The 41,705-nt window shown below is 64.2% G+C and carries 40 protein-coding genes; 31 read left to right on the top strand and 9 right to left on the bottom strand.

Translation table 11 applies throughout. The features are described 5' to 3' along the window. Positions 1-100: 100 nt before the first annotated feature. The 11 genes from NTZ26_04450 to NTZ26_04400 all read left to right on the top strand — a co-directional run bounded on the left by NTZ26_04450 (position 101) and on the right by NTZ26_04400 (position 13,383). Complete coding sequence (locus NTZ26_04450; protein MCX6559744.1) at positions 101-514, top strand: hypothetical protein; 414 nt, start codon at positions 101-103, stop codon at positions 512-514. A gap of 309 nt (positions 515-823) precedes the next feature. Then, complete coding sequence (locus tag NTZ26_04445) at positions 824-1,408, top strand: sigma-70 family RNA polymerase sigma factor (GenBank protein MCX6559743.1); 585 nt, start codon at positions 824-826, stop codon at positions 1,406-1,408. Continuing rightward, positions 1,405-1,905, top strand: coding sequence for a zf-HC2 domain-containing protein (locus tag NTZ26_04440; protein ID MCX6559742.1), 501 nt, complete (start codon positions 1,405-1,407; stop codon positions 1,903-1,905). The genes NTZ26_04445 and NTZ26_04440 overlap by 4 nt, the downstream gene beginning before the upstream one ends. Then, complete coding sequence (locus NTZ26_04435) at positions 1,902-2,471, top strand: hypothetical protein (GenBank protein MCX6559741.1); 570 nt, start codon at positions 1,902-1,904, stop codon at positions 2,469-2,471. The genes NTZ26_04440 and NTZ26_04435 overlap by 4 nt, the downstream gene beginning before the upstream one ends. Then, a complete protein-coding gene (locus NTZ26_04430) occupies positions 2,468-3,919 on the top strand; it encodes an efflux RND transporter periplasmic adaptor subunit (GenBank protein MCX6559740.1) in 1,452 nt (483 codons plus the stop codon). Before NTZ26_04435 ends, NTZ26_04430 begins: the two co-directional genes overlap by 4 nt. A 40-nt stretch (positions 3,920-3,959) precedes the next feature. Beyond that, entirely contained in the window at positions 3,960-4,640 is a 681-nt protein-coding gene (locus NTZ26_04425; GenBank protein ID MCX6559739.1) for an ABC transporter ATP-binding protein, read from the top strand. Beyond that, positions 4,637-5,872, top strand: coding sequence for an ABC transporter permease (locus tag NTZ26_04420; protein ID MCX6559738.1), 1,236 nt, complete (start codon positions 4,637-4,639; stop codon positions 5,870-5,872). The genes NTZ26_04425 and NTZ26_04420 overlap by 4 nt, the downstream gene beginning before the upstream one ends. Before the next feature lie 20 nt (positions 5,873-5,892). Then, positions 5,893-7,464, top strand: a complete 1,572-nt coding sequence (locus NTZ26_04415) for a TolC family protein (protein MCX6559737.1) — start codon at positions 5,893-5,895, stop codon at positions 7,462-7,464. Between the two features lie 176 nt (positions 7,465-7,640). Continuing rightward, entirely contained in the window at positions 7,641-9,050 is a 1,410-nt protein-coding gene (locus NTZ26_04410; protein ID MCX6559736.1) for a TolC family protein, read from the top strand. Then, positions 9,040-10,272, top strand: coding sequence for an efflux RND transporter periplasmic adaptor subunit (locus NTZ26_04405; GenBank protein ID MCX6559735.1), 1,233 nt, complete (start codon positions 9,040-9,042; stop codon positions 10,270-10,272). The genes NTZ26_04410 and NTZ26_04405 overlap by 11 nt, the downstream gene beginning before the upstream one ends. Positions 10,273-10,305: 33 nt before the next feature. Next, the gene (locus NTZ26_04400; protein MCX6559734.1) at positions 10,306-13,383 is read left to right on the top strand and encodes an efflux RND transporter permease subunit; all 3,078 of its coding nucleotides are present in this window, start codon (positions 10,306-10,308) and stop codon (positions 13,381-13,383) included. A gap of 134 nt (positions 13,384-13,517) precedes the next feature. Here NTZ26_04400 and NTZ26_04395 read toward each other — a convergent pair whose 3' ends face one another. The 5 genes from NTZ26_04395 to NTZ26_04375 form a co-directional block, all read right to left on the bottom strand. After that, positions 13,518-14,366 carry a cation diffusion facilitator family transporter gene (locus NTZ26_04395; GenBank protein MCX6559733.1) on the bottom strand — a complete coding sequence of 283 codons (849 nt, stop codon included), beginning with the start codon at positions 14,364-14,366 and terminating at the stop codon, positions 13,518-13,520. Between the two features lie 105 nt (positions 14,367-14,471). Continuing rightward, a complete protein-coding gene (locus tag NTZ26_04390; GenBank protein ID MCX6559732.1) occupies positions 14,472-17,603 on the bottom strand; it encodes a CusA/CzcA family heavy metal efflux RND transporter in 3,132 nt (1,043 codons plus the stop codon). Between the two features lies 1 nt (position 17,604). Next, positions 17,605-18,717 carry an efflux RND transporter periplasmic adaptor subunit gene (locus NTZ26_04385; protein MCX6559731.1) on the bottom strand — a complete coding sequence of 371 codons (1,113 nt, stop codon included), beginning with the start codon at positions 18,715-18,717 and terminating at the stop codon, positions 17,605-17,607. A 14-nt stretch (positions 18,718-18,731) separates the two neighbouring features. Further along, positions 18,732-20,000: a TolC family protein gene (locus NTZ26_04380; protein ID MCX6559730.1), complete on the bottom strand. Its 1,269-nt coding sequence runs from the start codon at positions 19,998-20,000 to the stop codon at positions 18,732-18,734. 95 nt (positions 20,001-20,095) lie between these two features. After that, positions 20,096-20,554, bottom strand: a complete 459-nt coding sequence (locus NTZ26_04375; GenBank protein ID MCX6559729.1) for a hypothetical protein — start codon at positions 20,552-20,554, stop codon at positions 20,096-20,098. Between the two features lie 79 nt (positions 20,555-20,633). On the opposite strand from NTZ26_04375, the gene NTZ26_04370 reads away from it, so the two are divergent. The 3 genes from NTZ26_04370 to pdxA all read left to right on the top strand — a co-directional run bounded on the left by NTZ26_04370 (position 20,634) and on the right by pdxA (position 22,800). Then, a complete protein-coding gene (locus NTZ26_04370; protein MCX6559728.1) occupies positions 20,634-21,299 on the top strand; it encodes an SGNH/GDSL hydrolase family protein in 666 nt (221 codons plus the stop codon). Between the two features lie 95 nt (positions 21,300-21,394). After that, positions 21,395-21,823 (top strand): RNA chaperone Hfq, encoded by a 429-nt coding sequence (locus tag NTZ26_04365; protein ID MCX6559727.1) that lies wholly within the window; start codon positions 21,395-21,397, stop codon positions 21,821-21,823. Further along, a complete protein-coding gene (gene pdxA / locus NTZ26_04360; protein ID MCX6559726.1) occupies positions 21,820-22,800 on the top strand; it encodes a 4-hydroxythreonine-4-phosphate dehydrogenase PdxA in 981 nt (326 codons plus the stop codon). The genes NTZ26_04365 and pdxA overlap by 4 nt, the downstream gene beginning before the upstream one ends. Here pdxA and smpB read toward each other — a convergent pair. From smpB to NTZ26_04345, 3 genes are read right to left on the bottom strand one after another with little or no spacing between them, the layout of a single operon-like run. Next, positions 22,783-23,232, bottom strand: a complete 450-nt coding sequence (gene smpB, locus NTZ26_04355) for an SsrA-binding protein SmpB (GenBank protein MCX6559725.1) — start codon at positions 23,230-23,232, stop codon at positions 22,783-22,785. The two genes, pdxA and smpB, sit on opposite strands and share 18 nt — an antisense overlap. Further along, the gene (locus NTZ26_04350) at positions 23,229-24,500 is read right to left on the bottom strand and encodes a hemolysin family protein (protein MCX6559724.1); all 1,272 of its coding nucleotides are present in this window, start codon (positions 24,498-24,500) and stop codon (positions 23,229-23,231) included. Before NTZ26_04350 ends, smpB begins: the two co-directional genes overlap by 4 nt. A 10-nt stretch (positions 24,501-24,510) precedes the next feature. Continuing rightward, the gene (locus tag NTZ26_04345; protein MCX6559723.1) at positions 24,511-25,029 is read right to left on the bottom strand and encodes a hypothetical protein; all 519 of its coding nucleotides are present in this window, start codon (positions 25,027-25,029) and stop codon (positions 24,511-24,513) included. A 311-nt stretch (positions 25,030-25,340) separates the two neighbouring features. Between NTZ26_04345 and rpmH the strand changes: the two genes are divergently transcribed. From rpmH to NTZ26_04260, 17 genes are all read left to right on the top strand, one after another. Continuing rightward, on the top strand, positions 25,341-25,475 hold the full coding sequence (rpmH, locus tag NTZ26_04340) for a 50S ribosomal protein L34 (protein ID MCX6559722.1): 135 nt from the start codon (positions 25,341-25,343) through the stop codon (positions 25,473-25,475). Further along, positions 25,475-25,834 carry a ribonuclease P protein component gene (gene rnpA / locus NTZ26_04335; GenBank protein MCX6559721.1) on the top strand — a complete coding sequence of 120 codons (360 nt, stop codon included), beginning with the start codon at positions 25,475-25,477 and terminating at the stop codon, positions 25,832-25,834. The genes rpmH and rnpA overlap by 1 nt, the downstream gene beginning before the upstream one ends. Before the next feature lie 4 nt (positions 25,835-25,838). Further along, complete coding sequence (gene yidD, locus NTZ26_04330; GenBank protein ID MCX6559720.1) at positions 25,839-26,048, top strand: membrane protein insertion efficiency factor YidD; 210 nt, start codon at positions 25,839-25,841, stop codon at positions 26,046-26,048. Between the two features lie 10 nt (positions 26,049-26,058). Further along, the gene (gene yidC / locus NTZ26_04325; protein ID MCX6559719.1) at positions 26,059-27,756 is read left to right on the top strand and encodes a membrane protein insertase YidC; all 1,698 of its coding nucleotides are present in this window, start codon (positions 26,059-26,061) and stop codon (positions 27,754-27,756) included. Then, positions 27,734-28,390: a Jag N-terminal domain-containing protein gene (locus NTZ26_04320; protein ID MCX6559718.1), complete on the top strand. Its 657-nt coding sequence runs from the start codon at positions 27,734-27,736 to the stop codon at positions 28,388-28,390. Before yidC ends, NTZ26_04320 begins: the two co-directional genes overlap by 23 nt. A 13-nt stretch (positions 28,391-28,403) precedes the next feature. Then, positions 28,404-29,786: a tRNA uridine-5-carboxymethylaminomethyl(34) synthesis GTPase MnmE gene (gene mnmE, locus NTZ26_04315; GenBank protein ID MCX6559717.1), complete on the top strand. Its 1,383-nt coding sequence runs from the start codon at positions 28,404-28,406 to the stop codon at positions 29,784-29,786. Positions 29,787-30,548: 762 nt separating this feature from the next. Beyond that, entirely contained in the window at positions 30,549-32,435 is a 1,887-nt protein-coding gene (gene mnmG, locus NTZ26_04310) for a tRNA uridine-5-carboxymethylaminomethyl(34) synthesis enzyme MnmG (GenBank protein MCX6559716.1), read from the top strand. After that, positions 32,428-33,183, top strand: coding sequence for a ParA family protein (locus NTZ26_04305; protein ID MCX6559715.1), 756 nt, complete (start codon positions 32,428-32,430; stop codon positions 33,181-33,183). The genes mnmG and NTZ26_04305 overlap by 8 nt, the downstream gene beginning before the upstream one ends. After that, positions 33,180-34,028: a ParB/RepB/Spo0J family partition protein gene (locus tag NTZ26_04300; protein ID MCX6559714.1), complete on the top strand. Its 849-nt coding sequence runs from the start codon at positions 33,180-33,182 to the stop codon at positions 34,026-34,028. Before NTZ26_04305 ends, NTZ26_04300 begins: the two co-directional genes overlap by 4 nt. After that, complete coding sequence (locus NTZ26_04295; protein ID MCX6559713.1) at positions 34,025-34,414, top strand: polymer-forming cytoskeletal protein; 390 nt, start codon at positions 34,025-34,027, stop codon at positions 34,412-34,414. Before NTZ26_04300 ends, NTZ26_04295 begins: the two co-directional genes overlap by 4 nt. Positions 34,415-34,422: 8 nt before the next feature. Continuing rightward, positions 34,423-35,136 carry a 3-deoxy-manno-octulosonate cytidylyltransferase gene (gene kdsB, locus NTZ26_04290; GenBank protein ID MCX6559712.1) on the top strand — a complete coding sequence of 238 codons (714 nt, stop codon included), beginning with the start codon at positions 34,423-34,425 and terminating at the stop codon, positions 35,134-35,136. After that, positions 35,133-36,743, top strand: coding sequence for a CTP synthase (locus NTZ26_04285; GenBank protein ID MCX6559711.1), 1,611 nt, complete (start codon positions 35,133-35,135; stop codon positions 36,741-36,743). The genes kdsB and NTZ26_04285 overlap by 4 nt, the downstream gene beginning before the upstream one ends. Beyond that, positions 36,712-37,554 carry a 3-deoxy-8-phosphooctulonate synthase gene (gene kdsA, locus NTZ26_04280; GenBank protein ID MCX6559710.1) on the top strand — a complete coding sequence of 281 codons (843 nt, stop codon included), beginning with the start codon at positions 36,712-36,714 and terminating at the stop codon, positions 37,552-37,554. Before NTZ26_04285 ends, kdsA begins: the two co-directional genes overlap by 32 nt. After that, positions 37,551-38,522 (top strand): KpsF/GutQ family sugar-phosphate isomerase, encoded by a 972-nt coding sequence (locus tag NTZ26_04275; GenBank protein ID MCX6559709.1) that lies wholly within the window; start codon positions 37,551-37,553, stop codon positions 38,520-38,522. Before kdsA ends, NTZ26_04275 begins: the two co-directional genes overlap by 4 nt. After that, the gene (locus NTZ26_04270; protein MCX6559708.1) at positions 38,522-39,061 is read left to right on the top strand and encodes an HAD-IIIA family hydrolase; all 540 of its coding nucleotides are present in this window, start codon (positions 38,522-38,524) and stop codon (positions 39,059-39,061) included. Before NTZ26_04275 ends, NTZ26_04270 begins: the two co-directional genes overlap by 1 nt. Positions 39,062-39,087: 26 nt before the next feature. Continuing rightward, positions 39,088-40,449 carry a phosphomannomutase/phosphoglucomutase gene (locus NTZ26_04265; protein ID MCX6559707.1) on the top strand — a complete coding sequence of 454 codons (1,362 nt, stop codon included), beginning with the start codon at positions 39,088-39,090 and terminating at the stop codon, positions 40,447-40,449. Beyond that, positions 40,446-41,537 (top strand): sugar phosphate nucleotidyltransferase, encoded by a 1,092-nt coding sequence (locus tag NTZ26_04260; GenBank protein ID MCX6559706.1) that lies wholly within the window; start codon positions 40,446-40,448, stop codon positions 41,535-41,537. Before NTZ26_04265 ends, NTZ26_04260 begins: the two co-directional genes overlap by 4 nt. Before the next feature lie 2 nt (positions 41,538-41,539). Here the strand turns inward: NTZ26_04260 and NTZ26_04255 are convergent, their stop codons facing one another. After that, positions 41,540-41,689, bottom strand: a complete 150-nt coding sequence (locus NTZ26_04255) for a hypothetical protein (GenBank protein MCX6559705.1) — start codon at positions 41,687-41,689, stop codon at positions 41,540-41,542. Positions 41,690-41,705 lie beyond the last annotated feature (16 nt).

Raw genomic sequence — 41,705 nt, 5'->3', positions numbered from 1 at the left:
CTCGATAAAAAATCGGGAAGAATAATTTTACCTTCTTCGTCTAATGAGTGTGGTGAGAGGTTTCGCCTCCACCCGCATTTCCGCTACGGAGGAGAAATTCATGAAGAAAGCGATGATCGCACTGCTGGCCGTGGCCCTGACCGGGCTTGTGGCCTACGCCGCCGCCAACATCAACGGCGCTTGGGACTTCACCATGACGACCCAGCGCGGCGAAACGAAGTCCGTCGTCACGTTCGTCCAGACCGGCGAGAAGCTGGCCGTGACCGTGAACGGCGTCGGGCGCGACGGTCAGCCCACGGAGACCAAGGGCGAGGGCACGATCAAGGGCAACGACGTGACCTGGAAGATCGTCCGCGAGACCCAGCGCGGCACGTTCGAATCGACCTACAAGGGCACCCTCGTCGACGACAACAACATGAAGGGCACAATGGAGTTCGGCGGCGGCCAGGGCAACCCCCCGGGCGGCGGCCAGATGACCCCCCCCGAGTGGAAGGCCGTCCGCAAGGCCAAATAAGGCAAATCCCCTCCTTGTTCAATTCCTAACCCTTTTCCCCCCTGCTCCGCTCCTCCCCGGGGGCGGGCAGGGGGCCTTTCTCTCCCCTGATCCCGACTCCCCCGGCCTGTTCCCTTGGACCCCGTTCCGCAGTATAATAGCGCCTCACCGAGGCCGGGGGGCGGGCGTTATTCCCTCTCTTTAAATAGATTCCGGCGAATGGAAGGGTCCGGGCGGTTTTGCGCCGCTCAAGGGAAAAGCCGGGATTCTGGAAGATTTCGCCGTCGCCTGCGTCTAATAAATGACGGAGGCGGAAAGCGTTGCATCTCAATGGACGACAGAACGCTGGTCGAAAGCGCTCGCCAGGGAGATCGGAGCGCTTTCGAGACCCTCGTCAAGAAGTATGAGACCAAAGTGTACCATCTAGCTTTCAGCTTTGTGCGCGACCCGGCCACGGCCGAGGATCTGGCCCAGGACGTCTTCGTCAAGGCCTATCTCCACCTGGCCGATTTTCGCTTTGATTCCGAGTTCGGGACCTGGCTTTACCGGGTCGCCGTCAATCATGTCAAAGACCACCTCCGCAAGATCGTCCGCCGCAAGGAAGTGGCCCTGGATGAGGTCGAGGAAAGCCGGTTCGCCAGCGCCGACCCCGTCCGCGGCCGGGAAGAGGCCGGGGAGACCGAGCGGCGCCGCGCCGCCGTGCACCGGGCGCTCGATACCCTGCCGCCCAAGTACAACGTCATTCTGACCCTGCGGGACGTCCGCGGGCTGTCCTACGAGGAGATCGCCCAGAGCCTCAAGATCTCCCCGGGAACCGTCGATTCGCGGCTGCACCGAGCTCGCCGGATGCTGCGAAAAAAAATGGCCCCGATCCTGGAACGGGAAGGATTCGGAGTCGAGGGAGGGGAAGCATGAACTGCCGAAGCACCGAACGGTGGATTCTGGAATCCCTGGACCGCGACCTGGCCCCCGGCCCGCGCCGGGACCTGGAGGCGCACCTCCAAACCTGTCCGGCCTGCCGGGCCCGGCGGGCTGAGTTCGTCGCCCTGCGCGACGACCTGGGCCGGCTGCCGATGCCGGCCCTGCGGCCGGGCTTCGCCGGCCGGGTCGGGGCTCGCATCGAGGCCCTGGCCAATCCCGCCGCGGCGGCTCCGGCCGCCCTGTGGCGGACCTGGTGCCTGCGGGCCATCCCCGTGTCGTTGTTCCTGATCGGCCTGTTCGTCGGCGGGCTGGTGTTCCTCCCGGGCGCCAACGCCGGGTTGAGCCAGACCGAAGCCCTGCTGCTGAACGAAACGTCCCGCCTGAACGAAACGTCGGCCTTTTTCGACGAGACCAAGAAGCCTGAAGAAAACACCATGTCGATCCTCTTTGCCGCCTCCGAGACGACGGCCCAACGGAGACCCCGGCCATGAGCAAACCGCGCGTTTGGATCGTTCTGTCCTTCCTCCTTGTCTTTGCGGCCGGGATCGTCGCCGGGATCTTCGGCCACAACTGGTTCGCGGCCAAGAAGCCCGACGCCCGGCGAAGCTCCGCGGGCGGGCCGCCGACCATGGAGTCCTGGGCCAAGGAGATCGGCCTCAGCCCCGAGCAGCAGGCCCGCCTGCGCGAGGTCTTCAAGGCCAATGACGCGCGCATGCGGGCCGACGCCCGGCTCAAGGAATTGCGTACCGACACGTTCAAGCGCTACGGCGAGCTCCGCAGCCAGCTCCAGTCCGAGATCGATGCCGTCCTGACCCCCGAACAGAAGGTCAAGATGGACGCCATGATCAAGAAGCATGAGGAAGAGCGGCGGCGGGCCAACGCCTCCAGCCGTCGCGACCAACCCCCGTCCTCCGACTCCGGCCGCGGCGGCCGCAACGGAGGCCCCGACCGCGCCCCCCGGCTCGGTCCCGGGCCCGACGGCCCCAATATCCGAAATCAGCGAACGGATTTCCGACCTCCGTTCCATGAATATTATTCCAAAGGAGTGAACGAATGAAAAAGAAGACGATCTTCGGATTGATCGCCATCCTGGCGGTCGCCCTTGTAGTTTTCTTCGTCTTCATCAAGAAAGGCAAGGCCGACCAACCCAAGTACCGGACGGAAGTCCTAGCCAAGGGCGACGTCGAGGCCTTGGTCACCACCTCGGGCACCATCAACCCCGTCGACATCGTCGATGTCGGCAGCCAGGTGTCGGGCAAGATCACTAAGCTTTACGCCGATTACAATTCCAAGGTCACCGCCGGCCAGCTGATGGCCGAGCTCGACCAGGCGATTCAGCAGGCCAAGGTCGAGTCCAACCAGGCCAACTACCAGAGCTCCCTGGCCTCGCTCGAACAGGCCAAGGTCACCCTGGAGAACGCCAAGAAGAAGCAGGATCGGACCCAGGACCTCTTCCAGAGGAACCTCGTCTCCTTCGAGGAGAAGGAAACGGCCGACGCCAACTTCGTCAACGCCCGCGTCGGCGTCCAGACGGCGGATGCCCGCGTCTCCCAGGCCAAGTCGACCCTCGACCAGAGCAAGGTCGATCTGTCATACTGCATCATCCGCTCGCCCATCAACGGCACGGTCATCGACCGGCCGGTCAATGTGGGCCAGACCGTGGCCGCCAGCATGACGGCGCCCGTCCTGTTCAAGGTGGCGTCCGACCTGACCAAGATGAAAGTCCAGTGCGCGGTCGACGAGGCCGATATCGGCAAGGTCAAGGAAGGCCAGAAGGTTCGCTTCACGGTCGACGCCTTCCAGGGCGAGACCTTCACCGGCATCATCCTGCAGGTCCGCTATGCGGCCGTGACGACCCAGAACGTCGTCACCTACGCCACCATCGTCGACGCCCCCAACCCCGACGTCAAGCTGCGGCCGGGCATGACCGCGACCGTGAGCATCATCACGGGCGAGGCGCGCGGCACGCTCCGCATCCCGAATGCAGCGATGCGCTTCACTCCGGCCCTGCCCCAGGAAGAGCTGCAGAAGCTTCTGGCGACGCTGCGGCCCCAGGGCCAGCGCGGCGGCCAGCCGGGAGAAGCCGCGGCGGCGGGCCAGGTCGGCCAGAAGCCGGACGGCGCCCAGACGGCCCCGGCGGGCCAGACCGGCGCTCAGGCCACCGGCCAGGTCGGCCAGCGCCAGGGCGGCCAGCGGGGCAATTTCGACCCGAGCACCCTGACCCCCGAACAGCTCCAGCGCTTCCAGCAGATGCGCGCCGCGGGCGGCTCCCGCCGGCAGGGCGGGACGGTCTGGGTCCTGGACGAACTGGGCCAGATCAAGCCCTACATGGTCCGCACCGGCATCACCGACAACACCTATTCGGAGATCACCCGCAGTGAGCTTAAGGAAGGGATGAAGATCATCCTCGGCCTGGAAGCCGCCAAGGGCGCCACCACCGCGACCCCCGCGAACCAGCAGGGCCAGCGCGGCCCCGGCGGCAACATGATGTTCATGGGCCGGTAAGCCGGCTTTTGCGGCAAAGGCTTTTGCTATGGACAAGATAATCATCCAACTGGAGAATCTGACTAAAACCTACCATGTTGGGGAGACGGAGGTCCGCGCCCTGCGCGGCGTGACTTACTCGGTCAAGGAAGGCGACTTCGTCGCCATCATGGGCGCCTCGGGCTCCGGCAAGTCGACGATGATGAACATCATCGGCTGCCTGGATAAGCCGTCGACCGGCACATACCTCCTGGACGGCGTGGATATCGCCAAGCTCGACCGCAACCAGCTGGCCACCATCCGCAACCAGAAGATCGGGTTCGTTTTCCAATCGTTCAATCTGCTGTCGCGGACGACGGCCCTGGAAAACGCCGAGCTGCCCCTCCTCTACTCCAACGTGCCCGGCAGGGAAAGGGCCCAGCGGGCCATGGAAGCCCTGGCCCTGGTCGGCCTCAAAGGCCGCGAAACCCACAAGACCAACCAGCTTTCCGGCGGCGAGCAGCAGCGGGTGGCCATCGCCCGGGCCCTGCTCAACAACCCCCAGATCATCCTGGCCGATGAGCCGACCGGCAACCTGGACAGCAAAACCAGCGACGAGATCATGGGCATCTTCAAGGATCTCAACAACAAGAAGGGCATTTCCATCATCATGGTCACCCACGAGATGGATATCGGCATGTGCGCCAAGCGGCGCATCCACATGAAGGACGGCCTGATCGTCCGGGAAGAGGTGAACGCATGAAGACCTTCACATTGATGCTGCGCATATTGCGCGTCTCGCTGCGGGCCCTGGCCCGCAACAAGATGCGGACCTTTTTGACCTGCCTGGGCATCATCATCGGCGTCGGCGCCGTCATCGCCATGGTCTCCATTGGGGCCGGGGCCAAGGCCGCCGTCGAGAGCCGCTTCGCCAGCATGGGCACCAATCTATTGTTCGTCGGGCCGGGCAACCGCAACGTCGGCGGCGTCCGGACCGGCTTCGGCGGCTGGAATACCCTGACCGTCGAGGACGCGGAGGCTCTGCGCAACCTCTCGGCCGTCGAATCCATATCGCCTTCCGTCAGCGCCCGGGCCCAGGTCGTGTATGCCGCCAAGAACTGGAACACCTCCGTCCAGGGCAACGGCGAGAGCTACACCGAGGTCCGCAAGTGGGAGATGGAGTCCGGCGTCTTCTTCGACGAAAGCCAGGTCAAGGGCGCGGCCAAGGTCTGCGTCCTGGGCGCCGACGTCAAAACCAACCTATTCGAAGGCGAGGATCCCCTGGGCAAGACCATCCGGATCAAGCGGGTCCCCTTCGTCGTCATCGGCGTCTTCAAGAGCAAGGGCCAGTCCGGCGGGTTCGGCAGCCGCGACGACATCATCTCCATCCCCTATACGACCTGCATGAAGCGCATCCAGAAGGCCGAGTTCGTAGGCTCCATCGACGTCTCGGCGGTGTCCGCGACCCGAACGGCCGAGGCCAAACAGCAGATCGAAGAGCTGCTGCGGGAGCGCCACCGCATCGCCCCCGGCGCCGCGGACGACTTCAGCGTCGCCGACATGGCCGAGATCGCCGAGGGCGCGGCCGACGCGACCAACATTCTAACCATCCTACTGGGCTCGATCGCCTCCATCTCCCTGCTGGTGGGCGGCATCGGCATCATGAACATCATGCTGGTGTCCGTGACCGAGCGCATCCGCGAGATCGGCATCCGCATGTCGATCGGGGCCAAGGCCCGGGACATCCTGCTCCAATTCCTGTCCGAGGCCGTCGTCTTGAGCCTGCTGGGCGGAATCCTGGGCATCATCCTGGGCGTCGGGATTTCCAAGCTCCTCAAGTTCATCCCCCTCTTCGCTTCGCTCACCACGGTCGTCTCGCCCGGATCGGTGCTGCTGGCCTTCTTCTTCTCGGCCTCGGTGGGGATCTTCTTCGGGTTCTACCCGGCCCGCAAGGCCTCCAAGCTCGACCCCATCGAAGCCCTGCGGTATGAATAAACGACGAAACGAGGTTCATCATGTCTAAAAAAACCATCGCCCTCTGTCTCGGCCTGGCCGTGCTGGCTGCGGCCGGGCTGCCCGCCCGCGGCCAGGACGCCGCGGGCGTTCTCAAGCTGACTCTCAACGACTGCATCGTGCGGGCCCTGCAGAACAACATCAGCCTCCAGGTGGCCGTCCTCGGCCCCGAGAGCGCCTCCCTCTCGCTGGTGCGGTCCAGGGAAAAGTACCTGCCCACCCTGTCCTTCAACTACCAGAAACGCGACAGCCAGAGCGCTTCCTATTCGTTCCTGGACGTGGCCGGGACGAGCAACATAACCAAGACCGACAACTACGGGGGCTCGGTTCGCCAGAGCAACCCCTGGGGCGGCACCCTGACGCTGTCGATGACCAACGGGCTGACCGACACGACCCAGAAGGGCAACACGATCAACCCCCGTTACAGCACCAGCATCCAGCTCAGCCTATCCCAGCCCCTGCTGCGGGACTTCGGGGCCAAGATGGCCAACCGGGACATCCTGATCGCCCGCAACAGCCTGGACAGCTCGGAGTTCCAGCTGTCCAAGACCGTTCAAGACACTATCTACGGCGTTACCCAGGCCTACTGGAATCTGGTCTACGGCATCGAGAACATGAAGGTCCAAATGTCCTCCCTGCAATTGGCCAAAGATTTCCTGGCCACCAACGAGCGCAAGGTCGAGATCGGCCAGATGGCGCCCTTGGACGTCTATAGCGCCCAGGCCCAAGTGGCCAACATCGAGGCCACGATCATCTCGGCCGAGTCCGCCCTCAAAGCTTATGAGGACAACCTCAGGCTCCTGCTCAACTATTCGCCCGAAGAGGAAGCCGGGATCAAGTCTCTGGTGCCCGTGGATCAGCCCGAGTTCACCGCCCACCCGGTGGACCTGGCCCAGGCCCTGACCATCGCCATGCAGAAACGGCCCGACCTGCGGATGAGCAAGATCGACATGAAGACCCAGGAGCTCAACCTGGCCTACGCCAAGAACCAGCTCCTGCCCAGCCTCAGCCTGAGCGCCGGCTACTCCGGCGCCGGCGTCTCCGGTACCCAGCTCATCTATGACGGCAACCCGCTGTTCGGTGTCGTCATCGGCCAGATCAAGGGCGGCTTCTCCGACGCCTTCAAGGACACCCTGGCCCTCAAGTACCCCAACTGGAATATCGGCCTGACCCTGGACATCAGTCTCAGCAACTTCATCACCAAGGCCAATTACGGCTTGGCCCAACTGACCATGAAGACCGCGGTCCTCAACCAGCAGAATCTGGAAAAGACCGCCGTCAACGAGGTTCGCAGCGCCGTCCGGCTGATGCAGACCTCGTACAAACTGGTCCAGGCCAACCAGGTGGCCCGCGACTTGGCCGAGAAGAAGCTCGCGGCCGAGGCAGAGAAGCTGCGGGTAGGGCTGAGCACCAACTATATCGTTCTGCAGTATCAGCGCGACCTGGGCACGGCCCGCTCGGCCGAGCTGCAGGCGATCATCAACTACAATGTCGCCCAGACCGGTCTGGACCGGGCCATGGGCACGCTGCTCGAGAACAAGGCTATCAAGATCAGCGACATCCCAGTCAAGTAACCGGCCCTGAACACGCTCGTTCAACAGCCGTCCCTCTCTCCCGATCGCGGGAGAGGGGGACGGCTTTATTTTTATTGAACGAGCGACGGAGTATAATGGCCTCTTTTTTGAGCCCGCGGCCGGACCGGTTCTCCGCATCCGGCGCCGCGCGAACAACGAACGGAGACCGGATCACCATGGACAACACAGCGCGACGACGAAGGCCGGCGGCCATCAGGGTCCTGGCCGGATTACTTTTGTTCGGCGCGTCCGTCGGCCTGATGCCGGCCGGACCCGCCCCGCTCTGGGCGGCCGCCCAGAACGGAACCAGGGCGGACGCTCAGGCCTCCGTCCCGGACGGGGCCATGAATCTGGAGACGGCCATCCGGCTGGCTCTGGCCAACAACGAGCGGGCCATCAAAGCGGACCAGAACATGCTGGTCGCCGACGCCCGGCTGGCCAAGGCCAAGGCCGTTTTCCTGCCCCAGCTCAGCGTCAGCGGCAGCTATACCCGTCGACCGTTCGAGGTGGCCCGCCTGATCGGCAACCAGAACATCATCGTCCAGAGCTACAACGGGTTGTCGGGGGCGGCCAACCTGAGCATGACCCTGTTCGATTCGAAGAGCCTGCCGGCCCTGCTGGGGGCCAACGCCGACCTCGAGACCGAGGGTTACAACACCGCCGACGGCAAACGCAATCTGGCCTTCGAAGTGGGCACGTCCTTCCTCGGCACCCTCAGCCAGGACCAAGTCTTGGAAGCCTCCAGGCGCCGCATGGAATACGCCAAGCAGAGCCTGGACGCGGCCCGGGCCCGCTTCTCGGCCGGCCTCGTCTCGGCCAACGACGTCACCCGGGCCGAGCTCGAGTTCGCCACGGCCGAGATGGGGGTGACCCAGGTCCAGGGCCAGGTGGACTCGAGCTACCTCGGCCTCGGCTACCTGATGAACGCCCCCGCACCGAGCAAGCTCACGGTGCCCGATTTCCTGCTCAAGGCGGTCGACGAATCGATCGCCCCGGTCGATCAGCTCATCGCCCAGGCCCAGACCCGGCGGTCCGACGTCCTGGCCCTGCGGTCCAAGTCCCGTAGCCAGCATGCCCTGACCATCGAGCCGTCCCTCCGATGGCTTCCCACCCTGACCCTCAACGGCCGCTATTCCTACACCAACGAGGCCGGGCTGACGGGCAAGAACTTCAACTGGAACGCCGGCCTGAGCATGAGCTGGAGCGTCTTCGACGGGCTGACCCGCAACGGCGAGTTTTCCGAGCGCAAGGCCCTGGCCTTCCAGGCCGACCTGGACGTCCAGGCGGGCCTGCGCAAAGTCGACCTCGACGTGCGCAGCGCCATCGTCTCGCTGGAGAGCCAGCGGGCCGGGCTGAAGAAGGCCGCCGTGGCCCACGACATCGCCGTCCGCAACGCAGCCGAGACCGCCGAGCTCTACCGCCAAGGCCTGAGCTCGGCCCTGCAGGTGGCCGACGCCAACGTCCGCCTGTTTGAAGCCACGGTCGACTTGGTCCGAGCCCGCTACGGGCTGGGCCTTACTTATCTGAACCTCGAATCCGCATTGGGGCTGGACCCCCTGGGAAAGGAGCCGAACCTTGAATACTAAAACCCTGGCCCGGATTTTCCTCGTCGTCCTGGCGGTCGGATCGATCGCCGCCGTGGGCTGTAAAAAGAAGGACGCCGCCGCGGGCCAAGCCCCAGGCTCCAAGCCCGGTGCTTCCGGCCGCGGCCGAATGTCCTTCCCGGTCGAAGTCCAGCCGGTCTCGACCCGCTCGCTCATCTTCAGCGTCGGAGCGGTCGGTGCGGTCGAGGCCTTCGAGAAGGTCCAGGTCACCTCGCGGGTGGCCGGTGTCGTCGACCGGGTCCTCTTCGCCGAGGGCAACTACGCCAACCTCGGAGACACTCTAGTCGAAATCGAGCCCGAGCGCTTCACCCTGGCGGTCGAGTCGGCCCAGGCGACTTACGACAAAGCCGTGGCGTCCAAAGCCGACGCCGATGCCGGCCTCAAGCGCCGCGAGGCGGTTCAGGCCCAGAATCCCGGTCTGATCCCCGGCGAAGAAGTGGAGACCTGGCGGACCAAGGTCCGGCTGGCGATGGCGGATGTGTCGCAGACCCAAGCCGCCCTGAACCAGGCCAAGCTCAACCAGCGCGACGCTTTCGTCAAGGCGCCCTTTTCGGGAGTCATCCAGACGCGGACCGTGCAAACCGGCCTGTACGTCCAGGTCGGCACCGTCCTGGCCACCCTGGTCCGGAGGGACCCGCTCCTGCTCCGCTTCCGCGTCCCCGAGCGCGACGCGGCCCAGCTGAAGCACGGACTCATCGCCTCCTTCCAGGTCCGCGACAATCCTCGGACCTACACGGCCGTCCTGACCCACGTCGCGGCCTCGGCCGACGAGAACTCGCGGATGGTCGAAGTGACCGGCCAGGTCCGCGAGACGGCCGACCAGACCCTGCGGCCCGGCTCCTTCGTCGAAATCACCATCCCCGTCAGCAGCCCGCGCGAATCGCCCGTCATTCCCCAGACGGCCCTGCGGCCGAGCGAGCGTGGATTTATCGCCTTCGTTGTGGAAGACGGGGTGGCCAAGGAGCGCGTCTTGACCATCGGGCTGCGGACGATCGATGGCCAGGCTGAAGTGCTGTCCGGCCTCAAGACCGGCGAGAATGTCGTCGTCCGAGGCGGCGAGGCGCTGCAGACGGGCTTCCCGGTCCGCGTCGTGCCTCCGGGCGGCGTCCCGTCTTCGGACGGCAAGGGCCCTGGTTCGAAACCGGTCGGCCAGCGGCGAGGCGGCGAAAAGCCGGCCGGCGAGAAGCCGCCCGCCGGACGCTGAGGCGCGGGAGACGCGGCATGAGAGGAATTCGCCATGAAGATCACTGAAGTCTGCGTCCGCAAGCCGGTCCTGGCCTGGATGCTGATGGCGGCCACGGTCGTCTTCGGCGTCGTGTCCGCCACCCGGATCGGCATCAGCCAGTTTCCCGACGTTGATTTCCCGACCATCTCGGTCAACGTCTCCTGGCCCGGCGCGGCCCCCGAGGTTGTCGAGAACGACGTCGTGGAGAGCCTGGAAGAAGCGCTTGTCCAGGTCGAAGGGCTGAAGGCCATCAGCTCGAGCTGCCGCTCGGGCGGCGCCAACGTGACCCTCGAGTTCGATCTGTCGCGCAACATCGAGCTGGCCCTGCAGGACGTCCAGGCCAAGGTCGCCCAGGCCACCCGCTCCCTGCCCCGGGACATTGATCCCCCGACCATTTCCAAGAGCAACCCCGAGGACCAGCCGATTATGATGATCTCGCTGGCCGGGCCGGTTCCGCCGCGGGTCCTGACCGACCTCATCCAGTACAGCCTCAAGGAGAAGTTGCAGACGATTCCCGGCGTCGGCGAGATCAGCCTGATGGGCATCCAGGACCGCAACGTTCGGGTCTGGCTGGACGCGGTCAAGCTGGACGAGAAGGGCGTCACCGTTCGGGACGTCATCTCGGCCCTGCAGCGCGAGCACGTCGAGCTGCCGGCCGGCCGGCTGGAGACGCCCGGCCGCGAGGTCAACGTCCGCGTCCTGGGCGAGGCCATCGACATCGAGACCCTGCGCAAGATCTCCATCCGCCAGGTCAACGGCTCCCCCATCTACATCAGCGACGTGGCTCTGGTCGAGGATGGCTTCGACGACACCCGCCGCATCGCCCGGCTCAACGGCGTCCAGGCCCAAGGCTTGTCGATCAAGAAACAGCGCGGCTCCAACGCCGTGGCCGTGGCCCGCCAGGTCCGCGAGGCCCTGGCCGAGTTCCAAAAGACCCTGCCCGAGGGCCTGAACGTGGCCGTCGTCTTCGACACCACCCAGTTCATTGAGGAGTCGGTGCGGGAGATCGAGTTCGAGATCCTGCTCTCGGTCCTCTTGACGGCCTTCGTCTGCTGGCTGTTCCTGGGATCTCTGTCTTCGACCCTCAATGTCGTCCTGGCCATCCCGATGTCGCTCCTGGGCACGGTGGCCATCATCTATTTCCTCGGCTACACCTTCAACACCTTCACCCTGCTGGCCATGGCCCTGGCGGTGGGCATCGTCGTCGACGACGCCATCATGGTCATGGAGAACATCTTCCGCCACCGCGAAAGCGGCCAAACCCTGATCCAAGCGGCCCTGGGCGGGACCCAGGAGATCGCCTTCGCCGCCCTGGCCGCGACGCTGGCGGTGGTCGCGATCTTCATCCCCGTCGTCTTCGTCAAGGGTGTCATCGGCCGCTTCTTCATGCAGTTCGGCATCACCCTTTGCCTGGCGGTCGTGCTGTCCTACGTCGAAGCCGTGACCCTGGCCCCGGCCCGCTGTTCGCAGTTCCTGCGCACGACGCGGGAGGGACGCAGCCGGATCGGCCTGGCGGTCGACCGGGGCTTCCAGGGGTTGGAGCGGTTCTACGCCCGGATCCTGGCCAAGAGCCTCCGCCGCCCGGCCTGGATCCTGATCGCAGCCCTTGTGGTGTTTGGCGCGGCGATGCTCGTGCTGACCCGCATGCCGGCCGAGATGGTCCCGACACAGGACCTCAGCCGGATGTCCATCCGCCTTCAGACCCAGGTCGGGGCCGACATCACCGAGACGGGCAAGCTCCTGGCCCGGGCTGAGGACATCATCGCCAACCGGCCCGAAGTCGTCCAGAGCTTCACTTCGGTCGGCATGGGCGCCGCCACCTCGGGCAACATGAACATCACCCTCGTCCCGCCCAAGAAGCGCAAGCTCAGTGTGGCCGAGCTCTCGACCGTCCTGCGCCGGGAGCTCAACGCCATCCCCGGCATCCGGGCCGTCATCCAGGACCTGTCCCAGCAGGGTCTGACCGCCCAACGCGGCTTCCCGGTCGAGTTCTCGATCCGCGGCTCGAATTGGGACGAGCTCATCGCCCAGAGCCAGACGATCATGAACGATCTGCGCGACAGCGGCATCGTCATGGACCTCGACTCCGACTACCGGATCGGCCAGCCCGAGCTGCGCATCGTTCCCGACCGAGCCATGGCCGCCGACGTCGGCGTAAGCATCGACGAAGTGGCGACCACCCTGAACGCGCTGGTCGGCGGCGTCCGGGTGGGCAAGTACAGCACCGGCGGCCGCCGGATCGACGTCCGGCTCAAGCTTCTGGCCGCCCAGCGGTCGCGGCCCGAGGACCTGGCCCGGATGAAGGTCCGGACGCGGACGAACCAGCTCATGCCCCTGTCCTCCCTCATCACTTATCAAGAGCAGCCGGCCCTGCAGGCCATCACCCGCAAAGACCGCGAGCGGGCCATCTCGGTGTACGCCAACGTCGCCCCGGGACATTCCCAGGACGAGGCTATCCGTTACGTCGAGAGCCTGGCCAAAAAACTGCCGCTCGGGTACCGGGTCGTGCTGGGCGGCGCCAGCGTCGCCTTCCGCGAATCGATGAGCAGCCTGCTCTTTGCCCTCCTGCTGGGCATCGGGATCGCCTACATGATCCTGGCCTCCCAGTTCAACTCGTATAAGGACCCCGTCACCATCATCACCATCCTGCCGCTGTCGATCGCCGGCGCCGCCTTCGCCCTGGCCATCGCCGGGCTGTCGCTGAACATCTTCAGCATGATCGGGCTGCTGCTGCTGATGGGCATCGTCAAGAAGAACTCGATCATCCTGGTGGACTATGCCAACGCCTTCCGGGTCAAGGGTTTCAACGCCCGGGAATCCATGCAGAAGGCCGGTCCCATCCGGCTGCGGCCGATCCTGATGACGGCCACGGCGACGATGATGGCGGCCATTCCGCCGGCCCTCGGCCTCGGCTCCGGATCCGAGATTCGGGTGCCCATGGCTATCGGCGTCATCGGCGGTTTGCTGCTGTCGACCGTCCTCAGCCTGGTCGTCGTCCCCGCGTTTTACGTGGTGGCCGACAAGCTGACCCCGAAGAAAAAACGGCACGAAGAGGAACTCGCGCCCGTCCCGGCTCCGGCCGGGCCTTGAGTCGAGCGGGCTTCAAGTCCGCGAACGATACATAACGCCGTTCTCGCTTGCTCTGAAAAGAGTAGGCTAGAACGGCGTTTTTATTGTTCATTTCGCAACGTCTTCAGATGCTGCGGATTGAACGGGAGAAAGCCTCAATCGCAGGAATCGGTTGAGCACGATCGGCCCGGCGGCGTCTCGATCTGGATGGTCGAATGCTGGATCCCCAGCCGCTCGGCCAAATAACCGCGGCCGGCGGTGAGAAGGGCCTGCGATTTCGCTTCCTCGTCGATGACCAAGTGGACGGTCAGCGCCGTGAACCCGGAGGTGATGGTCCAGATATGCAGATCATGGACGTCGCGAACCCCGGGGAGCGCGGCCAAACCCGACCGGATCTCCTCGAGATTGAGATGATCGGGCGTACCTTCCATCAGGATGTGAAACGCTTGACGGATGAGTCTCCAGGCGCTCCAGCCGATCAGCCCGCAGAGGAGAAGGCTGACCAAGGGATCGACGATCCTCCACCCGGTGAATCGGATGATGACGCCGGCGGTGATCACCCCGACGCTCCCCACGGCATCTCCGACCACGTGGAGGAAGGCCCCCTTGGCATTCAGGCTTTCCTCCCGACCGGTGTGGAGGATCCAGGCGCAGATGAGATTGACGGCCAGCCCCGCCGTTGCGACCAGGAGCATGGGACCGGTCCTGATCTCGAGCGGGGAACGAAAACGGCGCAAGGCCTCCCAGGCGATAAGGCCCGAAGCCAGCCACAGGGTCAAGCCGTTGAGGAGGGCGGCGAAGATCTCAAAGCGGAACCAGCCGAAGGTCCGTCTGAGAGAGCGCGGCTTGGTCGAAAGCCAGAAGGCGAACAGGCTGAGCGCCAGGGCCCCGGCGTCCGAGGCCATATGTCCCGCGTCCGCCAGAAGCGCCAAGCTCCGGCTGAATAGGCCGCCGGCCAGCTCGAGGCCCATAAAAAGAACGGTCAGAGCCAGAGCGATTTGCAATCCCCTTGGCGACGAGGTACGACCGTGACCGTCCATGGTGCTCCGGATTATAGCATTTTCAAGCCGGACTAACCTGGCTCCGGCCTTTCTACCCGATCCTCGAAATCAGGCTTTGGCGGAAGCTTCCTCCTTGGGTCCGCGCTTGCGGCCGGCCCCCCACTTGGCGTAAAGAGCCGGCAGGACGAGAAGCGTCATCAGGGTCGAGGTGACCAGCCCGCCGACCACAACCACGGCCAAAGGCCGTTGGACCTCCGAGCCGGGACCCTTGGCGAAGAGCAGCGGGACGAGGCTGAAGATCGTGATGGTCGCCGTCATCAGGACGGGCCGCAGGCGATTGAGGCATCCGCGCAGGATCGCCTCGCGGGGCGCCAGTCCCTCCTCGCGCAGCTGGCTGACATAAGACAGGAGGACGATGCCGTTGAGGACGGCGATGCCGAAGAGGGCGATGAAGCCGACCGAGGCGGGGACCGAGAGGTAAAGTCCCGAGATGGCGAGGGACAGGACGCCGCCGATCAGGGCGAAGGGCAGGTTGAACAGGACGAGCATGGCCAGGCGCAGGGAGTCGAAGGTCAGGAAGAGCAGGAGCAGGATGAGCCCGATGGTGGCCGGGAGGATGACCGCCAGCCGCCGCATGGCCCGCTGCTGGTTCTCGAACTGGCCGCCCCAGGTCAGATGGTATCCGGCCGGAAGCGAGACGCCGCGGCCGATCAGGCGCCGGGCCTCGGCCACGAAGCCGCCCAGATCCCGGCCCGCGATGTTGCATTCGATGCCGATGCGGCGCTCGCCGGATTCGCGGCTGATCTGGGAGGGCCCTTCGGCCTCGCGGATCTCCGCCACTTGGCCCAGTGGAACGATCTCCCCGTTGGCGGCGCGAAGCGGCAGCGCCCCGATGGCGGCGGCCGAATTGCGGTTCCGTTCCGGATACCGAAGCTGGACGTCGACGGCCCGCTCGCCTTCGTACATCCGGGTCACCGTCTTGCCTCCGACCGCGGTCTCGACCAGCGTCTGGAGGTCCTCGACCGAGAGCCCATAACGGGCGATCTTCTCGCGGTCGGGCACGATCGAAAGATAGGGCTGGCCGGCGATGCTTTCCACGACCAGGTCGGCCGTCCCCCGGATGCGGCCCAGAAGGCCGGCGATCTCGTCGGCCTTGGCCTTCAGAATATCGAGGTCTTCGCCGAACAGCTTGATGATCAGCTGGGCCCGGGTGCCGGCGACCAGTTCGTCGATGCGGCAGGCGATCGGCTGGCTGAAGGAGAAGGCCATCCCGGGGATGGTCCCCACGGCCTGGCGCAGCTTCTCGGTCAGCTCCTCGCGGCTGCGAGCGGAGGTCCATTCCCGGCGCGGCTTGAGGATGCCGACATAGCCGGTCTTCTCGACCCCGCGTGCCTCCAGGGCGATCCCGGTCTGACCGGTCTTGCCGACGACGGTCTCGATCTCCGGGAACGCCTTGAGCTTCTCTTCCACTTTGCGATTCATGGCCACCGACTGATCCAGGGACATGCCCGGCAGGAATTGGACGTCCATGTCCAGGGCGCCCTCGTCCATGATCGGCATGAACTCGGTGCCCAGCCGCGGGATGATGGCCGCCGTCCCGGCCAGGAGAAGAATCGACAGGCCGAACAGCCAGGCCTTATGGTCCAGCCCCCAGACGAGGAGGGGCCGATAGACTTTCTTGGCCGCGTCGACCAGGATGATCCGCTTCTCGCCCTGGGCCTTGAGGAAAAGGTGGCAGAAGGCGGGGATGACGAGCAGCGAAAGGATCAGCGAGGCGAACAGGGCGATGACGTGGGTAAAGGCCAGCGGCAGGAACATCTTGCCCTCGATGCCCTGCAGGGCGATGATCGGGATGAAGGTCAGGGCGATGATCAGCTCGCCGAAGATGCTCGGCTTGCGGACCTCCAGGACGGCCCGGTAGACGGTGGCCAGCTTGGCCGCCCGGGCCCCGGTTTCCGACAAATGCCGCTGGACATTCTCCACCTGGATGATGGTCGCGTCGATGATCATGCCGATGGATATGGCCAGGCCTCCGAGCGACATCAGGTTGGCCGAGAGCCCGGCCAGCCGCATGGTGATAAAGGTAAAGAGCATCGACAGCGGCAGGGCCAGGATGACGATAAAGGCGCCCCGGAAGCTGCGCAGAAAGAGGTACAGGACCAGGACGACGAACAGCGATCCGATGACCAGCGCCTCGCTGACCGTATGGATGCTGGCCTTGACGATGTCCGAGCGCTTGTAGAAGGGAACGATCTTGAGGCCGGGCGGCAGGACGGTGCCGGCGTTGATCTCGGCCACCCGGGCTTCGACGGCCTCGACGACTTCGCGCCCGTTGGCGCCGCGAAGCATCATGACCACTCCGCCGACCGCCTCGCCCCGGCCGTCCTTCACGGCCGCCCCCTGCCGCACCGCTTGGCCGGCCTGGGCCGTGGCCACGTCGCGAAGCCAAACGGGGGTTCCGGCCTCGGACTTGAGGACGATCCGCTCCATGTCGGCCGCCGATTGGAGCAAGCCGATGCCGCGGACTAAGGCCTGCTGGGAAGGCCCCTGCAGGATGTTCCCGCCCACGTTTAGGTTGTTGCGGCGCAGGGCTTCGGCCAGGTCGGTCAGGGTCAGGCCGAACTTTATCAGCTTGGCCGGGTCGGCGGTCACCTCGTACTGGCGGATGTAGCCGCCGAAGGAGTTGATCTCGCTGACTCCGGGGATCGATTTGAGCAGCGGTGCCAGAATCCAGTCCTGGGCCGTCCGCAGCTCGGTCAACCGCTCGATCCGGCCGGCTTCGTCCTCCGGCACGGGGCCTTCCAGAGTGTACTGGTAGATCTCGCCCATGGCCGTCGAGACGGGGCCCATGGCGATCTCGATCCCGGCCGGGACCCGCTCCCGGGCCTCGATCAGCCGCTCCAGCACAAGCTGGCGGGCGAAGTAGATGTCGACCCCGTCTTCGAACACGACCGTGATGACGGACAGTCCGAACTTGGAGACCGAGCGGAGCTGGGCCAGCCGGGGCAGCCCGCGAAGGGTGATCTCGACCGGGTAGGTGACGAATTTTTCGACCTCCAGCGGGGCCATCCCGGGGACCGTCGACAGGACCTCGACCTGGATGTTGGTGACGTCTGGAAAGGCGTCGATGGGGATTTTGAGAAACGACCAGACGCCGAACCCGACCAGCAGGCCGACGCCGACGAGGACGAGCAAACGGTTGCGGAGCGAACGATCGATCAGCCTGTCGATGACCCCCATGTCATTCCCCCAGGCTGGACTTCAGGAGCTCGGACTTGATCAGGAAGCTCCCGGCCGAGACGACCAGCTCGCCGGCCGCGAGCCCCTTGGTGATTTCGGCCACAGCCGCCGTCCGGGCTCCGACTTCGACCGCCCGCAGGGCGTAGGAGGTCGGTCCGGTCTTGACGAAGACGACGGGCCGCGATTGGAATTCCTGCAGTGCCGCCAGGGGCACGAGCAGGGCCGTCCGTTCGGCGCCCGAGGCGATTGCGGCCTCGACATACATCCCGACCCGCAGGCTCCCGTCCCCGTTGGGGACCTCGATCCGGCCCTCGATGGTCCGGGTTTTATCGTCCATGACGGCTCCGACGAGAACCAGACGGCCCCGGAACTCCCGCCCCGGGTAGGCTTGGGTGCGAAGGACCGCGTCCGTCCCGGCTTTGGCCGCGGCCAAGTCCTTCTCGAAGATGTGCACGCAGGCCCACAGGCCGGCCAGATCGGCCAACTTAAATAAGGGAGCGCCGGCTTGGACATGGGCGCCGGCCAGGCTCGCGGCTTCGATGACCGTCCCGGCGAAAGGCGCCCGGACGGCGAGAAACGGACGAACTGTCCCCGTCGTGATCAGGGCGTCGACGTCTTTCTCTTCCAGCCCGAGGGGAATGAGCTTGCGGCGGGCCGCTTCAAGGAACGCCTTGGCCGCCGCCTCCTCGGGATCGCCTCCGAGGCGCGAGACCCGGGCGGCCGCCTGTAGGACTTCGGCTTGGGACGCCAGGTATTCCCGGCTGTAGATCTCGGCCAGAACCTGTCCGGCCGCGACCCGGTCGCCGGCCACGACGAGCGCCCGCTCGATCCGGCCGTCGGCGCGGGTCGAGACCTCGGCCAGGCGCCGAGCGTTGAATTCGAGCTCGCCCGGGGCGGCGATCCGCTCGGCCAGGGCGGTCATTTTGGCTTCGACCACGACGATCCCGCCGTCGGCCGCGGCCTGGGCCGACAGCGTCACCGTTCCGGCCGGAGCGCGGGTCTCGCCTTCGGGCGCAGCCGCGGCCGTTCCGTCCGTCTCCGCGTTCCGGCAAGCGGCCGCCAGGCCGGCTGTCAGGATGATCATCAAGGCTATCAGGCATTTCGATTTGGTCATGGTTATTCTCCGTTTCAATAATCTTCGCCCGCGGCTTCCAGATCGGCCAGCGAGGCGGCGTATAGATAGAGGGAATGCAGGTGCTCGAGCCGGGCCTCGGAAAGCGCCCGGTAGAGGTCGAGCAGGGCGTAGGACTCGATCCGGCCGAGCCGATACTGCTCCAGGCCGTTGCCGATCTCGGCCTCGATTTCGCTCAGGAGCTTCTGCTCGAAAACTTTAACCTGCTCCTCGGCCGAACGCATGTCGGCGTAGGCGGTGCCGATAAGGACGGTCAGGCGGCGGTCCAGGGCGGCAGAACCGATCAGGCTTGTCTCGCGGGCGGCTGAGGCTTCCGCCCGGATGCCTTCGGTCCGGCGGCGGGACAGCGGCAGGCTCAGCCCGAAGGAAACGCCCCAGCCGCGCACGCTTTTGCTGGGCACGAACAGCCCGGCCGAGAAGTCGGGCTTCCCGGCCAAAGCGGCCAGGCGCGTTTCCGCCTCCGCCCGGCTCGCCCGCAAGCGCGCCAGGCGCAGCGACGGCCGGCCGGCCCGGGCTGCCTCGAGGACTTGGGCCAGAGTCGGTCCGAACGGCTTGTAGCCCGCGTCGTCGGTCAACCGGATCGGCTCGTCCGGAGACAGCCCTATAAGAAGGAGCAGCTCGCCGCGGGCCGCGGCCTGTTCACGCCGGGCCTCGATCAGACGATTCTGGAGCCGGGCCTTCTCGACCCTGGCCCGCAAGATGTCGCCGTAGGCCGCGTCGCCGCTCTGGAATCTTATGGTCATGGCTTCCAGGAACCGATCGAGGAGCCCGCCGAGGGGCTCGGTGGCCGCCAGCGTCCGCTCCGCCAAGACCGCCCGGCTGTAGGCTTTCCGGACCCGGGCGGCGATGAGCAGTCGGATGCGCTCGATCTCCAAGCCTGCCGACTCCTCGTCCAGCTTGGCTATTTCGACCCGGGCGGCGCGGCGGCCGGGGAACTCAATGGTTTGCTCCAAGCCGAGGGAATACTCGGGTGTGCTGTCGCCCGATTTAAGCGTCCAGGGAATCCCGAGCGTATCCAGCGAAAGGGAAGGATCCGGCCGGGCCTCGGCCTGAAGCCGTCGGCCGGCGGCGGCTTTGGCCGCCTGCTGGGCCATCAGCACGTCCGGGTGGCGGGCCAGGGCCGTCTCGACGGCTTGGGCCAGGGAAAGGCCGGGCGGCGGGTTTTGAGTCCCCTGGGCGGCGAAAGCCGGGGCAAAGACGAGGATAAGGGCCGGCCAGATGGCCGCGGCATGGCGGCGGAGCCGGGTTTTTTTCGGCATGATCATGGGCTGTCTCCGATGGGCGTTCGGGAACGACGACGGGGATGGAGACGGAGGCGTCTCCGGACGGCGCGGGGGGCCCGCGAAGCCGGAGAGGATGGTCAGCAGCGGAGAAGGGCGTATCCGCCCGGGAATGCGGGCGGGGAAAGAGAGGCGGGAGAAGCGGGTGCGAGCCCGGCTTGGAGGAGATCGGGCAGGATGGCCGGCGAAGCGGCGGAGACGAAGTCGGACGCGATGCCCGCCTTGGCTTTGTCGCGCAGGAAGCAGGACCGGGCCGCCTCGAGAAGAATCAAATCATGGCGGCAGTGGCAGGCTTCCAAGGAGGCGCCGCGAGGCCGGGTGCCGGCCCGGGTTTCCGCCAGGCGTTCCAGGCAGTGTTCGCATTCCTCGCACATACAGACGCCGGAGGGGCCGGCGAATTCGACGGCGACACTCCCGCCCGCGCGGTGGCAGAAGACGACCTGGGGCAAGGCCGCCAAGACGGCGAACGCCACGTGCAGTATGACGGCCAGAACGCAAAAGGCCGTCCGCGATCCGCGGCTTCGGGCTGCTGTGGACATGCGGATATGGTAGTCCCCAAGCCCCCGCCTGTCAATCGAGGGCTTGCCGGGGGCGTCGAAGCGGGATTAAAATGACTCCGTGCAGATCCAGATCGGCCGGGTTTCCGTCCTCCTCCTCTTGCCATTTTTCGTCTCGGTTTGCATCGCGCCGCCCCGCGGCGTCATCATCCTCTGCGCCGGAGACAGCATCACGGCCGGCGGCTACCCCCATTATCTTCAAAAGCTTCTGGCCGCCGACGGCATCCGGGCCCGGGTTTTAAACCGGGGCCGCAGCGGCAACCGCTCCGGCGAATATCTGAGCTACCTGGGCCACAATCGCGAGGAGCTCCTCAAGCTGAAGCCCGATTTTGTCCTCCTGCAGCTCGGCACAAACGACGTCCGGACGGATCTGGATCACACTTCGACGGAGCGATTCACGGCCAATATGGGCGAGATTTTGGCCATCCTGGGGACGTTTCGCAACCGCGACGGCAACCCCTCGCGCATCCTGCTGGCCGCCATTCCGCCGATCCCCGAAGGCCCAGCCTACCCCTTCGACCTGGATTCGCGGCGACGGGTGACGGAGGAAATCAACCCGGCCGTCCGGGCCATGGCGCTCGAGGCGCGGATCCTCTTCGTCGACAATCACGCCCTTTTTCTCGGCCGCTCGGACCTCCTGCCCGGCGTCCATCCGTCGCGGGAGGGATATAAGGAGCTGGCGGCGAATTGGTACCGCGCTCTCAAGCCCCTGATTCAGGCCCGCTGAGGCCGCGGTCCCCATCTGAGTTGATTGTCCCCTTCCCGGGTGGTATCATGGTGAGTAACAAGGGCTTGCCCCTAATCCGCAGTGGGAGTCATCCAATGAACAGACGCCTGATCCGGCCTAATCTCTCCGAAATAAAGGAAAAGATGAAGAGCGCCGAGGTCCCTTCGCCCAAGCCCCAGCCCTCCCATCCGGTTCCTCCCGCCCATGAAACGCGCGGCGGTCATGGGCCGGGCCAGCATCCCCAGGGCGGTCCTCATCTTCAGAAGAAGATGCACCCGCCCACCGATACGTCGGCCGAAAGCTATTACTACCTCAAGCAGATGAGCAAGAAGACCCCGATGGCGGTAGTCTTCTCCGACGGCGAGATGATCGAGGGCTACATCGAGTGGTATGACCGGTCGTGCATCAAGCTCAACCGCGAGGGCGCCCCTAATCTGCTGGTCTATAAAAACTCGATTAAGTATCTCTATAAGCTCGATGAGGGCAAGGAAGGCGGCGAGGGCGAGCCGGACGATCGGCGATGAGCCTGCCGCTGGTCGGCATCACCTTGGGCGATCCCGGGGGCATCGGCCCGGAGATCGTCGTCAAGGCGCTCCTGCGGTGGCCGGAGCTCCCCCCTGCCCGCTACGTCCTTTTCGGGACCGCCGCGCTCTTGCGGCGGGAGGAGCGGGCGCTCGGCGTGAGCCTGGCCGCCGTGCCCTTTGACCCCGGCGCCGGCGATGCGGGGCCGAGATTTTCGCTGCTCGAAATCCCGGCCGGACCGCTGCCCGAGGGGCGGGGCGTGGCCGCGGCCGAGAACGGGCGCGCCTCCTTCGCCTTTTTCCAAGCGGCCGTCGAAGCGGCCCGGGCCGGCCGGATTCAGGCCGTGGTCACGGCACCGATCTCCAAGCTGTCCTGGAGCCTGGGCGGAATCCCCTATCATGGCCACACCGAGTTTCTGGAGACGATCTATCCGAACGCGATCATGTCCTTCTGGTCGGAGAAGCTCGTCGTGGCCCTGTTCTCCCACCACCTGCCTCTCAAGGACGCCCTGCGCCGTTTGGAGAAAGACGCTCTCGTCCGTTTCATCGTCACGCTTCGGCAGGGGGTCGAGAAGGCCAGCCCCGGCCGGCATCATTACCTGGTCGCGGGCCTCAATCCGCACGCCGGCGAGAACGGCCTTATGGGACGGGAAGAGATCGAGACGATCGCCCCCGCCGTAGAGGAAGCCCGGGCCGCCGGGGCGGACATCTCCGGTCCCCACCCCCCCGACGTCGTCTTTAGAATGGCCTACGGCCGGCCCCGGCGGATCGTCATCGCCTTGTACCATGACCAGGGCCTGATCCCGTTCAAGCTGGAAGCCTTCGACACGGGGGTCAACGCCACGCTGGGCCTGCCGTTCCTGCGCACGTCGCCGGACCACGGCACGGCCTTCGATATCGCGGGGAAAAACCTGGCCAATCCCCAGAGCATGGCCGAGGCAGTGCGGTTGGCGGTCGAGCTGTCACCGACCGTGTTTTAAGGCGGACCGGGCTTCGCGGGCTCGGTCGCGATCCTTGATGGCGTCCTTCTTTTCGTAAAGCTTCTTGCCCTTGGCCAGCCCCAGCTCGATCTTAATCAGTCCCTTCTCGTTGAACAGGATCTTGGTCGGGATGAGGGTCAATCCCTTTTCTTTGATCTTCCCGGTTAACCGCCGGATCTCGCGGCGGTGGAGCAGGAGCTTGCGGACCCGGAGCGGCTCGTGGTTGAAGATGTTGGCCGCTTCGTAGGGGCTGATATGGAGCTGGAAGAGGACGATCTCCGAACCCTTGATGTCGGCAAAGCTGTCCTTCAGGACGACCCGGCCCTCGCGGATCGATTTGACTTCGCTGCCCAGCAGGGCGATCCCGGCTTCGATGGTCTCCAGGATCTCATAATTGAAATAGGCCTTCTTGTTGACGGCGACGACCTTCATGGGCGGCTCCCGGCTGCCCCGGCGGGCCGGGGCTCGACCCGGATCAGGCTGATGTGCCGCTTGGCCATCCGCTCCACGGTGAAGCGACGGCCGCGGTAGTCCAGGGCGTCCTTTTCCCGCGGGATGCGGCCGAATTCGAGCAGGAAGAACCCGGCCAGGGTGGCGTAATCGGCGCTTTCGGGGAGGCGGAGATCCAGCCTCTCGTTGAGGTCCTTGACCGTCGCCGCTCCCTTGATCATCCAGCCGCCGTCGGGCTGGGGGGCCCAGCCCTCCTCCTCCTTGACGTCGTACTCGTCCTGGATGTCGCCTACGATTTCCTCGATCAGGTCTTCCATGGTGACCAGGCCTTCCATGTTGCCGAACTCGTCGATGACGAAGGCCAGGTGGACGGCGTTCTCGCGCATCTGGACGAGGGCGCTCTCGACCGAAGCCGATTCGGGGATGTAGAAGGGCTTGCGCAGGAAGCGGGAAAGATCGATCGGCTCGCGGCGGATGAGGTAAGGGATGATGTCCTTGGTGTGGATGAGCCCCTCGATGTGGTCGAGGCGGCCGCGGTAGACGGGAAACCGCGAGAACTCTTCGCTCAGGATGGATTCCAGGACCTGGTCCTGCGGGGCGCTGATGTCCAGGGCCTTGATTCGCGGCCGCGGGGTCATGATGTCCCGGATCGGCCGCGAAGCTAGATCGAGGATCTCGGAGATCATCTTCTTGCGAAAGGCGCTCATGCCCTGGACGCCGGTGGTCAGGAAGATCTTGGTTTCGTCTTCGGTGATCGTCCGGTTAAGGCTGGGCGAGCGCTCGCGCGATTTCCGGAACAAGAGACTGGAGACGAAGGTGAAGACTTTGATCAGCGGAGCGAACAGAATCATGACCCCGCGCACCGGGCGGGCGAACAGAAAGGCCAGCTTGTGGGGGTTGTAGGCAGCGTAGATTTTGGGGTTGATTTCGGAGAAGAAGAGCAGAAGGATGGTTGTGGCCGCGGTGGCCAGGAGGACGACCCGGGGGTTGCCCGGCAGGAGGGTCGAGATGATATAGGTGGCCAGCGAGGCTGCGGCCGCGTTGACCAGGGTGTTGCCGATGAGCAGGGCGGTGATCAGGTCGTCCAGGCGGGCTAGGATGCGGCGGACCAGTCCGGCCTTATGCGAGCCTTGCTTTTCCAGGTACTCAAGGGTGTAGGGGTTGGAGGAAATGAAGGCCGTCTCGGAGGCGGCGAAAAAGGCGCTCGCCAGCATGCAGGCGGCGAACAGGAGGACCGGGACGAGCGACATGGCGCAACCCTCAGGCTTCGAGTCCGTGCTTCTGATCCTTGAAGCAGCTGGACAGGGTGAGGGTGATCTTGCGCTCGATCTGGGGAATGGACAGGGAGGAGGCGGCCGAGATCTCCGAGATGATCAGCTCCTTGGCCTTCTCCATCATCTTCTTCTCGCGGAACGACAGGGGCTTGATCAGGCTGAGGTAATAAAGGCTCTTGAGAACGGCGACCATGTCGAAGATCGTCCCCGACTTCATCAGGTTGACGTGTTCTTTGTAGCGGCCCTTCCAGTTCATCGAGACTTCGATGGCCCCCTTGCGGAGGTAATCGAAGATCTGCTTGACGGTCCGTTCGTTGATGAGCTTGCGGATGCCCATCTCCTCGGCCGAGGCAGCCGGGACCATGACCAGGGTGTTGTTGGCCTTGATCCGGAGGCAGTAAATGCGGAACTTTTCACCGTCGTAGGCCTGATCCTGAACGTCCTCGATGACGCCGAGGCCCTGGTTGGGGTAGATGACCCTGTCTCCGACCTTGAAAGTATCCATGAAGACGACTATTATAACCGGTTTTGGCCTCCTAAGTCAAACTCCGGCCCTTTCCGGCCCCGGGGTCAAATCATTGATTCATCGCCCAAGTCCAGGGAGGATGGTTCGGCGTTTCGGCCCGGCAACGCTTTGGTAGTCCTCGCGAGGGCAGTCGTTTCGCAGTCCTCGTAGCGACCAGCGTTTCGCCCGTCGCGGCGAGGGCGGCAAAGCCCAGGGAGTCTAACGGGTTAATTCGGCGACTGTTAGCGATAATACGGCTTGACAGAAAGGCCGCAGTCGTTTAACATACCCGCCTTACAAGGACAGTTTCGATGAAGCCTACATTTAACCCCAACAACCGCAAAAAGAAGAAAACCCACGGGTTCCTGGTCCGCATGAGCACGGCCGGCGGACGAAAAGTTATCAAGAACCGTCGGGCGAAAGGCAGGAAACGCCTCGCCCTTTAATGTCCGAAGCCTATGGTCCTCGCGAGAGGATCCGTAAGAAAAAGGATTTTTCCGATCTCTACGGCAACGGCGGCTGTTTTCGCGGCAAATTTTTCAACTTGATCTTTCGGCCGAACGAGCTGGGATTTTCCCGCATGTCGGCCGTGGCCAGCCGCAAAATCGGCAACGCCGTCCAGAGGAACAAGGCCCGCCGCCGGGCCAAGGAGCTGTTTCGCCGGCAGAAGGATTTGGTGCCGGGAACCATGGACATGTTGGTGATCGCCCGGATGGGAATTTGCCAGGCCGAATGGAGCGAGCTGTTCAAGCAGTACCAAGCCGCCATGAAGTACATCGCTCGCAGCCGGCCGGCCGAAGATTGAGCCAATGACTCGTATATTATTGATATTAATAAAAATATACAAGAAAACGCTCTCCCCGATCATCGGCACGCATTGCCGGTATTGGCCGACTTGTTCGGATTACACCGCCGAAGCAGTGACGAAATACGGACCCGCCAAGGGGCTCGTCCTTGGGCTTAAACGTCTGCTCCGCTGCCACCCTTTCCATGCCGGAGGGGTGGATCCCGTGCCATAAGAGGTCATTCATGGATACCAAGCGCTTGCTGTTGGCCATCGTTTTGTCCTTCGTCGTGCTTTTCGGGTATCAGCTCTTGTTCAACAAGAAGGTCCCGGAACCCGGCATTGTGACTCCGGACACGGCCCAGACCGTCGCCGCCCCGGGGGCGGTAGCCGCTCAAAACCCGCCTGCCGGCGCGCCCGGAGAAAAAAGCGCCGCCGCGAAAACGGCGACCGCTTCCCTCCCCGTTACGCCGCCCGCCGCGGCTGCGGCCGAAATCAAAACCAAAGTCGATACTTCCCTGTTCGAGGCCGTCTGGACCAATAAAGGCGGCGTCCTCCTCAGTTGGAAGCTTAAAAAGCACCTGGACGAGAAAAAGCAGCCCCTGGAGATGGTCCCCCGGCTCACCGAAACCCTTGGCGTGCATCCCCTCAGCCTGCTCGAGGACGCTGGCGGAGCCGTCCCGACCATCGATCTCCCGGCCGTCCAGGCCGATCCCCTGAACGCTTCCTTCTATGAAGTTTTGGGAACCGACCTGATCATCAAAGACGGCCAGAAGGGCGAGCTCCGCTTCCGGTACTCGGACGGCAAAGACATCGAAGTCGAGAAGATCTACACTTTTACCGGCGGGAAATACGATTTTCAGGCCGACATCAAGGTCCTCCGGGGCGGCAAGCCCGTCGAGCCGCGGGTCCTGTGGGGGCCGGGCATCGGCAACCCCACCGCCAAGGAGCTGCAAAAGAGCTTTGGCGTCGGCGGCGGCATGACCGCCTTGGCCGGCAAGAACTTCTACCGGGTCGACGAGCGCAAGTTTAAGCCCGAGCGGAGCGTCCTCAATTTCCTGGACTGGGCGGCTTACGACGATAATTATTTCTGCGCCCTGATCCTGCCCGCGGCCAAGCCCGGAGCGGCCGCCCTGATCCGGAAAGATACCGATACGGGCGCCCTGTTCTTCCTGGCGGCCAGCCGGCCCGGCCGGATTTTCATCGGCCCCAAGGATTACGACCTCCTGACCGACTTCGGCCATAACGCCAAGAAGCTGCTCCGTTTCGGCACTTTCGGCATCTTCGCCGAGATCCTCTTCGCCACCATCAAAGTCATCCACCGGGCCTTCCCCAACTGGGGCTGGTCGATCATCATCCTGACCCTGATCATCAAGATCATCTTCTTCCCGCTGACCTATGCCAGCACCAAGTCGATGTCCAAGATGGCCGCGCTGCAGCCCAAGATCAAGGCCCTGCGCAACAAGTACAAGAAGTCCAAGACCGACATCCAGGAGCGGCGGCGGATGAACGAGGAGATGATGGCCTTGTACAAGCAGCACGGCGTCAATCCCGCCGGCGGCTGTCTGCCCCTGCTCATCCAGATCCCCTTCTTCTTCGGCATCTTCAGCATGCTGCGGTCGGCCATCGAGTTCCGCCAGAGCCCCTGGATTCTCTGGATCGGCGACCTGTCCGTGCGCGACCCCTACTATGTCACCCCCGTCCTGATGGGCATCACCCAGTTCATCAGCCAGAAGATGACGCCGACCTCGGCCGACCCCAGCCAGGCCAAGATGATGATGATCATGCCCTTCGTCATGACCATCTTTTTCATGAATTTCCAGAGCGGCCTGGTCCTCTACTGGCTGACGTCCAACGTCCTGCAGATCGCTCAGCAGGCCCTGATCAATCGCATGATGAAGCGGAAAAAAGGCGAATCCAATGGAAAATCCAACAAAAAGTGAAGACCTCCAGGAATTCAAAGGCAAGAATTTGGAGGATGCCATCCTCCACGCCGAGCACGTCCTCAAGCTGACCCGGGCCGAATTCAATTACGAGATCGTGACCGAAAAGACCCGTTTATTCGGGATCAGCAAGGAAGTCGTCATCCGGGCCGTGCCCAAGGCCGCCCCGCCTGAAGACGCCGCGGCGTCGTTCCTAGACCGCCTGCTCAAGGTCTTTCCGCTCGAGATCAACTACCGCATCCAGCGGCGCAACAACATCCTGTTCGTCGTCTTCGACGGGCCCGACAAGCAGCTGCTGCTCTGGAAGGACGGCCAGCTCCTGCTGGCCCTGCAGCACGTCCTGAACAAGGTCTCCGGCGAGAAGGTCCAGGTGGACTGCGAGTTCTACCGCAAGCGCAAGGAAAAGAAGATCCGCGAGTACGCTCTCGAAGTGGCCCAGCATGTCCGCCAGAACGGCCGCAGCGAGATCACCGAACTGATGAACCCTTACGAACGGCGGATCGTCCATATCGCCGTCAATCAAGTCCCCGGCATGACCAGCGAAAGCCTGGGCGACGGATTCCTCAAGCGGATCAAGATCTACGCCGCCGGCCGCGACGGCAAGCGGACGCCTCCCCGGGAAGGCGAAGCCTGACCCCCGGGTTCCGATGTTCGAGCATGGCCCCGATGACACCATCGCGGCCGTCGCGACTCCCCCCGGCCCCGGGGGAATCGGCATCCTCCGACTGAGCGGCCCCGGTTCGGTCGGCGTCGCTAAGCGACTCTTTCGACCGCGCCGGTCCGGCGGCACCGGATTCCCGGAACGCCGGGCCATTTTCGGAGATATCCTCGGCCGGAAGGGTGCTGTTCCCTTGGACGAAGGGTTCCTCCTCTACTTCCGGGCCCCCAAATCATATACCAGGCAGGACATCGTCGAAATCAGCTGCCACGGCAGTCCTGCTGTCCTGGAAGAGGCCCTGCGCATGGCTCTTCGGGCCGGGGCCCGCTTGGCCCAACCGGGAGAGTTCACTTTTCGCGCTTTTCTCAATGGCCGCCTGGATATTATGCAATCCGAGGCGGTCGATTCTCTGATCCGCTCCTTTACCCTGCCCCAAGCCCGAGCGGCCTTCCGCCAAGTCCGGGGCGGCCTGACGGAAAAAGTCGGAAAGCTGAGGGCGGATCTGGTCGAGCTTTTGGCCGATGTGGAAAGCACCTTCGAGTTTCCCGACGATGCGCTCGAGATTTCCGAAGCGGGAATCGCCGGACGGCTGAGAGCTTTACAGGCCGTCGTCGAACGGATGATCGAGAGCTATGACGCCGGCCGTATGCTTCGGGAAGGGGTCGGCCTAGCCTTGGCCGGGCGGACGAACGTCGGCAAATCCACCCTATTCAACGCCCTGCTCGATCAGCCGCGAGCCATCGTCTCGGCTGAAGCCGGGACGACAAGGGATTTTCTTCGGGAACGGATGATCGTCAAGGAAGCCGTCTTCCAAATCGTCGATATGGCCGGTCTCGGCCTGGGTCGGACGCCCGTCGAGCGCGAAGGCATCCGGCGCGGCCGCGTGGAGGCCGGGGCGGCCGACGGGGTTGTTTTTGTCTTCGACTCTTCGCGGCCGGCTTCAAGGGCGGATCGGACTTTGGCTGGATCTTTTCCAGGTAAAAAAGCGATTTTCGTCTTCAATAAAAGCGATCGGGCCGGCCGATTCGACATCCGCTCCTTCCTTTCTCTCCGCGCCAGCACCCCGACGATCGCCGTTTCGGCCCTGCGCGGAGACAATATCGCCGCGCTGCGGGAATTGATCCATCGAACATTCGGGGCCAGGCAACGCAGGGAACCCGATGCCGTCCTTCATCTTCGCCAGAAGCTCATCCTGGAGGAGATATGCGGCAGCTTGCGGAATGCCTACCGGACCACCGCAGAGGGGTTCAGGGCTGAGATACTGGCCGAAGAGCTCCAGCCCGCGTTGACCGGCATCGGGCGCCTGACCGGGCAGATTTCGACGGACGAAGTCATCGAAAGCGTATTCAGCCGCTTCTGCCTGGGCAAATAAGCCGTCCTTCGTTCATCTCCGGGAAACGCGGCCCGGAGTCACCGTTGGGGGCAACGGTGCGATGCGCCGTGATCAGTTTCTTTCGTGAGCCCTCAATCCAACAGCTATCGACGGCGCATTGATTGGCCCGGCCAGGCTTTGCGCGGTCCTCATTCGGAAAGTCGCCCCGACTGTCCGAATGAGGGCGGCGAGCTCCTGTTTGTTTTTCCCACAGCTCTCTTCGGCGCCTCCAGCGCTTCGCAGTCCTCGTAGGGACGTCGCATCGACAGTCCCCGCGAGGGCGGAACTGCGCATTCATGATCGTCCGTTCTTGGAGACCACCCACTCCGTTTCGATTCCGTTGGGTGGTCGCGTGCTCAAACAGCCCTCGGCGGTTGCAGCGCTTCGCAGTCCTTGTAGGGACGTCGCTTCGAAAGTCCCCGCGAGGATTGGCTTCCCTCGGCACCTGTAGCCGAAGGCGCGAACCAATCCCCTCCTTGAAGGAGGGGTAGGGGCGGTGATACCAATGGGATCAAAAGTGTTGTGCGCCTTCGGGGTAAGGCGCCGCTCGCTATTTCGCCATTGGCCAATCTTGCTGCGTAGTTCCCTCGCTACGATCACGACTGTAGAAGGAACTGTTCACGCGGCATGATACCGTTGCCCCCAACGGCATACCCCGAACCGCGCTTATTTCCCGGAGATGGGAAAAGATTTATTTTTTAAGGCTTGCGGTCTGTGCGATAATCCGAATTGGCCGCCGGGACGCGCCGACGGCGAAAAGAAATGGCTCAAACCGGTTTTTCCGAAACGTACGACGTCATTGTCGTCGGCGCCGGACACGCCGGTTGCGAGGCGGCCTACGCCGTGGCGACCTTGGGCCTCAGTGTCTGCCTGACGACGATCCATCTGGAGACAATTGCCCAAATGTCCTGCAATCCGGCCATCGGCGGGCTGGCCAAGGGACATCTTGTCCGCGAAATCGACGCCCTGGGCGGGCTGATGGGCGTCCTGGCGGATCAGACCGGCATCCAATTTCGCCTCCTCAATCGCAGCCGGGGTGCGGCTGTGCAAGCCCCGCGGGCCCAATGCGACAAAGCCCGGTACCGGCGGGCGATGACAGCCGTTCTCGAGGCGACGCCGAATCTCCATCTTTTCCAGGGAATCGTCACGGAGATCCTGGTCAAGAACGGCCAAACGAACGGCGTCCAATTGATAGACGGATCGCGACTGGGGGCCAAGGCCGTCGTCGTGACGCCTGGGACTTTCCTCAACGGGCTCATCCATATCGGCGCGAGTCAGTACCCGGCCGGCCGGGCCAACGAGCCCGCGTCCCTGGCGCTCAGCGACAGCTTGCAGAAGCTGGGGCATCGGGTCTTCCGCCTCAAGACGGGAACGCCCATGCGCCTGGACCGCGAAACGATCGATTGGACCCAGTTTGAGGCGCAGGCGGGCGACGAGCCGCCGGTGCCTTTTTCCTACCGGACTCGGGAGCGTCTGGAAAACAAAGTTCTCTGCCATGTGGGGCATACGACTCCGGAAACGCACCGAGTCATTCGCCGGAACATCGATAAATCGCCCCTTTTCGCTGGCGCCATCAAGGGCGTCGGGGCGCGCTATTGCCCTTCGATCGAGGACAAGGTCGTCAAATTCCCCCATCACCCCCGGCATCAGTTCTTTTTGGAGCCGGAAGGCTTGGAAACCAGCGAAGTGTACGTCAACGGCCTTTCCACGAGTCTCCCGTTCGAAGTGCAGAAGGAAATCCTGCGAAGCATCCCCGGCCTCGACGGAGCCGGGATCCTGCGACCCGGCTATGCCATCGAGTATGATGCTTTCGCGTCCGTCGATCTCCATCCGACGCTGGAATCCCGCTTGGCGGCCGGACTCTATTTGGCCGGCCAGATCAACGGAACGTCGGGCTATGAGGAGGCGGCCGCCCAAGGGCTGGCGGCCGGCGTCAACGCCGCGCTTAAGATAAAAAGACGGGCCCCGTTCGTTCCCGACCGGCGCGAATCATACCTAGGCGTTCTGATCGATGATCTGGTCGGTAAAGGCGTCGTGGAACCGTATCGGTTATTTACGGCCAGATCCGAGCGCCGATTGCATTTGAGGATCGACAACGCCGACGTCCGGATGATGCCCCGCGGCCGGGAGATCGGTCTTCTTCCGCCCGAGGTCTATGAGGATTTTTTGCGCCGCAGGGAGAGGATTGGACGCGTTTTCAAGCTTCTGGCGGCCACGCGGGTCAGAAATAAGAAAAACGACAGCATCAGCCTGGTAGAGTACTTGAAAAAGCCTGAAAACCGCTGGGCCGATGTGTTACAATACGCCCGATTTCCAGATCCCCTTGGCGAGGAAGAGGCTCGGCATATCGAGGCCGAGATCAAGTACGAAGGCTATCTTCGGAAGCAGGAAAAAGAGATTTCCAAGTTTCGTAAGATCGACGGACTAAAAATTCCAGCCGCGATCGACTTGAAAGCGATCCGCGGCCTGACTCGGGAAGCAAACGAAAAAATGAGCCAAGCGAAACCGAGAACGATAGGCGAGATGAAAAAAATCCCCGGATTGACACCTTCGGATGTTTTCAGCGTCTATCTTCATGTCGGGGCGGCCGCGAAAAAGCGCAAATCAAGCCCCGATGTTCCACGTGGAACATCCAAGGCCCATGAATAAAATCGTCGCCGTCGCCAATCAAAAAGGAGGCGTGGGGAAGACCACGACCTCGATTAATCTGGCCGCCGCGCTGGCCCTTAAAAAACAGCGAATTCTTCTTGTCGACTTCGATCCCCAGGGGATGGCCACGGCGGGGCTGGGCATCCCGCGCGAATCCAACAAAGGCATTTATCAAGCTATGATGAACGGCCGCGACATCATGGACTGCATCGTCGGAACGGCCCAGGACAACCTCTATGTTTGCCCCTGTTCGCCCGAGCTGGCCGGCGTCGAGGCCGAGCTTTATTCGCGGGAGAAGCGCGAATATGCCCTTCGCGAAACCCTCGAAAAAGCAAGGCCGCGGTTCAATTATATTTTTATCGATTGCCCCCCATCCCTTGGATTTCTGACTATCAACGCCCTCTCGGCCGCAGATTCCATTCTGATCCCTGTCCAGACGGAATTCTTCTGTATGGAGGGGATTCCGGACCTGCTTCACACCTTGAACGAAGTCCGGTCCTATTTCAATCCCGAGCTCTCGATCGAGGGCATTCTCCTGACGATGTTCGACGAGAGGACGAACCTGTCCAAGCAGGTATCGGATGAAGTCCGAAAATCGCTAAAATCCGTGGTCTATAATGTCGTCATCCCCAGGAGTATCCGATTGGCCGAGGCTCCCAGCTTCGGCAAACCCGTCCTGCTCTACGACATCCGCTCCCGCGGCGCGGAGGCTTACCTGAATCTGGCCGAGGAGTTCCTGCAGAAATGAAAAAAGCCCTGGGTAAAGGAATCAAAGCGTTCATTCCGGAGGAATTAGGGATCCTCAAGGACGAGAAGTTCGCTGATGTCGATATTGAGCTGGTCAAGCCGAATCCCGACCAGCCGAGGCTGGATTTCAATGACGACGCAATCGAGGAGCTGGCCGCGTCCATCCGCGAAGCCGGCGTCCTGCAGCCGATCGTAGTCGTCCCCGAGTCCGGCTTCTACAAAATCATCATCGGCGAGCGGCGCTGGCGCGCAGCCCAGAAAGCGGGGCTCCGCAAGATCCCCGTTCTGGTCCGCCACATCCCGCGCGAAGGCCAGCTCGAGATATCGCTGATCGAAAACCTCCAGCGTGAACAGTTGAACCCGGTCGAAGTGGCCATGGCCTATCATCGGCTGATGGACGAGCTGGGTTATACCCAGCAGGAAGTTGCCGAAAAAGTCGGCAAGGACCGGGTTTCCGTCACGAATACCCTGCGGCTCCTGAAGCTTGCGGCCGAGATCCAAGAGCATATCAGGGCCGGGCGGTTGAGCATGGGCCATGCCAAGGCCATCCTGGCCGTCGAAGACGAGCGTGGCCAGATCGAGCTAGCCCGCCGCATCATCAGCAAGGGGCTTTCCGTCCGCGAGGCCGAAGCGGCCGCGGCCGGGCGCAAACTCGCATCGGACAAGCCCCGTTCGAAAAGACGGCTCGATCCCAACCTGGAGTCCGTCCAGGAGGAGCTGCTCAGAGTTTTGGGGACCAAGGTGACGATCGACGGCACGGCCAAAAAGGGCGTCATCAGGGTCCATTACTACACGCTGGAAGACCTCAATCGGATTTTCGACCTTATCAAGGGAGCGAAGGCATGAAAGACAAGGAACGCAAAATCGACGAGACCAAAATCACCGGGTTTTTCGACGACGGGACTGAATTCAACGGCGAGCTCAAGTTCAAGGGCTCGTTCCGCGTAGACGGCTTCTTTCGCGGCCGGATCGATTCCGAGTCCCATCTGATCATCGGCGAGCGGGGCAAGGTTGAGGCCGACGTTCATGTCTCCTTCGCCCTGATCAACGGCGAATTCCGGGGCACGATCGTGGCCACCGAGCGGATCGAGATCCACAGCCGCGGCCGCGTCTTCGGGACGATTCAGGCGCCCAAGCTGGTCATCGAAGAAGGCGCCTACCTCGAGGCGAACTGCCAGACGCTCGAATCCAAATCGACCGAAGACGAAGTCAAGTCGATCATCGAACAGTGAGGCCCGGCTTGGCCATTGGCATCATTCCCGTCCGTTATGGGGCCACCCGGTTTCCGGGCAAGCCGCTGGCTCCGATTCTGGGCCGGCCTATGGTGCAATGGGTTTATGATGGGGCCGCGCGGGCGACCCGCCTTGAGCGCGTTATCGTGGCCACGGACGATGAGCGCATTTTTAACGCCGCGCGCGGGTTCGGGGCCGAAGCCGAGATGACTTCAGCCGCGTGTGAATCGGGAACCGATCGGGTCGCCGAAGTCGCGGCCCGGACGGATGCCGGGATCATCCTCAACATCCAGGGCGACGAGCCCCTGATCGAAGGCGCCATGCTCGATCCTCTGGTGGAGGCCGTCGAGGCCGGCGCGGCGATGGCGTCCCTTATGATCCGAGAGACCGACCCGGCCCTCCTGGCCGATCCCAACGTTGTCAAGGTCGTCGTCGACCGCGGCGGGGAAGCCCTCTATTTCTCGCGGGCCGCGCTGCGGTCCGATAGTTCCGACTATTTCTATCGGCATATAGGTATTTATGCCTTCCGCCGCGACGTCCTGCTCGGCTACCGGGACTTGCCCCCCTCGCGCTTGGAGCGGGCCGAGCGGCTGGAGCAGCTGCGGGCCCTGGACGCCGGCCTCCGCATCCGGATGGTCGAGACGCGCGTCGCGACCTTGAGCGTCGACGCGCCGGCGGATATAATCAAGGTCGAAAATCTCCTGCAGAGGCGGACGTCATGAGCAAGCACATCTTCGTCACGGGCGGCGTCCTGTCGGGCCTGGGCAAGGGCATCGCCGCAGCCTCGATCGGGCGCCTGCTGGAAAGCCATGGATTTAAGATCACGATCCAGAAGTTCGACCCCTACCTCAACGTCGATCCCGGGACGATGAGCCCCTTCCAGCACGGCGAGGTCTTCGTCACCGATGACGGCGCCGAGACCGACCTCGACCTCGGCCACTACGAGCGCTTCACCTCGACTCGGACGACCAAGTATCACAGCTGGACGGCCGGCAAGATCTACGAGCTGATCATCCGCCGGGAGCGGCGCGGCGAGTACCTGGGCAAAACCGTCCAGGTCATCCCCCATGTCACGGACGAGATCAAGAGCGCCTTCGAGGCCGTCACCGCCGACAACGACGTCGTCATCCACGAGATCGGCGGCACGGTCGGCGACATCGAGAGCCTGCCCTTCCTGGAGGCCACCCGCCAGATGCGGCTCGAGCTGGGGCCGGAGAACACCGTCTTCGTCCACCTGACCTTGGTGCCTTACGTCGGCACCTCGGGCGAGCTCAAGACCAAGCCCACCCAGCACACCGTCAAAGAGCTGCGGGCCATCGGGATCCAGCCGGACGTCCTGCTCTGCCGGACGGACCGAGCCCTGGGCGCCGACCTCAAGACCAAGATTTCGCTCTTCACCAACGTCCCGGTCGAGGCCGTCATCGGGGCTCGAGACGTCGAAAACATCTACGAAGTGCCGCTGACGTTCGCCCGCGAGGGCTTGGACGCCATCCTGATCAAGAAGCTCGGCCTGGCGCCGCGCCGGCAGAATCTGGATCAGTGGAAGTCGCTGATCAGCCGCATCCGCAACCCCAAGGACGAGGTCGACATCGCCCTGGTCGGCAAATACGCCGGCCTGCGCGACGCTTATATCAGCCTCAAACAGGCCCTGGACCACGGCGGCATCGCCCACCGCCTGAAGGTCAACGTCCACTGGATCGAGGCGGAGGATCTGCAGAAAGGCAAGCCCGATAAGATCCTGGGCGGCGCCGACGGCATCCTCATTCCGGGGGGCTTCGGCCATCGCGGCATCGAGGGCAAGATCCGGGCCGTCCAATTCGCCCGCGAGAACAAGGTTCCCTTCTTCGGCATCTGCCTGGGGATGCAATGCGCCACAATCGAGTTCGCCCGCCATGTGGCCGGCCTGGCTGGCGCCACCAGCACCGAGTTCGACGCCGGGGCCGCGCTCAAAATCTTCTTCAAGTGGCGCGAGCTGAAGGGCATCCAGGACCTGGGCGGGACGATGCGCCTGGGCCAGTACCTGTGCCGCCTGGAGAAGGGCACCCGGGCTTATGAGGCCTACCGATCGCCCGAGATCTACGAGCGCCACCGCCACCGCTTCGAGTTCAACCCCGAATATGAGAAGCCGCTGATGGAAGCGGGCCTGCGAATCTCGGGCAAAAACCCCGACTACGGGCTGGTCGAGCTCGTCGAGATCCCGAACCATCCGTGGTTCCTGGGCTGCCAATTCCATCCGGAGTTCAAGTCGCGCCCGCTCAAGCCGCACCCGCTTTTCCGGGCCTTCATCGGAGCCAGCTATGCCCACCGCGGCAAGACGCGTAAGCATTAGTCCCGGCGTTTCGCTCGGCGGCGGCGCGGGGCTTTTCCTGATCGCGGGACCCTGCGTCATCGAGAGCCGGCGGCATGCGCTGGCCTTGGCCCGCCGGATCGACGCCGTCTGTCGGGGGCTCCGCATCCCGTTTGTCTTCAAGGCCTCCTTCGACAAGGCCAACCGCTCCTCGGTCGAATCCTTCCGCGGCCCCGGGCTGGAAGCGGGCCTGGACGTGCTGCGGGCCGTCAAGGACGAGGTCGGCGTTCCCGTCCTCTCCGACATTCACGAGGCCTGGCAGGCCGGGCGGGCGGCCGCCGTCCTCGACGTCATCCAGATTCCCGCCTTCCTTTGCCGCCAGACCGACCTGTTGGCGGCCGCCGCGGATACGGGCAAGCCGATCAACATCAAGAAAGGCCAGTTCATGTCCCCGGCCGAGATGAAGAATGCCGTCGACAAGGTCCGTTCCCGCGGGAACGACCGGATCCTACTGACTGAGCGGGGGACTTCCTTCGGATACAACAATCTGGTCGTCGACGTCCGGGGCATCCCCCTGATGCAAAGCTTCGGCTGCCCGGTCGTCATCGACGCCTCGCACAGCGTCCAGCGGCCCGGCGGCCAAGGGACCGCGAGCGGCGGCGAGGCCGGGGAGATCCCGACGATTGCCCGGGCCGCCCTGGCGGCGGGGGCCGACGGCCTCTTCCTCGAAGTCCACGAGGCGCCCGAGCGGGCCCTTTCGGACAAGCACAATACCTTCCCGCTTCGCCGGCTGGAAGCCCTGCTGCGGGGCCTCGTCCGGCTGAAGGCGGCGCTTGGTGGGGGACGGGCATGACCAAGAAAGACCTCCTCGCGGCCGCCCGCGAGGTTCTGGACATTGAGGCCCGCGCCGTCGGCGCCCTGGCCGGCCGGCTCGACGACGGCTTCCTCAAAGCCGTCGACATCATCTGCCGGACCAAGGCCCGGATTATCGTTATCGGCATGGGCAAGTCGGGGCTGGTGGGGCGAAAAATCGCCGCCACCCTGGCCAGCTGCGGCACGCCGGCCATGTTCGTCCATCCGGCCGAGGCCGGGCACGGCGACCTAGGCATGATCCTCAAGGACGACGTCGTCCTGGCCGTCTCCTACAGCGGCGAGACGCGGGAGATCATCGACCTATTGACCTTCTTCAAGCGGATCGGCGTCAAGCTTATCAGCCTGACCGGGAATCGGCACAGCCGGATCGCCCGCTACAGCGACGTCGTCATCGACGCCCGGGTCGATCATGAAGCCGGGCCGAGCGGGCTGGTGCCGACGGCCAGCTCCACCGCGGCCCTGGCCATGGGCGACGCCCTGGCCATCGCGGTCATGCGCAAGAAGGGCCTGGGCGAGAAGGACTTCGCCCGCATCCACCCCAAAGGCGCCCTGGGCAAGAAGCTGCTCAAGGTCGAATCGCTGATGCATAAAGGCCGCGACATCCCCGGCGTCGGCCTGGCCGCGCCGATGGCCGAGGCCGTGGAAGAGATGACCCGCAAGCGGCTGGGCATGACCTGCGTTCTCGATGCCGACGGCCGCTTGGCCGGCGTCATCACCGACGGCGACCTGCGGCGCCTCATCCGGCTCCATCGGGACGCCCTCTTCGGGCTGACCGCGGCCGAGGGCATGACCAAGGATCCCGTCACGGTCGGCCGGGCCGGCTTAGCCACCGAGGCCCTCAACCTGATGGAGGCCAAGCGGATCACCTCGCTCGTGGTCCTGGACGACGACGGTCGGGCGGTCGGCATCATCCACCTCCACGACCTGTGGCGCACGGAGATGTTCTGATGACCAACCGTGCCCGGGCCCGTCGGATCCGTATGATCCTGACCGACGTGGATGGGACGCTGACCGACGGCACCTTGGCCGTAATGCCGGACGGGGAGGAGATCAAGTCCTACCATGTCAAGGACGGGCTGGCCGTCCTACTGGCCCAATTGGCCGGGCTCAAGCTGGGCATCATCACCGGCAAACGCTCGCGCGGCCTGGAGCACCGGGCGGCCCGGCTGAAGATCGACGAGCTCGTCCAGGGGGCCGTCGACAAGATGCCGCCGTTCCGCGACATCCTGACACGCCATGGCCTCCGGCCGGAGGAAGTGGCCTTCATCGGCGACGACCTGGGCGACCTGGCGGTCCTGCGGATGGCGGGCTTCTCGGCCGCCGTGGCCGACGCCCATCCGGCCGTGCGCAAGAGCGTCCACTATGTCTGCAAGGCCCGGGGCGGCCGCGGCGCCTACCGCGAGCTCGTCGATTACATTCTCACGGCCCAACGGAAATGGGATCTCGTAACGGCCGAGTTCAAGACCATTTTCGACCGCAAGCTCTGACGCCGAGAAGGGAGGACTCCTTGACGATCAACCCCAGCATCTTCCGCGAATACGACATCCGCGGCATCGTCGACCAGGACCTGACCCCCGAGGTCGTCCGGACGCTCGGCCTGGCCATGGGCGTCTATTTCCGGCGCCGGGACAAGCGCCGGGTGGCCATGGGCCGGGACTGCCGGTTGAGCTCGCCGGCCTACGCCGAGGCCTTGAGCCAGGGCTTGCGCGCGGCCGGATGCTCCGTCGTTTCGATCGGGACGGTGCCGACGCCGCTCCTCTATTTCATGATCTTCCACCGCGGCCTCGAGGCCGGGGTCATGATCACCGGTTCGCACAACCCGCCGGAGTACAACGGCTTCAAGATGATGTGCGGCCAGGACACTCTCTATGGCGACGCGATCCAGGACGTACGGCGGCTGATCGAAGCCGGCGACCTGCCGACCGAGGGCCCCGGCGAGGAAACGCAATTAGACATCATCCCCGAGTACACGGCCTATGTTCTGGGGCTGATCAAGCCGGCCCGACCGCTCTCGATCGTCATCGATGCAGGCAACGGAACCGGCGGCGTCGTGGCCGTGCCGATCTTCCGGAAGCTGGGCTGCAAGGTGACGGAGCTCTTCTGCGACATGGACGGGCGATTCCCCAACCATCATCCCGACCCGACCCTGCCCGAGGCCATGGAAGCCCTGGTCAAGGCCGTCCGGGAAACGGGCGCCGACTTGGGCATCGCCTACGACGGCGACGCCGACCGGCTCGGGGTCGTGGACGACGCCGGACGCCTGCTCTGGGGCGACCAGCTGATGATCCTTTTCGCCCGCGACATCCTCAAAGACCATCCCGGGGCGGCCATCATCTCCGAAGTCAAGGCCACCCAGGTCCTCTACGACGAGATCGCCAAGCTCGGCGGGCGGCCGATCATGTGGAAGACCGGCCATTCCCTGATCAAGAAAAAGATCAAGGAGGAGCATGCCCTGCTGGCCGGCGAGATGAGCGGCCATTTGTTCTTCGCCGACCGCTGGTACGGGTTCGACGACGCCATCTACGCCTCGGCCCGGCTGGTCGAACTGGTCGCCAAATCCGATCGCAAGGTCTCGACGATGCTGGCGGACCTGCCCCGGACTTTCAGCACTCCCGAGATCCGCATCTATGCCTCCGACGAGGTCAAGTTCCGGATCGTCGACGAGGTTAAGGCCGCCCTGAAGGCCCGGGTGCCGATCATCGACATCGACGGCGTCCGAGCCCGTTTCCCGCGCGGCTGGGCCCTCGTCCGGGCGTCCAACACCCAGGCCGTCCTGGTCCTGCGCTTCGAAGCCGAGACTGAGGCGGATCTCGAGGCCATCCGGGCCGAGGTCAAAGGCTTGGTGGCCCAGGCGATCCACAAGCTGGGCCAATGAAGGCGAGCGCGCCGGACCTCAAGGCCGTCATCATGGCCGGGGGCAGCGGCACCCGGTTCTGGCCGCTCAGCCGCCGTCGATCGCCCAAGCAGTTTCTGCCGATCGCGGGGGAGACGGCCATGATCCGGGAGACGCTCGACCGCGTTCTGCCGCTCATCCCGGCCCGCGACGTCTATACCGTGGCCGGGGCCGGCCATACCGCGACGATTCGCCGTCTGCTGCCAGAGCTGCCGGCGGCCAATCTCCTGGTCGAGCCCGCGGCCCGCAATACGGCGCCTTCTCTCATCCTGGCGACGGCCGCCGTGTATCTGCGCAATCCCGAGGCCGTGGTGGCGGTCCTGGCCTCCGACCACCTGATCCGGGACCGGAAGACGTTTCTGCGCAAGCTTAAGGCCGCCGCTAAGACCGCGGCCGCTAAGGATTGCCTGGTCACCTTCGGCATTCCGCCCACCTTCCCGTCGACGGGCTACGGATACATCCGGTATGAGAAGGACGCTGGCTTCGTCGCCGCCGGCGAGGTGTTTTACCCCGCGGCCGAGTTCAAGGAAAAGCCCCGCCTGGAGCAGGCTCGGGCGTTTCTGGAGGCGGGCAACTACCTCTGGAACTCGGGCATGTTCCTATGGCGGGCCTCGGTCTTTGCCGAGCGCCTCGAAGCGTTCGCCCCGGACTTCCATCCCTATTGGGTCCGCATCCTGGACGCGCTGCGGGCCAAGTCCGCCTCCCGGCTGAAGGCGGTCTTCCGGGAGATCCCGGCCCTGTCGATCGACTACGCCCTGATGGAGCGAGCCCGCGGTGTCGTCGTCCTGCGCGGCGACTTCGGCTGGTCGGACGTGGGGGCCTGGTCCTCGCTATTCGACGTCTGGGAGAAAGACGCGGACGGCAACGCGGCCGTCGGCGACGTCCTGCAACTTGACTCGTCGGGGACGCTGTGCCGCAATCCCGGGCGGTTTACCGCCCTCATCGGCGTGCGGGATTTGATCGTGGTCGACACGCCGGACGCCCTGCTTGTTTGCGCCAGGGATCAGGACCAGCGGGTCAAGGAAGTGTTGGATTTTCTGGCCCGCTCCGGCCGCGTCAAACAGATCTAGCTTCAGTGGCTGGAGAGACGGTCCGTCTTGGTCAGCCAGGAGGGATCTTCGACGGGGTCGGACTGGCCGAGGGCGAGGCGGTCATAGAGGGCGGTCCGGGAGATGTTGAGGATGCGGGCCGTCAGGCTCTTGTTGTAGAAGGTCCGATCCAGAAGGTATTCGATGTAG

Source organism: Candidatus Aminicenantes bacterium (assembly GCA_026393855.1).
Taxonomy (GTDB): domain Bacteria; phylum Acidobacteriota; class Aminicenantia; order Aminicenantales; family UBA4085; genus UBA4085.
This window is presented reverse-complemented; position numbering and strand designations above follow the sequence as displayed.

Coding starts and splice junctions, on each gene's coding strand:
- NTZ26_04450 (MCX6559744.1), top strand. CDS start 101: ATGAAGAAAGCGATGATCGCACTGCTGGCCGTGGCCCTGACCGGGCTT.
- NTZ26_04445 (MCX6559743.1), top strand. CDS start 824: ATGGACGACAGAACGCTGGTCGAAAGCGCTCGCCAGGGAGATCGGAGC.
- NTZ26_04440 (MCX6559742.1), top strand. CDS start 1,405: ATGAACTGCCGAAGCACCGAACGGTGGATTCTGGAATCCCTGGACCGC.
- NTZ26_04435 (MCX6559741.1), top strand. CDS start 1,902: ATGAGCAAACCGCGCGTTTGGATCGTTCTGTCCTTCCTCCTTGTCTTT.
- NTZ26_04430 (MCX6559740.1), top strand. CDS start 2,468: ATGAAAAAGAAGACGATCTTCGGATTGATCGCCATCCTGGCGGTCGCC.
- NTZ26_04420 (MCX6559738.1), top strand. CDS start 4,637: ATGAAGACCTTCACATTGATGCTGCGCATATTGCGCGTCTCGCTGCGG.
- NTZ26_04415 (MCX6559737.1), top strand. CDS start 5,893: ATGTCTAAAAAAACCATCGCCCTCTGTCTCGGCCTGGCCGTGCTGGCT.
- NTZ26_04410 (MCX6559736.1), top strand. CDS start 7,641: ATGGACAACACAGCGCGACGACGAAGGCCGGCGGCCATCAGGGTCCTG.
- NTZ26_04400 (MCX6559734.1), top strand. CDS start 10,306: ATGAAGATCACTGAAGTCTGCGTCCGCAAGCCGGTCCTGGCCTGGATG.
- NTZ26_04390 (MCX6559732.1), bottom strand. CDS start 17,603: ATGGGGGTCATCGACAGGCTGATCGATCGTTCGCTCCGCAACCGTTTG.
- NTZ26_04385 (MCX6559731.1), bottom strand. CDS start 18,717: ATGACCAAATCGAAATGCCTGATAGCCTTGATGATCATCCTGACAGCC.
- NTZ26_04380 (MCX6559730.1), bottom strand. CDS start 20,000: ATGATCATGCCGAAAAAAACCCGGCTCCGCCGCCATGCCGCGGCCATC.
- NTZ26_04375 (MCX6559729.1), bottom strand. CDS start 20,554: ATGTCCACAGCAGCCCGAAGCCGCGGATCGCGGACGGCCTTTTGCGTT.
- NTZ26_04365 (MCX6559727.1), top strand. CDS start 21,395: ATGAACAGACGCCTGATCCGGCCTAATCTCTCCGAAATAAAGGAAAAG.
- pdxA (MCX6559726.1), top strand. CDS start 21,820: ATGAGCCTGCCGCTGGTCGGCATCACCTTGGGCGATCCCGGGGGCATC.
- smpB (MCX6559725.1), bottom strand. CDS start 23,232: ATGAAGGTCGTCGCCGTCAACAAGAAGGCCTATTTCAATTATGAGATC.
- NTZ26_04350 (MCX6559724.1), bottom strand. CDS start 24,500: ATGTCGCTCGTCCCGGTCCTCCTGTTCGCCGCCTGCATGCTGGCGAGC.
- NTZ26_04345 (MCX6559723.1), bottom strand. CDS start 25,029: ATGGATACTTTCAAGGTCGGAGACAGGGTCATCTACCCCAACCAGGGC.
- rpmH (MCX6559722.1), top strand. CDS start 25,341: ATGAAGCCTACATTTAACCCCAACAACCGCAAAAAGAAGAAAACCCAC.
- rnpA (MCX6559721.1), top strand. CDS start 25,475: ATGTCCGAAGCCTATGGTCCTCGCGAGAGGATCCGTAAGAAAAAGGAT.
- yidD (MCX6559720.1), top strand. CDS start 25,839: ATGACTCGTATATTATTGATATTAATAAAAATATACAAGAAAACGCTC.
- yidC (MCX6559719.1), top strand. CDS start 26,059: ATGGATACCAAGCGCTTGCTGTTGGCCATCGTTTTGTCCTTCGTCGTG.
- NTZ26_04320 (MCX6559718.1), top strand. CDS start 27,734: ATGGAAAATCCAACAAAAAGTGAAGACCTCCAGGAATTCAAAGGCAAG.
- mnmE (MCX6559717.1), top strand. CDS start 28,404: ATGTTCGAGCATGGCCCCGATGACACCATCGCGGCCGTCGCGACTCCC.
- mnmG (MCX6559716.1), top strand. CDS start 30,549: ATGGCTCAAACCGGTTTTTCCGAAACGTACGACGTCATTGTCGTCGGC.
- NTZ26_04305 (MCX6559715.1), top strand. CDS start 32,428: ATGAATAAAATCGTCGCCGTCGCCAATCAAAAAGGAGGCGTGGGGAAG.
- NTZ26_04300 (MCX6559714.1), top strand. CDS start 33,180: ATGAAAAAAGCCCTGGGTAAAGGAATCAAAGCGTTCATTCCGGAGGAA.
- NTZ26_04295 (MCX6559713.1), top strand. CDS start 34,025: ATGAAAGACAAGGAACGCAAAATCGACGAGACCAAAATCACCGGGTTT.
- NTZ26_04285 (MCX6559711.1), top strand. CDS start 35,133: ATGAGCAAGCACATCTTCGTCACGGGCGGCGTCCTGTCGGGCCTGGGC.
- kdsA (MCX6559710.1), top strand. CDS start 36,712: ATGCCCACCGCGGCAAGACGCGTAAGCATTAGTCCCGGCGTTTCGCTC.
- NTZ26_04275 (MCX6559709.1), top strand. CDS start 37,551: ATGACCAAGAAAGACCTCCTCGCGGCCGCCCGCGAGGTTCTGGACATT.
- NTZ26_04270 (MCX6559708.1), top strand. CDS start 38,522: ATGACCAACCGTGCCCGGGCCCGTCGGATCCGTATGATCCTGACCGAC.
- NTZ26_04260 (MCX6559706.1), top strand. CDS start 40,446: ATGAAGGCGAGCGCGCCGGACCTCAAGGCCGTCATCATGGCCGGGGGC.